The sequence below is a fragment of the Amycolatopsis sp. NPDC104819 genome (genome assembly GCF_055583145.1).
This window is the reverse complement of sequence record NZ_JBVJON010000016.1, coordinates 1-55017: the sequence shown is the minus strand read 5'-3', so window position 1 is coordinate 55017 and position 55017 is coordinate 1. Positions and strand designations below refer to the sequence as shown.

Below are 55017 nucleotides of genomic sequence, written 5' to 3'. Positions count from 1 at the left end.
GGCGAGGTCGTCGCGTACGGCTTCGGCGTCCGCGGGCACGACTACTCGAAGGCCGCGTGGGACGCCTGGAAGGGCGACGACGGGCGCTGGGTCGTCGTGCTGCAGTGGAAGGCCGGGCGCTCGGACAACCGCGCGCACTGGGCGTTCGCACCCGGCGCGCACGGCGGCACGGTCGTGGCGCTCGACGAGAACGCCGAGGTCCTGCTCGACCCGAACGCCTACCGCGCCCCCCGCACGGTCCGCGCCCTCGACCCGGCCCGCGACGCGGAGTTCCAGCCGACGCTGGACTCCGTGACGCCGGAACGCGCCGAGCTGCCGGCGGCCGAGCCGGACCCGGACGACGACACGCGCGAGATCCCGCGTGTCCCGGCCGACCCGGAAGAAGATGTTGCCGAGGACGAGCCGCGGCCGAAGGCCAAGAAAAATCACCCGATCGTGCCGTCCTGGGAGGACGTGCTCCTCGGGGTCCGCTCGCAGCGCGGTTAGTCCACCAGCGCCGCGAGCGTCTTCGGCGCGACCAGCCGGTAGGCCTCACGCACGATCCGGTCGATTTCGGCCCAGTCGACATCGACGTCCAGCCGCACGCCCAGCCAGCCGCGGTGCCCGACATAGGCCGGCCGGAAGAACCGCCCCGGCTCGGTGCGCACGAGCTCTTCCTGAGCCCCGGGCGGAGCGGGACACCAGAAGGCGAGCCGGCCGTCACCGTGGTGGTCGTCGGCGAACATGACGAAGGTCTTCTTGCCGCGCACGAACCAGGCGGGCGAGCCGTGACTGAGGCGCTCGGTCGCTTCCGGCAGGGCCAGGCACACCTTCCGCAACGCGTCGAGCTGCTCCATCCCGCCAGGTTACGACCTGCGCGCGACGCCGTCTGCTGAACAGGCACCGGGGTGAGCTGAAGTTCCGGTTGTTCTCCCGTGGCATCCGGACAGTGGGGGGATCGACCCGGCACCTCCGGGTCGGTCGGGCCACTGGTTCTGCTCGTCGCCGGACTGCCGATGCTCAGCGGCGGGTCGTCGTCTGCAGGTCACCGCACCCGCTAAAGCGCGATGACCAGCACCCCGATCCAAGCGATGACCACACCACCCGCCGCCCCATAAGCGGCCCAGCGCAAAATCGGCGTCCGGCGGATCAGCCACAACGACGGCGCGATCCCGGCCGTCACCACCACCGACGCCACCAGCGCCAGCCAGCCGCTGGTCTCGCGGGCCAACGTCGAAGCCAGCGCCAGCATGGCGACCACGACCACCGCCGCGATGAACGCCGAGACCGTCAGCCCGGTCAGCCACGGCGTCGGCTCCCCCGGCTCGCCCGGCGGGCCGAGCAGCGAGCGGACCAGGCGCTGGCCGGGTTCGGTGGGCCGCGGCGGGGGCTCGACCACCGTGTCGGCGCCGGTGACCGGGTCGACGAACCGCACCGTCGTGCCCATCACCGAGGCCAGCCGGGCGGCCAGCTGGCGGCCGCGTTGGGAGACGACCGCGCCCGCCTCGGCGCCGGAGTCCACCGACACCGCGGCCGCCACGCGCGCCCACTCGTGCAGGGCCTGTGCCAGGTCGGCGCCGATCGCGAGCTTGTGCGGGTCCACCTCACGGGCGTGTTCCCCGCCGGGGCCGGCCAGCACGGCGCGCCCACCGCGGATCCGCAGCTCCATGGGGTCCTTTCGCGCCGCTCGACCAGTCCCGAGACCAGAACCTTAGTCGGCGTCCGCCAGTTCGTAGAAGGCCACGGCGGCGGCCGTGGCGATGTTGAGGGAGTCGACTCCCGCCGGCATGGGTATCCGGACCGCGTGATCAGCCGCCGCCAGCGCCGCCTCGGTCAGTCCGGGGCCTTCGGCGCCGAACAACAGCGCGACCCGTCCGGGCGCGTGCTTCCGCAGCTCGCGCAGCGGAACCGAGCCCGTCCGAGGGGTGAACGCCGCGACCGAAAAGCCGTGCGCCCGCAGCTCGTCCAGGCCGCCGGGCCAGTCCGTCAGGTGCCCGAACGGCACCCGCAGCACGTGGCCCATCGACACGCGCACGCTGCGCCGGTACAGCGGGTCGGAACAGCCCGGGCCGAGCAGCACCCCGCCGACGCCGAGCGCGGCCGCGTTGCGGAAGAGCGCGCCGAGGTTTTCGTGGTCTCCCACGCCTTCCAGCACGGCGATCGTGCGCGCTTCGGCCACGACGCCGGAAACCGTGAGCGGCGCGGGCCGGCCGGCGACGGCGAGGATCCCGCGGTTGAGGTGGAAGCCGACCACGTCGGCCATCGTCTCCGCGGAAGTGACGTACTGGGGCACATCTGTCCCGTCGAGATCGCCGGCCAGCTCGGCGAACCGCCGTTCGACGCCCAGCAACGCCCGTACCGGGTAGCGGGACGCCAGCAGCCGGGACACCACCACGGTGCCCTCGGCGATGACGAGTCCCTTGCCGCCCGGGCGGTCCGGGCGGCGGTCCGCTGTGGACAGGTCGCGGAAGTCGTCGACGCGCGGGTCGCCGGAGTCGTCGATGTGGATCACGCCCATCCGCCCAGTCTGTCATCCGCCCACCGGGTGCCCGACTGGTCCGAACGTCGATCCCGGAGTGGTACGAACGGGTCTATTTTGCTGTCGGTCAACCCCTCGTGACGGAGAGCACCAGTTTGGCCGCTAGCCCGGGTGCAACCGCTGTGAAACGGTTGTCCGCCAGGACCTGGAACACGTCCTAGTTCCACGCCGACACAAAGCAGGGATGGTCATGGGGATGGACCTCGCGGCTCAACCGTTCAACACGCTCGACCGCGGACGGTACCGCCGCAAGGTGCAGCGCTGTCTCGACACGTTGGCCCGCATGCTCACGGACGGCAGTTTTTCGTTCCCCCGCAAGAACATCGGCCTCGAGGTCGAGCTGAACCTGGTCGACCGCGAGATGCGCCCGTCGATGACGAACACCGCGGTGCTGGAGGCGCTCGACGACCCGTCGTTCACCACGGAGCTGGGCCAGCACAACCTCGAGCTGAACGTGCCGCCGCGGCCGCTGGCCGGCGATTCGGCCCTCCAGCTGGAAGACGACCTCCGCGCGTACCTGGCGACGGCGTCGGCGAAGGCGCGCGACACGGGATCGGCGCTCGCGATGATCGGCATCCTGCCGACGTTGAAGCACGAGCACTTCGACCAGAAGTGGCTCACCAACAAGACCCGGTACTCGACGCTGAACGACCAGATCTTCGCCGCGCGCGGCGAGCGCACGGTGCTCGCCATGGAAGGCGCGCCGCTGCCGAGCCAGCAGCCCGAACGCCTGCGCAGCTACGCCGAGTCGATCCTGCCGGAAGCCGCGTGCACCAGCGTGCAGCTGCACCTCCAGGTCGCGCCGGAGGAGTTCGCGGCGCACTGGAACGCGGCGCAGTGCCTGGCCGGGCTGCAGATCGCGCTCGCGTCGAACTCGCCGTTCCTGCTGGGCAAGGCGTTGTGGCACGAGACGCGCATCCCGCTGTTCCTGCAGGCGACCGACACCCGGCCGGAAGAGCTCAAGAACCAGGGTGTGCGGCCACGGGTCTGGTTCGGCGAGCGGTGGATCACGTCCATCTTCGACCTGTTCGAAGAGAACGTCCGCTACTTCCCCGGCCTGCTCCCGGAAACCGACGCCGAAGACCCGATCGAAGCGCTCGACGCGGGGCAGGCGCCGAAGCTCACCGAGCTGCGCATGCACAACGGCACCATCTGGCGCTGGAACCGGCCGGTGTACGACGTCGTCGACGGCCTGCCGCACCTGCGCATCGAGAACCGCGTGCTGCCGGCCGGGCCGACGGTCGTCGACACGGTGGCGAACGCGGCGTTCTTCTACGGCGCCCAGCGCGCGCTCGCCGAGGCGGAACGCCCGGTGTGGAGCCAGATGTCCTTCCAGGCCGCGGAGGAGAACCTGTACGCCGGCGCGCGCCGCGGTTTCGAAGCGCAGCTGTACTGGCCCGGCATCGGCTGGATCCCGCCGGACGAGCTGGCGTTGCGCGTCCTGCTGCCGCTCGCCCACGAGGGGCTGCGCCGCTCCGACGTCTCCGACGAGGCCCGCGAGCGTTACCTCGGCATCATCGAGCGCCGGTGCCTCGCCCGGAAGACCGGGGCGACCTGGCAGCGCGACTACGTCGTGCGCGCGCAGGAACGCGGCCTCGACCGCGAGGCGGCGCTCACCCGGATGCTGGCGCGCTACCTGGAGCTGTCGGAGTCCGGTGAGCCGGTGCACACCTGGCCGCTCGACGACTGAGCGCTAGCCTGGGCCGATGCCGAAGATTCTCGGTGAGTCGCTGGAAGCGCACCGGCGCGAGGTCCGGGCGCGGGTCTTCGACGTCATGCGCGCGCAGCTCTACGAACGCGGCTTCGACGCGATCACGCTCGCCGGGGTCGCCGCGGCGGCCGGCGTGGGCCGCACCGCGCTGTACAACCACTTCCCGGACAAGGAAAGCCTGCTGGTCGCCTTCGTCGAGGACGAGGCCGCCCGGTACGTCACGCGGCTGACCGAGGCCGTCGAGGCGCAGGCCGACCCGGTGGACCAGCTGGCCACCTTCGTCCGGCTGCAGCTGCGCGTGCTGGCCGAGTACCACATGCCGCCGGGCGCGGCCCTCGCGTCGGCGCTGGCGCCCGCGGCGTACCGCCGGATCAGCGCGCACGCCGACCCGATCACCGACCGGCTGCGCGCGATCCTCGCGGGCGGCGTCGACCTGGGGCGCTGGCCCGCGGCCGACCCGGACGTCCTGATCCCGATGATCACGGCGGCGCTGGGCAACCGGACGCTGGTCGACGGGCCCCCCGAGCAGCTGGAAGACGTCGTCGAGGCGGCCGTCCGGTTTGTGCTCCGAGCGGTCGGAGCCGCCATTTAGGGTAGCCTAACCCGGAAATATGCCCTACGATCTTTCTGACAGCGTGTCAGATCGATCGCCGGGAGGCTGCCCCATGTCGGTGACCACGGATGCTCGCCCGTTCTCGGCGACCCTGCGCGCGTCGACGCTCGAGGTGCACGAGAAGGCGAACTACTCGACGTACATGCGCGCCCTGCTCGGCGGCGAGCTGACGCAAGAGGGCTACACCCAGCTCGCGATCCAGTATTACTTCGTCTACGGCGCGATCGAGGCGGCGAGCGACCGCATGACCGGCCACCCGGTCGGCGGCGAGTTCGTCTTCGACGAGCTGCGGCGGCTGCCCAACCTGGAGCGCGACCTCGCACACCTGGTCGGCCCGGACTGGCGCTCGACGATCTCCCCGCTGGCCTCGACACAGGCGTACGTCGCGCGAATCGGCGAAGCGTCTTCGTGGGCGGGCGGGTACGTCGCGCACCACTACACGCGCTACCTGGGCGACATCGCGGGCGGCCAGGCGATCCGGCGGCTGCTGGAGAAGACGTACGACGTCGCCGAGGCCGGCACGCTCTTCTACCACTTCGAGGGCATCGGCAGCGCGCCCCGCTTCCGCGACCAGTACCGCGCGAAGCTGGACAACGCGCCGTGGGACGAGGCCGAGCGCGCCCGCGTGATCGACGAGACGCTGGTGGCGTTCGAGTGCAACGTCGCGGTGTTCGAGGAGCTGGCTTCACGGCTGGACGAGTACCGTGCGTGATCTCACAGCTCGTTGACCTCCAGTTAGGTCGAGGTAGCAGGCTCGGTTTCGGGTGCCGGACCCCCGGGTACGCCACTCGCAGAGCCGCCGTCCCGGATGGTGACGGCCACGCGCCCCCGCTCGCCGCGGAGAGGCGTGTGCTACTAGGTTCGATACCGGAAACTTGTGTCGAAGACAGAAGGAGGGCCAATGGCCCGCTACGAGCTCCCCGATCTCGACTACGACTACAGCGCCCTCGCGCCCCACATCTCCGGCGAGATCAACGAGCTGCACCACAGCAAGCACCACGCGACCTACGTCAAGGGCGCGAACGACACGCTCGACAAGATCGCCGAAGCGCGCGACGCCGGCGACTTCGGCTCGATCGTCGGCCTGGAGACCACCCTGGCCTTCAACCTGGCCGGCCACGCCAACCACGTCGTGTGGTGGAAGATCCTGTCGCCGGAAGGCGGCGACAAGCCGACCGGCGAGCTGGCCGCGGCGATCGACGAGGCCTTCGGCTCCTTCGACAAGTTCAAGGCGCAGTTCACCGCCGTGGCGACGACGATCCAGGGCAACGGCTGGGGCGCGCTCTCCTGGGACCCGATCGGCAAGACGCTGATCACCCAGCAGCTGCGCGACCACCACAACAACCTGATCCTGCCGACCGTGCCGATCCTGCTCGTCGACGTCTGGGAGCACGCGTTCTACCTGGACTACAAGAACGTGAAGCCGGACTACGTCAAGGCTCTCTGGAACATCTTCAACTGGGCGGAGATCTCCAAGCGCTTCGACAACGCCGTCGCCGGTGGCAACGGCCTGCTGCTCGGCTGAGTTCTCCCTCGGCAACGGGGTCCTTCCACTCGGAAGGGCCCCGTTTTTCGTCGGCGGGTGAAATCGCTTGACCTCGAGTGCGGTCGAGGTGTGAGAGTGGCGGCATGGACGTTGACGCGTATCTGGCCCGCCTGAGGGTCGCGTGGCCCGCGACGGCCGACCTGACGACCTTGCGCCACCTGCAGGAACGCCACCTGAGCACGGTGCCGTTCGAGAACCTGAGCATCCACCTCGGCGAGCCCGTCGAACTCGGCGAGGAGGCGTTGTTCAACAAGATCGTCCACCGGCGTCGCGGTGGATTCTGCTACGAGCTGAACGGCCTCTTCGCGGCGCTGCTGCGCGAGCTCGGCTACGACGCCTCGCTGCACGCGGCGCAGGTGTTCCGGCCGGACGGGACGCTCGGCCCGCCGCTGGACCACGCGGCGATCATCGTGTCCCTGGACGAGCCCTGGCTGGTCGACGTCGGTTTCGGCCGGTTCTCCCACCGCCCGCTGCGACTGTCCGGCGTGGACGGCCAGTCCGATCCGGAAGGTGAGTTCCTGCTCCTGGACGCGCCGCACGGTGACGTGGACGTCGTCATGGACGGCCGGCCCCAGTACCGCCTCGAGCGCCGGCCGCGGCCGCTGTCCGACTTCGTCCCGATGGCCTGGTGGCAGGCGACGTCCCCGGAGTCCCACTTCACGAAGTCGCTGACGTGCTCGCGGCCGACGTCGCAGGGCCGGGTAACGCTGTCGGGCAGCCAACTGATCGAGACGGTCGACGGCGTCCGGAACGAAATCACGCTGACGGGTGAAGCCGCGATCCGCACGGCGTACCGCGTCTACTTCGGTCTCCCGCTGACGCGGCTGCCCACTCCGCCGGGTGAGAGCCCCTTGACGAGCGGATCGCTCAGCCCGACACTTCCCGTGCAATGAACGAAGCCCCGGCCTGGGGTTCCCAGGGCCGGGGCTCCGTCCGTTCCCGAACTGACTGCCGCTCCCACCACGAAGCGGACATGTATGAGGTTAGCCTAACCTCATCTCCCGGACAAGAGGCTCCTTGCGGAGACCCCGATCTCACTCGTTCGAGTGAGGTGGTGTCGCGAACACGGAACGGGATCCCTCGGTCACACGCAGTCGCACCTCGCGGCACAATGCAAGGATGCCTGCCCATGTGTTCGCCGACGAGAGCAAGCGCGGTGGTTACCTCGTCACCGCCGCCGCGGTGCTACCCGGCGACCTCAACCGGGCTCGCCAGGCCGTGCGCGCATTGGTGTTACCCGGACAGTGGCGGTTGCACTTCACCCACGAAAGCGACAGCCGGCGCAAGCAGATCTTCGACGTCATCGCCGAGCTGAGTCCGGCGGTGACGATCTATGACGCCTCGGCACACGACCGCAGACGGCAACGAGAGGCTTGTCTCGACGGGTTGATCGCCGACCTCGCGACCGCCGGAACACGCATGCTCGTTCTCGAAACCGACGAATCGGTGCTCGAGCTCGACCGCCGGATCCTGTACCGGTCGACCCGGCTACACGGCTGCGAGGCGCTGGAATACCGCCACCATCGCGCACACGAGGAGCCGCTGCTCGCGATCCCCGACGCATTCGCCTGGTGCTGGCAGCGAGGAGGCCAGTGGAAGACACGGGCCAGGGATTTCGTCGTCGACATCAAGACCGTCTGACGCCGGAAACGCGAAACCCGGCCCGCCCACCGTCCGGAAGGCTGCCGGGTCCACTTCGCCCGCCTAGTGGCAGGTGCAAAATCAGTCTACAGCCTCCCACCCCAAGCAGCCAAGATGACCGCTAGACCTTCGCCCGCTTCAACACCCGAAGCCCGAACCCGCGCTGAACCGGCCAGGAAACCCCGCCCCGCCGGATCAAAACCACCGCGCACACCACCGCGGCCAGCGCCGAAACCGCCCCGCCGATGTAGAAGGGAGACCGTCCGCCGAACGCCTGCGCCATCCAGCCGACCATCGGCCCGCCGATCGGGTTGCCGCCGATCAGCACCAGCACGTACAGCCCCATCACGCGGCCGCGCATCTCGGGGCTGACCGAGGTCTGCACCAGCGCGTTCGCGGTGTTGAGGAACGTCATCGTGGCGAAGCCGAGCGGGATCAGGCCGAGGCCGAACGTCAGGTACGTCGGCATGAACGCCGTGAGCAGCTCGAACACGCCGAGGAAGAACGCCGAGATCAACATCAGCCGCACCCGCGGCCGGCCCTTCGTCCCGCGGCGGGCCGACATGATCGCGCCGGTGAAGGTGCCGACCGCGACCAGCGTCGACAGCAGCCCGTAGCCGTCGGCGGCGGTGTGGAACACGTTCGCCGCGACGATCGGGAGCGAGCTGAAGTACGTGATGCCGAACGTGCTGACGAACAGCACCAGCACCATCACCGTCATCAGGTCGGAGCGCCGCCGGACGTACCGCAGGCCCTCGACCAGCTGGCCCTTCTCGCGCGGCACCGCCGCGACGCGGAAGAGCTTGTCCGGGTTCATCAGAACCAGCCCGGTGATCACGGCGACCGTGCTGGCCGCGTTCGCGATGAACAGCCAGCCGGTGCCGATCCAGGTGATCGCGAACCCGGCGATGGCCGGGCCGACGATGCGCGCCATGTTGAAGATCGACGAGTTGAGCGCGACGGCGTTGGCGACCTGGTCGCGGCCCACCATCTCGGCGACGAACGACTGGCGCGTCGGCACTTCGAGCGCCGCGGTGACGCCGAGCGTGAAGCACAGGACGTAGACCTGCCACAGCTCGACGAACCCGCTCAGGTCGAGCACACCCAGCACCACTGCCTGGGAGCACGCCGCGGCCTGGATCCAGGTCAGCAGGCGTCGCTTGTCGACGCGGTCGGCGAGCACGCCGGCCCACAGCGAGAGGAACAGCGTCGGCGTGAACTGCAGCGCGACGGCGACACCGAGGGCGATCGGGTTGTTGCCGCTGAGGGTGAACACCAGCCAGTCCTGGGCGATGCGCTGCATCCAGGTGCCGATGTTCGAGATGACCTGGCCGGTGAAGAACAGCCGGTAGTTGCGGACCCGCAGCGACGCGAACATGCTGCCGCGCTTCGGAGGAGATGGTGGCGAGGCGGACGGCGGTGGGGCCGTGTCCCGGGTAGCAGTGGTCTCGATGGAACGTTTGGTTTCGCTACCCGTGGCCGTCACCGTGGTTAGTTCCCCGCCATCCTGTCTATGATTTCGGCGGCTTTCGAGAGCACTTCGCGCTCTTCGTCGCCGAGTTCCGCCAATTGCCGGTCCAGCCAGGCCTCTCGCACGGAGATGGCCTTGCGCACGTACGCCAGCCCGCTTTCGGACAGCTCGACGATGGCCTGCCGGCCATCGGTCGGGTGCGGGCGCCGCTCGACGAACTTCATCTCCTCGAGCGCGGCGATCACCCTCGTCATCGAAGGTGGCTGGACGCCTTCCTTAGCGGCGAGCTGACCCGGGGTCAGCGCACCGCACTTGTGCAGGGTGGACAGCGCGGCGACCTGCGTCAGCGTGAGGTCGTCCCCGACGCGCTGTGCCCGCAGCCGGCGGTTGAGCCGGACCACCGCGAGACGCAGACGGCTCGCCAAGGAGCGTTCGTGCGTGTCGCCGGACATATAGTTAGCATACCTTACGAAACTTCCACTGCACGGGTGATCTCCGTCAACCGCAACCCGGAAGAGGGCCGCGCGTCCTCTTCTCGGAGACTGGGGGTCCGATGAACAGGAAGCTTGCGGCCGTCGCCGGCCTGGCACTGCTGGCGATCGTGGCCGGGTGCGGCGACGATGCCCCGGCGGCCGCGCCGCCGCTCACCTCGCCCAGCGCCGCTGCGCGGGCCGTGGCGCTCTACCCGCTCCCCGACGAGCCCGGCACGACGCTCCACATCCCGGTGCCCGCCACCTGGACGGTGACCCACGACAAGGAGCGCGCGAGCTACCGCCAGGGCGACCTCCTGCTCGAGACCGACCGGGTGCCGATCACGCAGGAGGACGCGCTGAGCGGCCTCGAAGCCGTCGCGCGCGGGCAGGGCACGGTCGTCGGGCACGCTCCGATCGCCGACCGCGACGCCGCGGAATGGGACTTCACCTACGAACGTGACGGCGTGCCGCGGCGGGTGACCGTGGTCGGCCTCGGCGCCGGCGACGCCCTGGTGACAGTGCGGTTCGAGGCCCCGGCCGCGGAGTTCGACCGCAACCGGGGTGTCCTCGACGAAGCCTTGGAGATCAGGAGCTGAACGCCGCCTGGATCGGCCCGACGGCGAAGTAGGCGACGAACGCCAGCGCGATCACCCACATCAGCGGGTGCACCTGGCGTGCCTTGCCGGTGGCCGCGCGGATCACGACGTAGCTGACGAAGCCGGCGCCGATGCCGTTCGCGATCGAGTACGTGAACGGCATGACGACGATCGTCAGGAACGCGGGCAGCGCGATCGAGTAGTCGGTGAAGTCGATGTCGCGTACCTGCGCCATCAGCATCGCGCCGACCACGACCAGCGCCGGCGCGGCCGCCTCGACCGGCACGACCTGATACAGCGGCGTCAGGAACATCGCGGCGATGAACAGCACGCCGGTGACGACGTTCGCCAGGCCGGTCCGCGCGCCCTCGGCGATGCCGGACGCGGACTCGACGAACACCGTGTTCGAGCTGGCCGAGCCGAACCCACCGGCCGCGCCGGCGAGGCCCTCGACGAACAGCGCCTTGCCGACGTTGGGCAGCTGCCCGTCCTTCGGCAGCAGGTCGGCTTCCTTCGCAAGGCCGGTCATGGTGCCCATGGCGTCGAAGAAGTCGGCCAGGACCAGCGTGAACACCAGCAGGCAGACGGTGATGATCGGCAGCCGCGTCCAGGCGCCGAACGAGACGTCGCCCACCAGCGAGAGGTTCGGCAGGCCGACGACCTGGTCCGGCAGCGCCGGATAGCCGAGGTTCCAGCCCTTCGGGTTCGTGCCCTGCGACGGCCCGGCCTTGACGATCGCCTCCACGACGATGGCCAGCACGGTCGAGGACAGCACGCCGATCAGGATCGCGCCCTTGACCTTGCGCACCACCAGGATGCCGGTGACCAGCAGGCCGACGACGAACACCGCGGTCGGCCAGGAGGCGATCGAGCCGTTGATGCCCAGGCCCACCGGGACGGTGGTGTGCGCGTCGTCCGGCAGCCGGCGGACGAACCCGGCGTCGACCAGCCCGATCAGGCAGATGAACACGCCGATGCCGACGGCGATCGCCGACTTCAGCGACGCGGGCACGGCCCGGAACACCGCGGTGCGGAAGCCGGTGAGCACGAGCAGCACGATGATGACGCCCTCGATGACCACCAGGCCCATCGCCTCGGGCCAGGTCATCTGCGGGGCGATGGTGACCGCGACCAGGCTGTTGATGCCCAGGCCGGTGGCGATGGCGAACGGGTAGTTCGCGACCAGGCCCATCAGGATCGTCATTACGCCGGCGACGAGCGCCGTGACCGCCGCCACCTGCGGAACCGGCAGGATGCCGCCGAGGAGGTCCTTGTGCGCGCCCGCGTCGTCAGCGGCGAAGCTGCCGATGATCAGCGGGTTCAGCACCACGATGTAGGCCATCGTGACGAAGGTGACCAGGCCGCCGCGCAGCTCGCGCGGGACGGTCGAACCCCGTTCGGTGATCTTGAAGAACCGGTCCAGTGTGGACGTCCCGGTGCGGGTCGTCTCCTGCTCCGCCATTCGCCTGCCCATTCTCTCGCTGCTGCGGAGTACCCTGCACCTCGTGAGTGATCCGAGCAATCCACCGGAGGTTACGGGCTCGTTGCGGCACACGCCGGAGCTGCCCAAGAAGCTGACCGACCTGACGCCGGTGGTGATCGTAGGCACCTCGATCTGGGCTGTCGCGCTGGTGGTGCTCTTCTTCACGACTTCGGGGCTGTGGGTGCAGACGGCGCTGTCCGGGTTCGTGCTCGGGTTCATCGGCCTGGCGATCATCGCCTGGCAGCGCGCCGCCGCCCGGCGGGGCTCGAAGTCCGCTCAGCGGCTTTAACTCAGGAGTGTCCGCGGCGAGGGGTCGTCGAGCAGCGCCGTGATCAGGTGCCGGTCGGGCCAGCGCCCGGCCGCCCAGGCGAAGGCGCGGGCCAGGCCCTCGGAGGTGTCGGCCGCGTGCAGCCGGTCGTCGGACCACCACTGGACGTCATGTTCGGCGCCCCGGATCACCACGGTCAGGGGGTCGTGCACCAGCACGCCGCCGTCGGGCAGCCGGATGCCGAGCAGGTCGGCGACGAGCTTCAGCGCGGGCAGCTCGGCCCAGGGCGCGTACTCGCCCTGGCTGGTCACCTCGGCGTCCTCGGTGCCGGCCAGCGGAAGGTCGAGCAGGGCCGAGAGCCGCTCCGGCTCGTCCGGCGCGACGACGTACTGGTTCGGTTCTAGAGCACCGGCCACCCAGGGCACGTCGAGGACCAGCGCGTCGTCCACAACGGACCCGTCCGCGGCCCGGACGGCTTCCGGCGGACGCGGGTCCAACCCGGACTCGACCACGGCGTCGTAGGCGCGAGTGGTCAGTCCCGGTGAGACTGTCCTGTCGGGATCGGCAAGCCGTTTCAGGACATCTTCCGCTTCATCCACAGTGGACAGCGTCAGGTCCGTGCGCACACCCGCGACTTCGAGCAGGTCCACGCTCAGTCCGACGTCGGGAACTTCGTCGTAAAGCCCGGCCAGATCGGCGCTCCCGAGGCGCCATTCGTTCGGCGCGAACCCGCCGAGCAGGGCGTACTGCGCGATCCACCAGGACGCGTGTCCACGCAGGGCGCGGAACGTCTCCGGCCGCGCGGCCAGCAGTTTGAGCGCGGCGGGCCAGGCGTCGTCGGCGACGAGGTCGAGGTCCCGGATCGCGACGAGCGTCGACGGCGGCTCCGTCAACGAGTCCCACCAGGCCTCTTCGTCGGGCAGGTCGTGGTCGGGTTCGTGCGGTTCGTCGTCGACGACGAGCGCGAAGGAGTCGAGCACCCCGGCGGCTTGCAGCGTCTCGACGGGCCAGTCTCCCGCGAAATCCTCGTCGAGGACGTCGAGTGCGCCGTCTTCCTCGAAGACCTCTTCGTCGAAGATGTCGAGCAACGGCGAGTTCGGGAGCAGCAGCTCGTCGGCGCGTCGCCAGGAATCGGTAGCAGGCAAAGCGAGCGCGCCCACCCAGCGCGGGGCGTCGTTCCCGCAGTCGGCGATCAGCCGGAGGACAGCGCCCGCGAGGGTCGTACCGTCCAATCCGGACCGGACGTCTTCGACACTGCGCTCGACTGCGTCCCGCAGCTCATCGGCGTTGAGCAGCTCACGGGCGTCGGCTTGCTTGGCGCCCAAGCGTTCCAGCAGCGGGTGCGACGCGGCCGGGTGCACCAGCCGCAGCCCCGGAATGTCCACATCGGACAACAGTTCGAGCAGCTCGGCGGAGCCTTCGACGAGCAGGCAGCCCTTGGCCCCCGGCAGCGTCCGGCCGTCCGACAGCGGAACGGGAAGACCGTCCAACCTGGACACGGCCAGCGCGTGCGACTCGACGGCGATGGTCAGTGCGGCGTAGACGTCGTGCCACCAGCCGGGTTCTCGGCTGGTCCCGGTAAGCGTTTCCAGCACTTCTTCGATGCTGATCACCTGAACGGAGACGGCTTTCAACGTCTGCGCCGGCGCGGAACTCTTGATCAGCCCAGGCACGACGTCAGCCAGGAGCTTCGCGAGCCCAGGCACCTCAACGTCGATGACCCGCGCCTGGCGTCCACTCACCTCGACGCCGTCCTGAGTGGACAGCCAAGGCTCCCTCGCGAGGTTCGCCAGCACTTCGTCGTGCAGCTTGGCGTCCACAGTGGACTTCGGCAACCCCGGCTTGGGAACAAGACCGAACCGGTTCTCGTCCGGCAACAGCCGAACGAGCCCGACGTACTCGGCAGCGGCACTCTCGAGCGCCTTGGCGAGTTCGTCCCCAGGCAGCGCGCGCCGACGCGAAGGCTCGACCGGCACGGACGCAAGAAGCCGAGCGGGAAGCGACAGGGCGTCATCGGTCGGGGTCGGCGCGTGCAGGACGTCCTCGTCGAGCGGCTGCGGAATGCCTTCACGGTCAACCGGAACGGCCCAGACGACGTCACCGCGGTGGGTCAGCCAGCGAGTTTCCCGCTCCGGCCCCCGCACGACAACGACGTCACCCTCGGCAACCCGAGTCCAAACGCGACCGTCCACATCGGCTTCCGCCAGCCAGGGCAGAGCGAGAAGCAGATCGGCGACGTCGTTGGCAAGCTGGTCGAGCAGCGCGCGCCCGTCAACGTCGTCCCGCAGCGGCAACCGGACTTCGGTGTCGAAGCCAACGGGAACATCGGCGGCCACGGGCCACGGCAGCCGCAGCACGGGGACGTCACCGCTGATACCGGCGGCTTCCCGAGTGCGATCGGCGGAAAAGACGACCCCACCGGTCGTGGACACGACGCGAGGTTCGTCGGAAACGGTGCGCACGGCGGCAAAACCGACACCGAACCGCCCGACGGTCTCACCGGTCTTGCCAGAGGCCCGTAGCGAAGCGAGCGACGCGACGCCACGCGCGTCAAGCGGAGCCCCGGTGTTGGCAAACCGGAGTTCACGGTCCACAAGAGACACCCGAACCCGCCCAGGCTTACCGGCGGCCATGGCGGCGTCGGCGGCATTCTGGGCGAGCTCGACAAAAAGCCGATCCCGATAGGCGCCGACGCGAAGATCCCGCTCGACGTTGGTGTCCTCGGTGAGCCGGGTGGGCGAGTCCTGCCAGGCGCGCAGGGTCGCTTCGCGGAGCCGCGCAGTGCCGAAGGGATCGGCACCGTGCGGCTCAGCCGTTGCGCTGGTCACCGTGCTCTTCGGTCCCGCCATCGGTCGCCTCGACGTCTTGGTCGGTCACGTCGACGAGCCGCTCACCGGAGGTGTCGGCCGCGAGGGATTCAGCAACCCCAGCCGCCGAAAGCCGGCTCGCCTCCGGGGGAATCCCTTGAGTTTCAGGCGCGGATTCGTGCGAGCCAGGAGTTGCGTGCGCCTCAGCGGCGGAGTCGGTCAGGTCAGCCTGGGTCGGCTCGGCAGGCTCCACCACCGACTCGGCGGCCGTATCAGCCACCTCAGTCTGGTCCTGCTCCGCATCAGCAGGCTCCGCCACCTCAGCCGCGCTAGGTTCGGCGGTCACATCGGCCTGCGCCGACTCCGGCGCCTCAGCCACCTGCGGCTCGGCGACCGCATCAGTCACCTCGGCCTGGGTTGGCTCCGCATCCGCGGGTTCCGCCACCGGCTCGGCGACCACATCGGTCACCTCGGCCTGGGCTTGGTCCGCGCCAGCAAATTCCGCCGTGACCGGCTCAGCAACCACATCGGCCTGCGCCGACTCCGGCGCCTCAGCGACCTGCGACTCTGCGACCGCATCGGTGACCTCAGCCTGGGTGGGCTCGACATCCGCGGGCTCCGCCACCTCAGCGGCCACCGGCTCGGCGACCACATCGGTCACCTCGGCCTGAATCGGCTCGGCAACCGCGGGCTCCGCCACCTCAGCCGCCACCGGCTCCGCGACCACATCGGTCACCTCGGCCTGAATCGGCTCGGCAACCGCGGGCTCGGCCACCGGCTCCGCGGCTCCATCGGTCGCCTCGGCCTGCTGTGCTTGCTCCTCGCCGGTCGCCGCCTCGGGAGCCTGCGGCTCCGAGACCGCATTAGTTGCCTCGGCCTGAGTCGGCTCCGCATCTGTGGGCTCCGGCACCTCGGTCACAACCGGCTCGGCGACCGCATCTGTCGCCTCGGTCTGCGTCGGCTCCGCAGCCGCGGTGTCCGCCGCCGGGATCGGCTCGGCGGCCGCTTCCTTCACCGGCTCCGCGTTCACAGCCTCCGGCACCTCGACCGCCGCCGGCTCGGCTACCGCACCAGTCGCCGCCGTCTCGGGGAGCTCCGGCTCTGCGACCGCATCCGCAACCGCGCCGGTCACCGCCGCCTCGGGAACTTCCGGCTCGGCGGCCGCACCGGTCGCCTCGGTCGGCTGCGGCTCGGCAACCACATCAGTCGTCTCGGCCGCCACCGCACCGGTCGCCGCCTCGGGGGACTCTGGCTCGGCGACCGCCTCAGCCGGCGAACTCTCCGAAACGACCCCCGGCTCCACCTCCGCCGGTGAGACATCCGCCTCCGCGATCGCCGTCTCCGACTCGACCGCCGCCGACTCCACCGTCTCCGGCGCCGCCGTCGCCTCGACCGCCTTCGCAGACTCCGGCTCCGCGACCTCCGATTCCGGCTCCGCCGCCGACTCCGGCTTCGCCTTCGCCGGCTCCTCCACCTCCGCCACCGGCGTGAAATCCAACAGCGAATCGTCGTAAACCAGCTCCGCCACCGGAACCGACGACGTCACCTCGACCTCGACCTCCGAGTGGGCTCCACAGCCGTACTCGACGTCGACCACGTGGCCGTCTGCTGGGGCTATGTCGTTGCTGCACACTCCGAACACTCCGCGCAGCGAACCCGCCAACGGCACGAAGAACCCGCACGTCCCGCACACGTCCGGGGCGCTGCGGGCCATGTCGGACCGGGGGCCGAACTCGCCCGAGTGCCAGCGGGCCGCCGCGTCCGTGCGGCCGAAACGGGACAACACGTGTACCCGGCCCAGCCCCGCGTCGTGGGCCACTGCCTCTACCGCCGGGTCGTCCGACTGGATGTACGCCGGGGCCAGGCGGGGGTCGTTCTCGTCCGTCGGGAAGATGTCGCCGACGCCGAGGTCGCCCGCTCGGACCCGGCGCTCCCACGGCACCCACGCCGGGGCGATCCGGGCTTCGGGGCCGGGCACCAGGACGACCTCGCTGACCGTCACCGGCTCGTCGTCGCCCGCCAGGGCGATCGTCACCGACCAGCGCCAGCCGCGATAACCCGGGACCTGGGCCTCGAAGAGGTGACTCGCCGTGACCGCGTCCTCGCGGGCGGCACCCACGTGGGCGCCGATCTGCTCCTCGGGCGCGTCCTCCAGCACCGCGGCTCGCGCGAACTCCACCGCGTCGGCGAGTTTGCGCTGCACGGAGCCGTCGTCGAGGGTCAGCAGCAGAGTCATGCGGCCAATTGTGCCGCACGCATCCTCGGCGCCCGTGCCAGGCTGTTCAACGTGCGCACGCCGATCATCACCTCACTGCTGCTGGCCGCCGCGCTCGGCGGCTGCGCCGGGGCGCCCGAGCAGGAGCCGGGCCCCGAACAGCTGACCGTCCAGGTGCTCTCGACCCTGCCGCACGACCCCACCGCGTTCACCGAAGGCCTCGAGTTCGCCGGCGACACCCTCTACGAGAGCACCGGCCTCGCCGGCGCGTCGACGCTCACCGCGGGCCCGGCCGGCGGCCCGCCCATCACGAAGGCCACGCTCCCCGCGCCGCTCTTCGGTGAGGGCGTCACCGTGCTCGGGCCGACGCTGTGGCAGCTCACCTGGCAGGACGGCTTCGCCATCGAACGCGACTCGAAAACCCTCGCCGAGCTGCGGCGCGTCCCCTATCAGGGTGAAGGCTGGGGCCTCTGCCACCAGCCGGACGGCCGGCTCGTGATGAGCAACGGCTCGTCGTGGCTGACCTTCCGCGACCCGAAGACCTTCGCCGTCACCGGCAGCGTCGACGTCGGCCGTGATCAGCTCAACGAGCTCGAGTGTGTCGGCGACGAGGTGTACGCAAACGTTTGGCACACCGACACCGTCCTGCGCATCAACGCGGCGACCGGACACGTCACCGGGACGATCGACGCAGGTCAGCTGCGTGCCCAGCTGAACAAAACGGGTGCTGAGGACGTGCTCAACGGTATCGCCGCCGTTCCCGGGACGGACGAGTTCCTGCTCGCCGGGAAGCAGTGGCAGGTCACGTTCCGGGTGAGGTTCGTCCCGGTAACGCCGGGAAAGCACGGATGAGCAGGCGGGACCGACCTCCGGTAAGGCAGGATTGAGACGTGGCACTCTTCGGCTCCCGCTCCGACGGCTCCGGCTCGCAGCAGCGCGGCCGGAAGTCCAAGCGGCGCTGGGCGCCGGAGCCGGGCGCCGCGCAGGCCCGGTCCTGGCGGGACGCCGTGACCCCGGCGCGCGCCGAACACCAGAGCCCGGCGCCCACCCGCGTCGAGCACCAGAGCCCGAGCCCGCCGCCGCCCGCCCGCGTCGAACGGCCGGCCCCGCCGCCACCCCCGCCGCGCGGCGGGTACTACGACGACCGCGTGCCGAACGCGAACGAGGCGCCGACCGCGGCCGCGCCGTCCGGACACCGGCCGCCGCCACCGCGCGGCGCCCGGCCGTACGACCCGCACCGCACCGAGCCGGTGCGCCGCGAGCAGCCCGGCTTCTACCAGGGGGAACGCCGTCCCGGCAGCGGCGAGTACGAGCACTACGACACCGGCGGGTACGCAGGTGAGCCGCGCCCGCCGCAGCCCGGACCCGAGCCGCCGCGGGAAGAGCCGCGGACACCGGGTGGCACGCCGAAGCTGCCGAAGAAGATCACCGTCACGCGGGTGGCAGCGATGCGCAGCCGGCAGCTGACCGGCCAGGCCGTCGGCGCCTTCCAGCGCGCGACGAAGGCCGACGGCGCCGAGAAGTCCGGCCTCACCTCGCTGACCTACGCCGTCATGCTGAACTACGCCAGCGACGCGGCGATGGCGATCGCGCTGGCCAACACGCTGTTCTTCGCCGCGACCAGCGGGGAGAGCAAGGGCAAGGTCGCGCTCTACCTGCTCATCACGATCGCGCCGTTCGCGCTGGTCGCGCCGGTGATCGGGCCGGCGCTCGACAAGGTGCAGCGCGGCCGGCGGCTGGCGATGTGCGCGTCTTCGGTCGGCCAGGGCCTGATGGCCGTGGTGATGGCGCTGCACTTCGACGACTGGCTGCTCTACCCCGCCGCGCTCGGGATGATGGTGCTCTCGAAGTCCTTCACCGTGCTCAAAGCGGCCGTGACCCCGCGGGTGCTGCCCTCGGAGATCACGCTCTCCAAGACGAACGCCCGGCTGACGACGTTCGGCCTGGTCGCCGCCGGGGTCTTCGGCGCGCTGGCCAGCGGCATCAACGCCATCTCCGGTTCGGCGGGCGCGCTGTGGTTCACGGCGCTGATCTGCGTCGCCGCGGCGGTGCAGTCGATGCGGATCCCGGCCTGGGTCGAAGCGACCGAAGGCGAGGTCCCGACGTCGCTTTCGGCCCACCCGAAGGAGAAGAAACGACGGCAGCCGCTGGGGCGTCACATCGTCGTCGCGTTGTGGGGCAACGGCTCGGTGCGCGTGCTCACCGGCTTCCTCATGATGTTCGCCGCCTTCGCGGTGAAGGCGCAGACCGAGGGCAGCGGGCACAGCCCGTTCATGCAGCTGCTGCTGCTGGGGATCATCGGCGCCGCGGCCGGCGCGGGCGGGTTCATCGGCAACGCGCTGGGGTCGCGGCTCAGTTTCGGCAGCCCGGACCAGGTGATCGTCGGCTGCGTGGCGGGCTGTGTGCTGGCCGCGCTGGTCGCGACGCTGCTGCCCGGCCTGGCCACGGCCGCGATCGTCGGCCTGATCGGCGCGACGGCGAGCGCGCTGGCGAAGATCAGCCTCGACGCCGTCATCCAGGAGGACCTGCCCGAGGAGTCGCGGGCGTCGGCGTTCGGCCGCTCGGAGACCGTGCTGCAGCTGGCTTGGTGCTTCGGCGGCGCGGTGGGCCTGCTGCTGCCGCCGACGTACTGGATCGGCTTCCTGGTGATCAGTGTGCTGCTGGCGGTCGGCATGACGCAGACGTACCTGGTGCGCCGCGGCGGCTCGCTGATCCCGGGCCTCGGCGGCGACCGGCCGCTGCGCCCGGAGCCGACCGGCAGCTTCCCGGCCCAGGGCCTGCCCAGGGACCCGTCGGCCCGCCGGTAGGCTCCGGCCATGCGACGTTCCCGGGTGGTGGCCCTGCTTGCGGCCGGTGGGTTCGCGGTGGCCGGCTGCTCGGCGCCCGGCCCGGCCGAGGTCACGTTCTACGCCGACGGCCACACGATCAACTCCACGCCGACGATCACCTGTGACTACTCGCAGCAGGACCCGTGCCGTTCGGTGCGCGCGCCGGAAACGCTGCGGGTGCGGCCGGGCAAGCCGGTGCAGGTCTCGGTGCCCGGCGAGGTCGCGGACGCGCCCTGGCGGATCATCGTCGAGTACGTCACTCCGCAGGGCGAGTTCAAGCGGCGCGACCCGGTGCTGATCACGTCGCTGGACCGCTATGCCTACACGGCCACGCCGCCGACCCCCGCCGACCGGGTGTCCGCGGTGGAGGTTCAGGCGTACTCGGCCGTGGTGAGCACCGGATCCGGTGGCTCGGACATCATGGCGAGCGACGTGTGGGGCCTGCGCCTGGAGGCTTAGGGATCGAGGTCCCGGGCGACGGCGCGCATGATCTCGCCGATCTGCTTGGTGTGCTTGCGGTCCGGGTACCGGTTGCGCCGCAGGTCCGGCTGCACCTTCAGCTCGAGGAGCTTGATCATGTCCTCGATCAGGCCGTGCAGCTCCTCCGCGGGGCGACGGCGCGCCTCGGCGACGGACGGCGGCGGGTCGAGCAGCCGGACGGAGAGCGCCTGCGGACCGCGGCGGCCGTCGGCGACGCCGAACTCCAGGCGCTGCCCGGCCTTGAGCCCCTCGACGCCCTGCGGCAGCGCGGCCTTGCGAATGTAGACGTCGGCGCCGCCATCCTGCGTGACGAACCCGAACCCCTTCTCCGCGTCGTACCACTTGACCTTGCCGGTCGGCACTTCCCTCACCAGTCCTTCTGCTGTCCCGCTCACGACGAACGCGCCCGGGGGCGTACCCAGGGCGCGCTGGGTAAAGGGTATCTCGCCACATGCCCTGGGGAGAAGTCGATACCTGCGGATACGCTCTTGCCCATGAAGACCGCGACGAAGGAGGCCGCCGTGGCGTCTCCCGGCAAACCGTTCCTGATGCGGATCGGCATCGGCCTCTTCGGCCTCGGCATGCTCGCCGTGCTGACGGTGTTCGTCATGTTCGCCGCCGGCCTCGAGAACCTCCCGGTCTGGCTGTCCGTCGCGGCCGGCGTGATCACCCCGCTCGGGCTGCTGCTGGGCCTGATCGCGCTGGTCCGCGAGGCGCGCGCCAAGAGCTAACGCACCGCTGCGAAGGTCCGCTCGAACCAGTCCGGGAACTCCGTCAGCGAGTCGAAGACCACCTCCGCTCCTTCGCTCAGCAGCAGCGCGCGATCACACGGACCCGTCGTGACGCCCACCGCGATCGCGTTCGCGGCCAGCGCACCGCGAATGTCACCGGCGTGATCTCCGACATACACCCGCGCGTCGTGCGCCAGGAGCGCTTCGGCCTTGCGGGTCGACCACAGCTCGCCGACGACCTCGTCGACGTCCAGGCCGAGCGCGTCGACGTGCAGCTGCGCGTTCGGCCCGTACTTCCCGGTGACGACGAGCGTGCGCCCGCCCGCGGCCCGCACCGCGCGCAGCGACTCGACCGCGCCCGGCAGCGCGACCGTGCTCGGCACCACCATCTCCGGGTACAGGGCGCGGAACCGGTCGACGAGCCCGGGGATGCGCTCCTCCGGCGCCTCGAAGCCGCGCAGGATGTCGTCGAGCGGCGGGCCGAGGTTGGCCGCGAAGGCGTCGCCGTCCAGCGGCAGGCCGGATTCCACGCCGAGCGCGTTCATCGCCGCGGCCATGCCCGGCCGCGCGTCGATCAGTGTCATGTCGAGGTCGAACCCCACCGTGATGCCCACGACCAACACGGTAGCCGCCACCACCGACAAATTTACACGTCAGCCGATCATGTACAGCACCTTGACAGCGGAGTGATCTGTGTCAAGGTGAAGGTGTGACCAGCTTCACTGACCGGACGAAGGCGTCCCTGCGGGAAGCGCTGCTCGACGCCGCCGCAGACCTGCTGCCGGACCGCGGGCACGCGGCCCTGCGGATGGCCGACGTCGCGGCGAAAGCCGGGGTGAGCAGGCAGACCGTCTACAACGAGTTCGGCAACAAGGCGGCGTTGACCCAGGCGGTGGCGCTGCGCACCGCGTCGGAGTTCCTCGACGGGATCCGGCAGCGGTTCGAAACGGCGGACGGGCTGCTGGCCGGCATCCACCACGCCGTCGTCTACACGATCGAGCACGCGCGGGAGAACCGCCTGGTCGCGGCGGCGCTCGGCACCGAAGCCGGCGAGGACCTGCTGCCGCTGCTGACGACAAAGGGCGAGCCGATCCTCAGCGCGGCCGCGGAGCTCGCCGCCGGGCAGTACCGGGAGCTCGAGCCGGACCTGTCGGCCGAAGCGGCCGCCCTGCTCGCGGAGACCGTCGTACGGCTTTCGCTGTCGCACCTGGTCCTCCCGACGCATTCGGCGACGGAGGCGGCCGACGCCGTCACCGCCGTGCTCGCACCCGCCATCCGCCAATTCGTCCACTGAATCCTTATCGGAGTGAAACGATGACCGACACGCTCTCCGAACTGCGGACCGGCTTTTCCTCGCTGCGCAAGGGCGGCCTGAACTGGGACTCGTTCCCGCTGCGGCTGTTCGTCAAGGGCAACAAGAAGTTCTGGAACCCCGCCGACATCGACTTCAGCCGCGAACGCGAAGGCTGGGACACGCTCAACGACGAGCAGAAGCGCAGCACGACGTACCTCGTCGCGCAGTTCATCGCCGGCGAAGAGGCCGTCACCGAGGACATCCAGCCGTTCATGCGGGCGATGTCGGCGACCGGCCGGTTCGGCGACGAGATGTACCTGACGCAGTTCTGCTTCGAGGAAGCCAAGCACACGGAGGTGTTCCGCCGCTGGATGGACGCCGTCGGGCTGACCGAGGACCTCCACCCGTACGTCGCGGAGAACCCGCACTACCGCAAGCTGTTCTACGAAGAGCTGCCGCAGTCGCTGCGGGCGCTGGAGGACGATCCCAGCCCGCTCAACCAGATCCGCGCGAGCGTGACGTACAACCACGTCATCGAGGGCAGCCTCGCGCTCACGGGGTACTACTCGTGGCAGCTGATCTGCACGCAGAACGACATCCTGCCGGGCATGCAGGAGCTGGTCCGCCGCATCGGCGACGACGAGCGCCGTCACATGGCGTGGGGCACCTTCACCTGCCGCCGCCACGTCGCCGCGGACGACTCGATGTGGGACGCCGTCCAGCAGCGGATGGGCGAGCTGCTGCCGCACGCGCTCAACATGATCCAGTGGGTGCAGGACCAGTTCGAGGAGGTCCCGTTCGACAACGACCCCGAGGAGATCATCCAGTACGCGGCGGACCGCGCGCAGCGCCGCCTGGGCGCGATCGAATCGGCGCGCGGGACGCCGGTGGAGCAGATCGATCTCGACTACTCCCCGGAGGTCCTGGAAGAGACGTTCGGCGAGGAGGACGCGAAGGCGATCGCGGAAGCGGCCGCCGCGGTCGGCTGAGCCGGGCCGTGAGGGGCACCGTCGAAGGTGCCCCTCACGCGATCACCAGTCCCAGACTCGCTTCATACGATCACCAATCCCAGCTGCGTTTCACGGTCACCACTCCCAGATACGCTTCACGACGATCACCACTCCCAGCCGCGTTTCACGGTCACCACTCCCAGACTCGTACCGTCGGGCGCCACTCGTTGCCGCCGCGGGACCAGTCCCAGCCTCGAACCACGTCGGATCTCCCTTCGTGTGACAGACACTGCGAAGGGGCAACGCACGACCGGCTCTCCCGGTTTAGGCGTGCTTCGCGGCGGCCGCGGATTCCAGACCCAGCAGCGTGATCGACTTCTCGCGCATCTCGACCTTGCGGACCTTGCCGGTCACCGTCATCGGGAACTCCTCGACGACGTGCACGTACCGCGGGATCTTGTAGCGCGCGAGCTTGCCTTCGCAGAACTCGCGCACCTTCTCCGTGGTCAGCGGCGAAGCGCCTTCGCGCATGCGGACCCACGCCATCAGCTCTTCGCCGTACTTCTCGTCGGGGACGCCGATGACCTGCGCGTCGAGGATGTCCGGGTGCGTGTACAGGAACTCTTCGATCTCGCGCGGGTACAGGTTTTCGCCACCGCGGATGACCATGTCCTTGATGCGGCCGGTGATGTTGACGTACCCGTCGCCGTCCATGACCGCCAGGTCGCCGGTGTGCATCCAGCGGGCCGCGTCGATCGCCTCGCCCGTCTTGTCCGGCTGCTCCCAGTACCCGAGCATCACCGAGTACCCGCGGGTGCACAGCTCACCGGGCTCGCCGCGCGGCACCGTCAGCCCGGTTTCCGGGTCGACGACCTTGACCTCCAGGTGCGGCCCGACCCGGCCGACCGTCGACACGCGACGCTCGATCGAGTCGTCCGCCCGCGTCTGCGTCGACACCGGGGACGTCTCGGTCATGCCGTAACAAATGGACACCTCGGCCATCCCCATCCGGTCGATGACCTGCTTCATCACCTCGACCGGACACGGCGAGCCCGCCATGATCCCGGTCCGCAGCGACGACAGGTCGAAGCTCGCGAAGTCCGGGTGGTTGAGCTCGGCGATGAACATCGTCGGCACGCCGTAGAGCGAGGTGCACTGCTCCGCGGCGACGGCTTCGAGCGTCGCTTTCGGATCGAACGCGGGCGCCGGGATGACCATGCAGGCGCCGTGGCTGGTGCACGCGAGGTTGCCCATCACCATGCCGAAGCAGTGGTAGAAGGGCACCGGGATGCACACTTTGTCCTGTTCGGTGTAGTTGCAGAGCTCACCGACGAAGTAGCCGTTGTTCAGGATGTTGTGGTGGCTGAGCGTGGCGCCCTTGGGGAAGCCGGTCGTGCCCGAGGTGTACTGGATGTTGATCGGGTCGTCGGCCGAGAGCGCGGCCTGCTTTTCGGCCAGCGACGCCGGGTCGCCCTGCCAGCCGGCGTCCATCAGCGCCTGCCAGCTCTCGCCGCCCAGGATCACGACGTGGTCGAGGCCCGCGCACTTCTCGCGGACCTCGTCGACCATCGCGGGGTAGTCGGAGGTCTTGAACTTGTCCGACGCCACCAGCAGCCGGACGCCGGCCTGGTTGAGCACGTACTCCAGCTCGTGCGAGCGGTAGGCGGGGTTGATGTTGACGAGGATCGCGCCGATCTTCGCGGTCGCGTACTGCAGGAAGGTCCACTCCGCCCGGTTCGGCGACCAGATCCCCACCCGGTCACCCTTGCCGATGCCCTGCGCGACGAGCCCCAGCGCCAGCGCGTTGACCTCGGCGGCGAGCTCCCGGTAGGTCCACCGCCGCCCGGCGAAGCGGTCGACCAGCGCGTCCCGGTTGCCGTGGGCCGCGACCGTCCGGTCGAAGTTGTCGCCGATGGTGTCCCCGAGCAGGGGGACTTCCGAGATCCCCGAGGCGTAGCTCGGCAGGGCGGGCGCGTCAGGCATGGTGCCTCCTGAAGTCGGCGGTGACTAGCGCCGAGTCTAAGAACACACGGCCTGGTCAGCCAGATCAGCCGGCCAACACGCGGTCCAGGTTGATCGCCGAGCTGATCAGCGACAGGTGGGTGAACGCCTGGGGGAAGTTGCCCAGCTGGTCCCCCGTCAAGCCGATCTGCTCGGCATACAACCCCACATGGTTGGCGTAGGTGAACACCTTCTCCAGCGCCAGCCGCGCCTCCTCCACACGCCCGCTGCGAGCCAGAGCCTCGACGTACCAGAACGAACAGATCGAGAACGTCCCTTCAGCGCCCTCGACGCCGTCCGGGGCCTGGGCCGGGTCGTAGCGGAACACCAGACTGTCGACCACCAGCGTGCGCTCGACCGCCCGGAGCGTCGAGGTGAACCGGGGGTCGGTCGGGACGCAGAACTTCACCAGCGGCATCAGCAGCAGCGACGCGTCCGGGACGAACTCGCCGTACTGCCGCGAGTAAGCGCCGTCCGCTTCGCTCCAGCCGCGGGTCTGGATCTGCTCGTGGATCTCGTCGCGGACGGTCGTCCAGCGGGTGAGGTCGGCCGGTAGCCCGCGGCGGCGGGCGACGCGCACCATGCGCTCGATCGCCACCCAGCACATCAGGCGGGAGAACGTGTGGTCCTGGCGGCCCGCGCGGGTCTCCCAGATGCCCTGGTCCGGCTGGTCCCAGTGCTCCAGCAGCCAGTCCAGCACCCGGGTCAGGTTGTGCCACGCGTCGTACGAGATCCCCGAGCCGTGCTTGTCGAACAGGTAGATCGAGTCGATCAGCTCGCCGTAGATGTCCAGCTGCAGCTGCTCGCCCGCCGCGTTGCCGATCCGGACCGGCGACGAGCCGCGGTAGCCCTCCCAGTGGTCGAGCACCTCCTCCTCGCGAGCCGGCTCGCCGTCGATCGTGTACATCACCCGCAACGGCCCGAGGTCGCCGTCGCCCGGGTCTTCGAAGCGGCCGGTGAGCCAGCTGAAGAAGTCCTCGGCCTCGGTGGTGAAACCCAGGCGCAGCAACGCGTACAGCGAGAACGCCGCGTCCCGGATCCAGACGTGCCGGTAGTCCCAGTTGCGCTCGCCGCCGACCTGTTCGGGCAGTCCGCACGTCGGCGCGGCGATGATCGCGCCGGACGGCTCGTGCGTCAGCAGCTTCAGCAGCAGCGCCGAGCGGTGCACCATCTCCCGCCAGCGCCCGGCGTAGGTGGACTGGGCGAGCCAGTCACGCCAGAACGCCACCGTCCCGCGGAACAGCTCCTCGGCCTCGTCGTCTTCGAGCGGCGCTTCGGGCGGGTCGCCGTCCAGCACCTCGAGGACGAACAGCGCGGTCTCGCCGGGGCCGAGCTCGAACTCGCCGGTGACGCCGCCGTCGTCGTCCTTCAGCGGCACCGATGTGCGCAGCCCGAGCCGCAGGTCGCCGCCGTCGAACACCACGCCGTGGTCGGTGCTCTCGACGCGGTGCGACGCCCGCGCGTAGTCGAACCGCGGCCGGACGTCGGTGGTCAGCCGGATGTGGCCGCGGACGTTGACGACCCGCCGCACCAGCCGCTGCCGGTGCGCGGGGTCGCGCGGGCGCAGGACCGGCATGAAGTCCTGCACCTCGACGATGCCGTCTTCGGTGAGGAAGCGCGTGACCAGGATGTTCGAGTCCGGGATGTAGAACTGGTGCCGGTTGGTCACCTCGCACACCGGGTGCAGGCTCCAGTGCCCGCCGCCGTCGGCGTCGAGCAGCGCGCCGAACACGCTCGGCGAGTCGAAGCGGGGCGCGCAGAACCAGCCGATCCGCCCGTCGGTGCCGATCACGGCGGCCGTGCGCAGGTCGCCGATCAGGCCGTGCTCGGCGATCGGCGGGTACCGCTCGCTCATGCCCCCGCCTCCGGTCCCCAGGAACCTCGCTCGTACCGCCGGGTCTCCGGCGGCGCGTCGAGCAGGGGCGCGCACACCTCCCACAGCCGTTCGACCTCGTCGGCGCCGGTGAACCACGAGCGGTCGCCGCGCAACGCCTCGAGCAGCAGCCGCGCGTACGGCTCGCCCTCGCTGTCGTCGGTCAGGTCGGCGTGGAGCGAACCGGCCGTGACCTCCGCGCGCGTCTCCGCCATGGCCTTGCCGGTGCGCAGGGAGAACGGCACTCCGCGCCAGCGGTCGTTGTCCACGAAGGCTTCCAGCGCGACGAACGTCTCGCGGTCGGAGTCCGGGTCGACGTCGTCCTCGTCCCGGTAACCCTCGTACTGGCCGAACACGGCCCGCGCCGGGTCGAACGGCCGCAGCGCGCGGAAGACGTCCAGCTTCGAGGTGCCCGGCTCCGCCGCGAGCACGCCCAGGACCTGGCAGAGGTGCGTCGGCACCATGTCGCGGAAGGTGCCGGTGGCCTCCATGAACGACCCGCGGCCCTCGATGCCGATCTCCTCCGGGACGTCGATCCGCACCGGCTTTGCGTCCGGGGTGGCTTCGGCGAGCTCCCGGACCGCGGCCTTGCCGAGGAAGTGGTCGATCCGGAACACGCGCTCCTCGTCGAACACGCCGTGCACGGTCCGGTTCAGCTCCTTCGCCGACGCGAGGTCGTGCCCGAACGGCTTTTCCAGCACCAGCCGCGCGTCCTCGGCCAGGCCGGACGCGCCGAGCATCTCGACCATCGGGCCCATCGCGGCCGGCGGGACCGACAGGTAGAGCAGCGTCCGGGCGTCCTCGCCCAGGTCGCGGCGGGCTTCGCGGACGGCCTCGGCCAGGTCGGCGCCGTCGTCGCTGTCGGAGACGACGAACGACACCCGGTCCTCGAACCCGCGGATCGTGTCACCGAGGCTCTCGCGGAACTCGTCGTCGGTGCCCGGCGAGTGGCGGCCGGAGCCGATCACGCGGAAGCCGTCCGGCAGGAGCCCCCGCTCGTGCAGCCGGGCGACGCCGGGTAACAGCAGCCGCCGGGCGAGGTCGCCGGTGGCGCCGAAGATCACCAGGACGTGCGGCGGGATCGCGGCCCGTTCGTTGTCGATCACCGTCGGCGGATACCCCGAGGTAGCCGGGCCGAACCACCCCCCGCTGGTAGCATCCGGACCCGAATCGAGGGGGCGATCGATGGCCGGCCAGGGGTTTCGCGACGAGCTGACCCAGCTGTTGCAGGCGCGCTACCCGTTGCTGGTCGTCGAGACGCACGAAGAGCAGCGGGTGCTTCGGGAGATCCGCGCGGTCGCGGAGGACCAGCAGCGGCTGCGCACCCCGCGGCGGGTCTACGTCTGGTCGTCGACCACCGGTCTGGCGCCCGCGGGCGGGCCGCCGATCTCGGAGACGCGGGCCGCCGCGGCCGCGCTCGAGCGGGTCTACAGCTGGGGCGAGCCCGCCGTGTTCGTCTTCGTCGACCTGCACCCGTCGCTGGTCTCCGAAGGTGGGCACCGGCCCGATCCCGACGTCGTCCGGCGGCTGCGGGAGCTCGCCGCCGCGTTCAAGACGCGTCCGGTGCCGCTGAGCCTGATCCTCGTGTCGCCGTCGCTGCCCGTGCCGCCGGAGCTGGAGCACGACGCGACCGTCGTCGACTTCCCGCTGCCCGACCAGCGCCAGATCGGCGAGCTGCTGGACGGCATGGTCGCCGCGCACCGCCAGAACGTCCGGATCAGCATCGACCGGGACGACCGCGACATGATCGTCGCCGCCGCGCGCGGCCTGACGCTGCCCGAAGCCGAGAACGCCTTCGCGCGGGCGCTCGTCGAAGGCGGCGGGCTGGACCCCAGCGACCTCGAGCTGATCCTCGCCGAGAAGCGCCAGGCCGTCCGCCGGTCCGGGATGCTCGACATCGTGCCCGCGGAAACGAGCTTCGACGCCGTCGGCGGCCTCGACCGGCTCAAGCGGTGGCTCACCAAGCGCACCGGCACCTGGACCCCCGCCGCGGCGGCGTACAACCTCGCCGCGCCGAAAGGCCTGCTGCTCACCGGCGTGCCCGGCTGCGGCAAGAGCCTGTCCGCGGTGTGCGTCGCGAACATGTGGCGGCTGCCGTTGCTGCGCCTGGATCTGGGCCGAGTCTTCGCCGGGCTCGTCGGCTCGAGCGAGAAGAACATCCGCACGGTCATCCGCACCGCGGAAGGCATCGCGCCCTGCGTGCTCTGGGTCGACGAGATCGAGAAGGGCCTCGCCGGCGCGGGCGGCGGCGGGGACGGCGGCACCGCGCGTCGTGTGTTCGGCACGTTCCTGTCCTGGATGCAGGAGAAGACGGCGCCGGTGTTCGTGATGGCCACCGCGAACCAGGTCGGCTCGCTGCCGCCGGAGTTCCTCCGCAAGGGCCGGTTCGACGAGATCTTCTTCGTCGACCTGCCCTCCGCGCCCGAGCGCGCGGCGATCTGGCGGATCCACCTGCACCGGCGGGTCACCGACGACTTCGTCCGCAGTGAGCTGCGGATGGACGACGCGCTGTTCACCGAGCTGGCTGACGTCAGCGCCGGCTACAGCGGCGCCGAGATCGAGCAAGCCGTGCTGTCCGGACTGGTGGACGCGTTCGCCGAGAAGCGGCCGCTGCGCCGGGACGACCTGGTGCGCGCGGTGAAGTCGACCGTGCCGCTGTCGGTCACGCAGGCCGACGAGATCCTGGCCATCCGGAACTGGGCGGAGACGCGCGCCGTCGCCGCCACCGACAACGGCGAAGACGTCGAGGCTCCCCCGCCGCCCGTCGCGCCGCCGGAATCCCCGAGGGGAAGGACGATCGACGTATGACGCACCGCGTGACCGTCACCATCGGCAAGGACGGGTCGATCAGCGCCGAGACCCACGGCATGACCGGCTCCAAGTGCCTCGACTACATCCCGCTGCTGGAGGACATGCTCGGCGCGGAAACGGAAACGTCGGAGTTCACCGAGGACTACCGGCGCACGTCGGCGTCCGCCGAGAACACCGCGTCGCAGCAGCAGTCACAATGGAACTCCTGAACCTGCACCGGATCGTCGACACGACGGCGGCGGAGGGCCCGGGCCTGCGGTGCGCGGTGTGGACGCAGGGCTGTTCGGTCCGCTGCCCCGGGTGTTTCAACCCGCAGACGTGGACGACCCGCGGCGGGTTCCGGCTGGCATGGCCGGACCTGGTTTCGCGCGTCCTGGCCATTCCCGGGATCGAGGGGGTCACGCTGCTGGGCGGGGAGCCGTTCGACCAGCCGTCACCGCTGGGCGAGTTCGCTTCGGCGGTGCGCGCGGAGGGGTTGTCCGTCATGACGTTCACCGGGCACGTCCGGGAGGAGCTGCCGCCGTCGAAGCTGCTCGCGTCGACGGATCTGCTGGTGGACGGGCCTTTCCTGGCCGATCGGCCCGAGCCGTCGCGGCCCTGGGTCGGCTCGGTCAACCAGCGGTTCCACTTCCTGACCGACCGCTACGACGAGTCGATCTTCACCGCCCCGAACCGCCTCGAAGTGACGATCGCCCCGGACGGCGCGATCGAGCTGAACGGGTTCGCCACCACCGAAGTGCTCGAAGCCCTGCTCGAAAGGGATCACCGATGAGTGTCACGCTCAAGCTGCGCAGCGAGGCGCTGGCCCAGCTCAACGCGGCCACGATCGCCGCGCACACGCAGGCTGGTGTGGTCACCGTGCGGACGCGGATGCGGCACCGCGACCTGCTGACCCGCGCGCTCACCGGGCTGCGCGCCCAGGTGAGCGACACCGGCAACGCCGTCACGGCCGCATGGGAGGGCCGGCGGATCACGTTCGTTTACGGCGCCGAGGGCGTCCAGATGGCGCACGTGGACGGCCCAGGGCTCGCTGAGGCCGAAGCCCAGCGGCTGGTGTTGTCCGTCGACGAGGCGTACGCGGCCGAAGTGCAGCGCGCCGTGCTCGCCCGGCTGAAGGAGCGCGCGGCTTCGAACGGGATGGTCGTCGAGTCCGAGCGCGTCAATGCCGACCAGTCGATCAGCGTCACGCTGGCCGCCACGTCGTGACCGAGGTCAGGGTCGGCCTGATCGAGTTCGGCAAGGCGCTCAACGACTCGGTCACCCTCCCCGGGCTCGGGGAGCTGCCCGGCGGGCAGGTGAGCATCGGGCGCGCGGTCCGCGGCGCCCGCGCGCGGCTGAAGCGCGGCGACCGGATCCTGGCGGACAACCTGCGTCTCGGGATCATGGTGCGGAAGAAGTTCTTCTCCAGCGACGTCGAGGCGGTGACCGACGCCGGGTTCCTCAAGGACGTCTTCGTCGCCGTCGGGCGGCGCGACATCGGGAACGGCGACGCGCTGGAGCTGTACACCGACGACGCCGTCGGGCCGGACACGAGCCGGCCGGACGCGGTCGCCGCGGTGCTCGCGCCGGCGTACGACCAGGTGACGGGGTTCCACCTGCAGGTGCGGCCGCAGAACGGCGTGCTGCGGTTCGGGGTGCTGACCACGCTGCTGCGCGCCGGCCGGGCGGTCGGCGAGCCGATGCGGGTGCTGGGGCTGTTCGGCCCGGCGGGGCCGGTCGAGGAGCTGCCGGAGGGGCAGCCGGGCACGGTGCTGCTCGGTTTCCAGTGCGACGTGCCGCCGATGGCGGGTGACACGCTGGCCGCGTTCCCCGAGCCGGAGGCTGACCACCTGGAGCGTCGCGAGGGGGTGGCGGTGGTGCACGGCCTGAACGACCTCGGCAACGGCTCGGTCGTCGCGGCGGTCGAGGTCCCGGAAGGGCGCGGCGCGCTGTTCACGGTGGGCCGGCAGGCCCGGGTGCTGCGGCCGGCGGGGACGACGTTCAACGAGCGGAGCACGGTGGTCGCGGCCGACCTGCGGATCCTGTCGCTGGCCCGGGGCGGGGTCGCGACGCGGACGAACGCCGGGTCGCGGACGTTCACCGTGGGGATCGCGTTCCGGGACCTGCGGCAGAACGACACGATCGAGGCGTACGTCCCGGCTGACGCGGTTGCCCTGGCGCCGCCGCCCGCACCTGCCCCGGTTCCTCTTGCGCTCGTGGACGTCAACACGGCTTCCGGACCCGAGCTGGCGCAGCTGCTTCCGGCGGACAAGGTGACCCGGGCGCTGGAGCTGCGGCAACGGCAGGGCGGCTTCCCGGACGTCGAGGCGTTCGGCGTCGCGATCGGCCTGCAGCCGCACGAGATCGTCCGGCTGCGCACCCGGGCGACGGCCGGGCGGGTGCCGTTGCGCGAGACGGGTGTCCGGCAGCTCGACATCTGAGTGCGGGGTGGCGGGTCCGCTACGCTCGGGGACGTGCCGGAGCAATTTTCCCTGGGCCTGACCGAGGTCGACACGGCGATCCGGCGCACCGGTCTCCCGGCGAGCTGGCACCCGTTCGAAATCCGCAGCCCCGGCCGCACCCTGGACGAGCACTCGCGCATCGCGGCGGAGGCGTGGGAGTCCCTTCGCGCGCGCGGCCTGGCGGGCCCGGACAAACTGGACATCGAGGTCGAGCAGACGCTGCGCGCCTGGACCCAGCCGGACGTGCTGATCGTCGTCCGCGCGGCGGAGGAGGGCCGCCAGGTGTTCTACCGGGCGGCCGTCGGGCACGGGCTGGGGGTGTTCTCCGAGCTGGCGGGCGAGGAGATCCTGTTCGCCCAGTCCCGGCCGGACCGCCTGGTCGACCTGGTGGTCGGCATGCTCCCGAGGTACCGCCCGGTCCCGCTGCCGGAGCTGACGATCACCCGCGGCGCCCCGGCCCGCGACGTCGAGGCGGCGGCGGAGTTTTCGGCGTGGCCCCTGCACCGGTACGGGACGTTCGAGCTGTCGGTCCGCGTGTCGGGGGCGTTGCGCCCGACGGGAACGGTGACGTTCATCGACAACGACGGCGGCCGCTTCCTGATGTTCAACGAGCCCCTACCGGGCGGCGAGACCCGCGTGAGGTTCACCCCATCGGATGGTTCCCACCTGCGCACCTGGCTCCACGACCGTGGCCGGAACCACTGACGCGGCCGGTTCGTCACTAGTACAGTGCAGAGGGACCACGCAGGGTGGTGCCGAACGACGGGGAGGGCGTCATGAGCGGTTCACAGTTCGGCGCACCTGGGTCTTTCAAACCACCGGCCGGAGAAGGGGACGCGGGGTCGAACTTCATCTCCGGCCTGCTCAGCGGGAATGTCGACTCGGAGGCCGCGAAGCAGGTCGGCGAAGGTGGCCGTCATCTGAAGTCCCTCGCGGAGAACGGCCAGTTCGCCGTGAACGAGGAAGGCTTCCAGGCGTACATCAAGGCCTGCGACTTCTTCATCGATGGCATCGGCGGGATGCTCTCCAATGTCTACAAACTGGCGAACCCGGCCCAGATGGGCGGCAGCGAATACGCGAAGGCTGTCGCCAACTTCAACGTGCAGGTTGCCAACGGTGACCCGGAGTCGCTGATCCCGAATCTCGAAAAGATGCGAGACGGTGTCGAGCAGGCTCGTGAGGCCATGGTGATCGCCCGCAAGAACTACCGCGAGACCGAGGATGCCCACAGCATGACGTTTGCCAAGTTGAACAAGGGGCTGCAGGAGTAGTGATCGCACGACGCGTTCCGGTCGCGCTCGTCGCCCTGGCTCTGGGTCTTGGCGTCGCCGCCTGCACCAGTCAGGTCGGCGGACAGGCAAGCCCCAGTTCGCAGGCTCCCGCCACGACGAGCACGACAGCTGATTCCGGCAATCCTTTCGCGAGCTTGAGCTCGTGCACGATTCTCGACCAGGCTCTTGCCGGGCAGAGCTTTCCCCAAGCCGAGCAGACGGTCGCTGATCCAGAGCACGGCTGCCACGCCAACAAAGCCAGGGTCGGCGACACCCCTGCGGTTGATGTCGCTCTTTTCCTGCAGGCCGGCGCGAACTACAAAGACAACGTCAACAACCCCGCACAAGCCAGTGACGGGAAAGTCAACGAACGCCCGGCGATCGAAGAGCGGGAACCTCTCAACGCCAAAGGCCAATGCGCGATCCGGTTCCCGGTGCAACAGAGTTCGCGAGCCCTGCTGTCGCTGACCTTCGGGTCGGACACCGCCGGCGCCTGCAAGAAAATCGAAGAACTAGCTCCGAAAGTCGAGCCCCTGCTGCCGAAGAACAACTGATACGGAGTCCAGCCATGAGTCAGCCACACCGGGCGCAGCACCGCCAGTCCGAGGGTGACTACTACGCGGATACCGCCCAGAAGCTTCAAGGTAAGGGCGCCGACGGCCAGCACATCACCGAAAAGGCCGCGTCGGACTATTCGGTTGCCCAGGGAAAGCTCCTGCAGCAAGGGCAAAACCTGCGGGGTGGTGCTCCGGCGCCCGGCGAAAACTACGCGAACCAGCCGCACGAAGTGCTGTACAACATGGTTCACAAGAACATGAACCTCGAAGACCTCAACGACCGCAGCCGGGTCGCCAACGTCTACGGGAACTGGCTCGCCGACGCCTCCAACCAGTTCCGTGACGCCGCGACCGCGGCCGGCGGCTCATGGCAGGGACCAGCGGCCGACCAGGCGAACGGCTTCTTCCAAAGCACTGCCGGGCACACCGAACAGACCGGCAACGCGATGCAGCTGGCTTCGAACCACTACTCCCAGCAGTCGGCCGCCGCGCACTATGCCAAGACCAACATGCCTGAGCCCACCGGCTTCAACCAGCAGGCCGAGCTCGACAAGGCCAAGCAGCAGTACAACTCCGGTGACCTCATCGGCATGAGCTCCACCATGGTCGACATCCAGGCCAAGCAACAACAAGCCGACGCGGCGCACCAGCAAGCCGTTCAGGTGCTTCAGAATCTCGACGGCACCTACCACGAAACCGCCAGCTCCCAACCCACCTACGCGCCGCCGCCGCAGTTGGGGGGCGGGGACTCCACCTCCGCCGCGGGTTTCCACGGCACCAGCAGCACCAGCTTCACCGGCACCCCCACCATCGGCGGCGGAACAGGAACGAGCACCGGCACCGGCGGCCTCACCGGAACCGGACCCGGCGGGACGACCGGCGGCGGTTTCCCAGGAACCACAACACCTCCCGGCACCACCCCGCCCGCCTACGTCCCGCCCGGCGCCACCAGCGGCACCGGCGGCACCTTCGGCGGCGGCAACACGAGCTTCCGCGGTGGCGGCCCGGCCCCCAGCGCCTTCCCGCGCATGACCCCCGACGGCCTCACCATGGCCGGTGGCGGCAATCCCGGCGTCGGCTCAGGCAGCGGTGACATCACGCGGGGCAAGTCCGGCGCCGGCCGCGCCGGGTCCGGGTTTGCCGGGTCGCGGGTCTCCGGGGCCGGGGGTGGCCCGAAGGAAGCCGGTGCGGAGAAGACCGGTGGCAAGGTTCCCGGTGAACGGCTGGAACGCGGGGCCACCGCCGCCGCGGCGGCCAAGGGCAAGGTCGGGGCCAAGGCCGGGGCCTCCGGTGCCGCCGGGGCCGGTGGTGCGGGCAAGAAGAAGGAAGACGACAAGGAGCACAAGAACAAGTACGCCGTCGAGGAAGACGTCTTCGACCTCAAGCCCGAACGCGGGCCGGACGGCGAGAAGATCGTCAAGCCCACCATCGGGGAGACCTCCTAGGGGCGAACCCCTAAATCTCGCCGAGGGGAACCGGGTCGCCGCTAGATTGGAAGCCATGCGCTTCTTCATCGTCGACGCCTTCACCGACCGGGCCTTCACCGGGAACTCCGCCGGAGTCGTCCTCCTGGACGAGCCCGCCGACGCCGCCTGGATGCAAGCCGTCGCCGCTGAGATGAAGCACGCCGAGACCGCCTTCGTCGTCACCACCGGGAACGGCCCGAAGTCGCTCCGGTGGTTCACGCCCGAGGTCGAGGTCGCGCTGTGCGGGCACGCCACCGTCGCCGCCACCCACGTCCTCGGCGGCGAGCAGGTCTACACCACCAAGAGCGGCGAGCTCCGCGCCCGGGCCGACGACGGCTGGGTCGAGCTGGACTTCCCCTCCGACCCGCCCACGCCGACCGACGACGACCTGTCCGGAATCCTCCCCGGTGTCGAGATCGAGTACACCGGGCGCGGCGTCGAGAACCTCTTCGCCGTCCTCCCCGACGCCCAGACGGTCAGAACCCTCGAACCCGACCTCACCCGGCTCAAGGACACCTGGAAGGGCCGCCTGCTCGTCACCGCGAAGGGTGACGACTACGTCAGCCGCTTCTTCGCGCCCGGCGTCGGCATCGACGAGGACCCGGTGACCGGCTCCGCGCACTGCATCCTGTCGCCCTACTGGTCGGAGCGGCTCGGCAAGAAGGAGCTCACCGGCGAACAGGTCTCCCAGCGCGGCGGGATCGTCCGGACGCGCCAGGACGGCGACCGGGTGCACCTCGCCGGTCAGGCCGTCACCGTCGTGAGCGGGGAGCTGCACGTCTGATGCGCACGCTGCTGAACATCATCTGGCTCCTGCTCTGCGGCCTCTGGATGGCGCTGGGTTACCTGGTCGCGGGCGTCATCTGCTGCATCCTGATCATCACGATCCCGTTCGGGCTCGCGTCGTTCCGGATCGCGGCCTACGCGCTGTGGCCGTTCGGGCGCACGGTCGTCGAGCGGCGCGACGCCGGCGCCGCCTCCTGCCTCGGCAACGTCATCTGGTTCATCTTTGCCGGGCTCTGGCTCGCGATCGGCCATATCTTCACCGGCGTCGCGCTCTGCATCACGATCATCGGCATCCCGCTCGGCATCGCGAACTTCAAGATGATCCCGGTGTCGCTGATGCCGCTCGGCAAGGAGATCGTCGAGATCGGCTGATCAGGACTCCGGCTCGTACGGCAGCTCCACGACCAGGCAGGGCCCGCCGACGAACAGCCCGCCGTCGACACCGAGGGCCTTGCCGCCCGCGTACAGGAACGGCCCCTCGATCTGCGTCGGGTGGATGCCCAGCTGGTCGGCGATGACGCTGTGCCCGTGCACGATCCGCGAGCCGCCGAGGGCGCCCATCAGCTTGTCGGCGTTCTCCTCGCCGTCGGGGCCGCGGAACGCGTAACGCGTCGTCATGCGGCGCCAGACGTCCCACCACGACTCGAGGTCCGAACCCGTGAGGATCTCGGCCGCCGCCTCGTTGATCGCCTCGATGGACGACCCCCAGTCGAGGTACTCCAGCGTGTCCGAGTGCAGCAGCAGGTGGTCGGCGGCGAGCGCGGCCAGCGGGCGCGCGGTCAGCCACTCGATGTGCTCCGGGGTCAGCCGGTCCTGGTCCGACAGCAGGCCGCCGTTGATCTCCCAGCTGCGGGCGAAGCTGCGCGGGCCGAAGTCGGACGGCACCGGCTCGTCGCCGAAGTGGTACATCCCCAGTGCCAGGATCTCGTGGTTGCCCAGCAGCGTCTGCACCTGGCCGCCGGCCTTGGCCGCCTGGGCTTCGAGCTGCATGACCAGGTCGATCGCGCCGACGCCGTCCGGGCCGCGGTCGACGAAGTCCCCGAGGAACCACAGCTGGTCCTCGGCCCCCGACCAGTTGTCTTCGTCGTCGACCAGGCCTTCGGCGCGTAGTGCGTCGGCCAGTTCGTCACGGTGGCCGTGCACGTCGCCCACTACGTACGTGGACTTGCTCATCCGCTGACGATAAGCCCTTCTTCCACCCGGCTCACCGTCAGCCTTCACCGAACGGGTCGGTGGTTCGCCCGATCAGGTCGGCGATCGAGTCGAGCACGAGGGTGGGCCGATACGGATAGCGTTCGGCCGACTCCCGGGTGGATATGCCGGTGAGCACGAGGATGGTCTGCAGCCCGGCCTCGATGCCCGAATGCACGTCGGTGTCCATCCGGTCGCCGATCATCAGCGTCGACTCCGAGTGCGCACCCAATCGGCGCAACGCCGAGCGCATCATCAGCGGGTTCGGCTTGCCGACGTAGTACGGCGAGCGCCCGGTGGCCTTCTCGATCAGCGCCGCGACCGACCCGGTGGCCGGCATCGAGCCTTCGATGCTCGGCCCGGTCGCGTCCGGGTTGGTCGCGATGAACTTCGCGCCGCCCTCGATGAGGCGGATCGCGCGGGTGATCGCGCTGAAGCTGTACGTCCGCGTCTCGCCGAGCACGACGTAGTCCGGGTCGCGCTCGGTCAGCACGTAGCCGACCTCGTGCAGCGCCGTCGTGAGGCCCGCTTCGCCGATGACGTACGCCGAGCCGTTCGGCCGCTGCGAGGAGAGGAACTTCGCCGTCGCGAGCGCCGAGGTCCAGATCGACTCCTCGGGGATGTCGAGCCCGGTGCGCTCCAGCCGGGCCCGCAGGTCGCGCGGGGTGTAGATCGAGTTGTTGGTCAGCACCAGGAAGTCGATGCCGTTCGCCTTCAGCTCGGCGAGGAACTCGTCCGCGCCCGGGACGAGGTGCTCCTCCTTGACCAGGACGCCGTCCATGTCGGAGAGATACGTCCACCGGCGCTCGTTCATGCGCGAAACCTATCACGCGCGCGAGGCGCCTGCGGCTCTCGCCGAAAAGGGCTACAGTGGGAATTGCCGGTGTTGCGAGGGGAGTCGCGTATCCGGCCACCGAGGGGGTTCGGGGGAATACTTTTCGACGTCACCGGCGTAATCGCCGGGGCGCAATTCGTCCTGCCCCCGAACATGAAGGGGGAGAACCGAATGACCGAAATCATCGAACGCCCGGCCGCCGCCGGACTCGTCACCGGGCCGAACTGGGGGCTCACCAAGTTCCTCGACCCACTGCGGGTTCCGCCGGTGCTGCGGCCCCGGAACCGGGACACGATCACCATTCCCATGGTGACGAGGAAGCAGCGGCTGCACTCACAATTGCCCGAAAGTACTTTGTGGACGTACGCGGGCCATTTCCCGGGTCCGACGATCGACGTCCGCAGTGGCAAGCAGCTGCGGATTTCGTGGTCGAACGAAATCGACGGCGAGTTCCCGTTGGTCGCGGTTCAGGGCCCGGTGACGGACGCGCCGACCAGCCGGCCGGGCCGCGAGCTGGACAAGCCCGGCTACTCGATCGTCGAGGGTGTCGCCGACCTGCCGGCGTGGACGGTCGTGCACCTCCACGGCGCGCGCACCAACGCGGGCAACGACGGCTGGGCGCACAACGCGGGCCTCAAGGGCACGTCGCAGCTGGCCGAGTACCAGAACCGGCAGCCGGCGATGCCGCTCTGGTACCACGACCACGCCATGGCGATCACCCGCTTCAACGTCCACACGGGCCTCGCCGGGACGTACCTGATCCGCGACGACGAAGAGGACGCGCTCGACCTGCCGCACGGCGACCGCGAAATCCCGCTGATCCTCACCGACCGCAACCTGGACACCGACGCGACCGGAGCGCTCACCGGGCAGCTGCTGTTCAAGTTCCCGTACGTCCCGAACAGCCCGATGATCCCGTTCTCCGGGCCGTTCACCCTGGTCAACGGCGTGATCTGGCCGCACCTGGAGGTCGACGCGAAGTGGTACCGCTTCCGGCTGCTCAACGCCGCCAACTCGCGGTTCTTCACGCTCAACCTGGTCGACGAGGACAACACCCCGGTCAACGACGCCGTCCGCCTGATCGGCACCGACGGCGGCCTGCTGCCCGCGCCCACGGCACTGCCCGCCGCCGGCCTGACCGTCGCCCCGGCCGAACGCTTCGACGTCCTGATCGACTTCAGCCGCTTCAAGGGACAGAAGCTCAAGCTGCGCAACGCCGACCCGCGGCTGGGCGGGATCGAGCCGGACGTCATGGAGTTCCGCGTCGACGGCCGCGCGAAGCACGACTCGTTCCGGCTGCCGGAGAAGGTCTCGACGTCCTACACACGGCTGGTGCACGGCTCGACGCTGCCGGAGGACCACGACCACGTCTGGGTCGCGCTGCTGCTCAACGCCGAGGGCCACCCGGAGATGTGGGACCTCGAGCAGGTCGACACCGACCCGGGCGGCGCGGGAATCATCCAGCTGGACGACCCGGCCGGCGGGCTCAAGACGTTCCGGATGATCGGGCGGCTCTTCGACGACACCACCGGCATCTTCATCAACCACGACCGCTGGGCGGTCTGGAACCTCGTGCACGTCGCGAACGGCGGCCCGGCGCACCCGGTCCACATCCACCTGACGGAGTTCCAGGCGCTGTTCCGGCGGAGCTTCACCACGACGTTCGACCAGGCCTCGGAGCGCACGACCGCGCCGATCAGCGGCTTCACCGACCTGCCGCTGGAGAAGTACGAGGAGGGCTGGAAGGACACGATCATCGTGAACCCCGGCCAGTGGGTCAGCGTCGCCGGTCGGTTCGGCGGCGGCACCGGCGAGTTCATGTACCACTGCCACATCCTCGACCACGAGGACGAAGGCATGATGCGGCCGTTCGTCGTGCACCCGCCGGAGGTGGCGAAGTTCCACGTCCACCCGGGCGGCGGCCACCACCACGAGGGCTGAGGTCTAGGAGGCCGCGGCCGGGTGGACGGACACGGTCGCGGCCTTCACCGACAGCGTCACCGCCGAGCCGGGCTCCAGGGCGAGCTCGGCCACGGCGGCCGGCGTGAGGTCCGCGGTGAGGCCGTGGGCCCAGCCGTCACCCTCGGCGCGGACCCGGATCACCGGCCCGTGCGGCTCCAGCGCGGCGACGTGCGCCTCGGCGGTGTTGCGCGGGCTCCCCCGGTGCTCACCGTCGTGCGGGTAGACGGCGACGGCGTTCGGCGGGAACACCGCCACCGCCGGCTCGCCGGCCACGACGTCCGGCGCCGCGATGCCCGCCACCACGTCGCCCGACGCCGTCCGCAGGCCGTCCGGGACCGCGGTCCCGGAGATGAGGTTGAGCCCGGCGATCCGCGCGGTGAACGCCGTTCGCGGGGCGGACAGGACTTCGCGGGTGGGGCCGTGTTCGACGATCCGGCCGCCGTTCATCACCGCGACGTGGCCGGCGAGCGCCAGCGCGTCCAGCGGGTCGTGGGTGACGAGCACCGTGGTCGGCCCGGTCTTGAGCACCCGCCGCAGCAGGCCGCGGATCGCCGGCGCGGCGTCGACGTCCAGCGCGGCGAACGGCTCGTCGAGCAGCAGCAGGTCCGGCTCGGCGGCGAGCGCCCTGGCGATCGCGACGCGCTGCGCCTGGCCGCCGGACAGCTGCCCGGGCCGCCGGTCGGCGAGCTCAGCGGCGTCCACTTCGGCCAGCCAGTAGTACGCGCGTTCCCGCGCGGCGCGGCGGCCGGCGCCGGTCGAGCGCGGGGAGAACGCGACGTTGTCCGCCGCGGACAGGTGCGGGAAGAGCAGCGCGTCCTGGGAGAGCAGGCCGATCCCCCGGCGGTGCGGCGGCACGCCGGCCAGCGCGCGCCCCGACACCGTGATCTCCGCCGACGTCGGCGTGATCAGCCCCGAAAGGCAGCCCAGCACCGTCGACTTGCCGGAGCCGTTCGGGCCGAGCAGGGCCAGCACCGTCCCGGTGGGCACGTCGAGGTCGACGTCCAGCGAGAACGAGCCGCGGACGGCCTCGATCCGGGCGGTCAGGCTCACCGCAGGCCGCCTTCCCACGAGCGTGGCCGCGCGACGGCGATGACGACGACCGCCACGACGATGAGCAGCAGCGACAGCGCGACGGCGCTGTCGATGTCCACTTCGGCCTGCGTGTAGACCTCGAGCGGCAGCGTGCGGGTGACGTCTTCGAGGCTGCCGGCGAAGGTGATCGTCGCGCCGAACTCGCCCAGCGCGCGGGCGAAGCTCAGGACGACGCCGGAGCCGAGCGCGGGCAGCAGCAGCGGCAGCGTGACCCGGCGGAACACCGTCCACGGGCGCGCGCCGAGCGTCGCGGCGACCTGCTCGTAGCGGTCGCCGGACCCGCGCAACGCGCCTTCGAGGCTGACCACGAGGAACGGCATCGCGACGAACGTCTGCGCGATGACCACCGCGGTCGTCGTGAATGGCACCGACTCCCCGGTCAGCGTGGTGATCAGCATGCCGAGGAAGCCCTTGCGGCCGAGCAGGTAGAGCAGCGCGAGCCCGCCGACCACCGGCGGCAGCACCAGCGGCAGCAGCACGATCGAGCGCAGCAGCCGGACGCCGCGGAACCGGGCGCGCGCGAGCACGACGGCCAGCGGCACCCCGAGCACGACACAGGTCAAAGTGGACAACGCGGCCGTGATCAGCGACAGCCGCAGCGCGTGCCACGACGACGGCGTGGCGACCAGCGACGGCAGCCGCGACAGGTCCGAGCGCACCAGCAGCCCGACGACCGGCAGCACCACCAGCGCCAGGGCCAGCGTGGCGGGGATCGCGAGCACCCACGGGACACGCGAACGGCCGGCCGGGACGGATCCCGGCCGGCCGTTCGCGGGACGCTTACTGCGCAGGGCCGAACCCGACCTTGCTCAGCTGGGCCTTGCCCTGGTCACCGAGGACGAACTCGTCGAACTCCTTGGCCAGCGCGCTCTGCCCGCCCTTGACCGCGGCGATCGGGTAGTTGTTGATCGCGCCGCTCGCCTCGGGGAAGTCGACCTTGTCGACCTTGCCCGCGGCCGAGGTGGCGTCGGTGACGTAGACCAGGCCCGCGTCGGCGTCGCCGGACTGGACCTTGGCCAGCACCTGCTTGACGTCCTGCTCCTCGCTCTTCGGCTTGAGCGTGACGCCGGTCGCGGTCTCGACCTTCTTGGTGGCCGAACCGCACGGCACCTGCGGCGCGCAGGTCACCACGGTCAGGCCGGCCTTGTTCAGGTCGGCGAAGGACTTGATGCCCTTGGGGTTGCCCGGCGCGACCGCGATGGCCAGCTTGTTGGTGGCGAACACCGTCGGCTGGCCGTCGATCACACCCGCCTGGACGGCCTTGTCCATGTTGGCCTGGTCGGCCGAGGCGAAGACGTCGGCCTTCGCGCCGTTGGTCAGCTGCTGGACCAGGCCGGACGAACCCGCGAAGCTGAACTTCACGGTGACGCCGGGGTGCGAGGCTTCGAACTCCTTGCCGAGCGCGGTGAACGACTCGGTCAGGGACGCGGCGGCGAACACGGTGATCGTGCCGCCGGCGTCGCCGGTGCCCTTCGGCGCGGGGGCGCTGGCCGACGACCCGCCGGACTGCGTGCTGGGCTGGTCCGAGCTGCTGCACGCGCCCGCGAACAAGGCGACGGCCGCGACGGCCAGAGCAAGCTTCTTCATCGACTTCCTTCCGGTGTTTCCACCACGACGGTGGTCGCTTTGACCACCGCGACCGCGAGCACCCCCGGGCGCAGGCCCAGCTCGCGGACGGCTTCCGTACTCATCAGGGACACCACGCGGTGTGCCCCGCACTGCATCTCCACCTGGGCCATCACCTTGTCGGCGACCACCTCGGTGACCAGCCCGACGAACCGGTTGCGGGCGGAGCGCCCGACCGCGGACGGGTCCTCGGGGCTGGTGGCCTGCGCCCGGGCGAACCCGGCCAGCTGGGCGCCGTCCACGACCTTGCGGCCGGCGGCGTCGTCGGTGGCGGTCAGCTGCCCCGCGCGCACCCACCGCCGGACGGTGTCGTCACTGACTCCGAGCAGGTGCGCGGCCTCGGACAACCGGAATTGCGGCATGGGGGGAAGATTATCTCCGCACTTGAGGAAAAGCTATGCGGGGCGCGAATTGTCCATGATCTCCGCGCGCAGCTGTTCGAGCATGACATTCTGATAACGCTCGATGACTTTTCGCTCGGCCGGTGAGAACTGCGCCAGGCTCTCGCGTAGCCAGTCGAAGGCCGACTGGAAGAGCGGCGCGAAGCGCTCGCCGGCCCCGGGAACGACCTCGACGAGGACCTTGCGGCGGTCTTCGGGGTCGCGGACGCGGCGGACCAGCCCGATCTTCTCCAGCCGGTCGATGACGCCGGTCACGGCCCCGGTGGACAGCCCCGTCAGGCCGGCGATCCGCCCCGCGGTCAACGGTCCGCCCGATTGGACGACCAGGTCGAACGTCTTGTGGTCGGTGCCGGACAGGCCCATCCGCTCGGCGATCCTGGCGTGCCGGAGCACCGTGAGCGTGCTGCCGGCGCGACCCAATTCCGCGAAGCGGAAGAGCTCCTCTTCCGGGACCGGATAGCTCTTTTCCGCTGTGCCCGTCATCACTGTCCTTCGGTTCGCGCAGGTCGTTCGCCCACTGAACAGCTTACTGCCCAAAGTATCCGGACGATCACTGAGGTTTGCGCGACATGCGAGCTACTCTGTGCGTAATGACCGCAGTGGATCTCGGGTTTCCTCGTGTTCCCGGCACACGAGGTTCATCTCGCGCGCCCCGGCCCGAGAACCCCCGTCTCATCGACACGTTCGGCCGGATCGCCACCGATCTGAGGGTTTCCCTCACCGACCGGTGCAACCTGCGCTGCACCTACTGCATGCCCGCTGAGGGGCTCGACTGGATGCCGGGCGAGCAGGCGCTCTCCGACGACGAGCTGATCCGGCTGGTCCGGATCGCCGTCGAGCGGCTCGGCGTCACCGACATCCGGCTCACCGGCGGCGAGCCGCTGCTGCGACCGGGCCTCGAGGACCTCGTCGCGCGGATCACGGCCCTGGAGCCGCGGCCCCGGCTGTCCATGACCACCAACGGGATCGGCCTCGCCAAGCGCGCGGCGGCCCTCGCGGCGGCGGGCCTGGCCCGGATCAACGTCTCGCTCGACACCGTCGACCCGAAGACGTTCCTCGAGATCACCCGCCGGGACCGGCTCTCGCACGTGCTGGCCGGCATGGCCGCCGCGCGGGACGCCGGGATGTCGCCGGTGAAGGTCAACGCCGTGCTGATGCGGGGCGTGAACGACGCCGAAGCCGTGCCGCTGCTGAAGTTCTGCCTGGCCGAGGGCTACCACCTGCGGTTCATCGAGCAGATGCCGCTGGACGCCCAGCACGGCTGGAACCGCGGCGAGATGATCACCGCGTCGGAGATCCTCGGCATGCTGGGCGAGGCGTTCACGCTGACGCCGTTCCCGGTGGCCCGCGGCGGCGCGCCGGCCGAGCGCTGGCTGGTCGACGGCGGCCCCGGCGACGTCGGCGTGATCGCGTCGGTGACCCGGCCGTTCTGCTCGGCGTGCGAGCGGACCCGGCTGACCGCCGACGGCGCGGTGCGTTCCTGCCTGTTCAGCAACGACGAGACGGACTTGCGGTCCCTCGTGCGCGCGGGCGCGCGCGATGAGGAGGTGGCGGACGCCTGGCGGGCCACGATGTGGGGCAAGCTGGCCGGCCACGAGATCAACGACGCCGGGTTCGCGCAGCCGATCCGGCCGATGAGCGCGATCGGCGGCTGAGATGACGACCCTGACCATCGTGGTGCGGTACTTCGCGGCGGCGCGCGCCGCCGCGGGCGCGGAAGAGGAGAAGGTGCAGCTGCCGTCCGGCGCGTCGGTCGCCGACGCGGTGGCCGAGCTGCGCCGCCTGCACCCCGAGAGCCTCCCGAAGATCCTGGACGCGGTCAGCTACCTGCTCGACGGCATCGCGGTCCGCGACCACACCCGCCCCCTGACCGACGGCGCCGAGCTGGACGTCCTCCCCCCTTTCGCCGGCGGCTGACCCCTCCCCTCGCGTGATTGAACGGTCAACACACGTGATCCAAAGGTCGACACGCGTGTCTGGAGGGTCGACACGCGTGATTGAAGGGTCAACACGCCGCCGGGTCGGCCCACCACCCGTGTCGACCCTCTAATCACGCGTGTCGACCTCCCCATCACGCGTGTCGACCCTCTGATCACGCGAGTTGACCTTCCCAACACGCGTGTCGTCCCGCCAGATACGGGTGCCGTCCGGCGCGGTTCGCGGGTTCGTCCTCTCCTTACTCGACCTACCGCTCGGGTACGGCAGCCGACCGCTCGCCGACACCTCTTTCTCCCCCGGCGTGGCGCGTCACCGGATCCGGCTGTTCGCGGCAGGCTGAACGGCGGCTGTCCACAACGCCATCCGGTGACGTGTTTCGCCTGGTCCGTCGCACTGCGTCGGCCCGCGGGGCCCGCCCCGGCCGGAAGAGCGCATCCGGCGGGACTTCAAACCCCACGAACAGGTGGGACTGCTGTGACGCAAGGGGCACCTGAGGCAGGATTGTCAAGTCTGGCGGACTACGGGAGTGCGCCATAAGATGCGCGCTTCATTCGCTCGCCCGGCGTCGCGAATGGCCCATTCGCTGCGCAAAACACGTGATGCAAGCCTCACGATCCGTGTTTTATCTCGGCTTGGAAACGACCAGATAACGGCGCGCTGACCTGCGAAGACACCCACATCGATGGGGGTTGCGTGCTGTTACTGTGACGTAGGTCACGCCCCGAATAATTTCCGATCACGGCGCTCGTTACGTACCGTCGCTTTTCGGTTGGCCCCGACCAACCAGCACGACCGGGAATCCGTAGCGCCTAGCCCTGTCCGACGGATACCCGGACCCATACCCCGAGCGAAAGCATTTCCGGACAGGGACGAGGGGACGACGAAGACGCGACGTGCGTCGGACTCGTCTGCCGGCCCCCGAAGCCGGCGCCAGGACCCCGATCCTGACCCTCAGCACCGGCTCGTAGGCGCAGGGAAACCGAGAAGCATTCAGATGTCTTACCGAGGCAAGCACCGCAAGATGTCCGCTGCCACCCGCACCGTCGCTCGCGTCGCCATCGCGGGCATCGCGGTCGGCGCTCCCCTCGCTATCGCCGCGACCCCCGCGTCGGCGACGAACTGGGACGCCATCGCGCAGTGCGAGAGCGGCGGCAACTGGGGCACCAGCACCGGCAACGGCTACTACGGCGGTCTGCAGTTCTCGCAGAGCACGTGGAAGGCCTACGGCGGCACCGGCAGCGCGCAGAACGCTTCGCGTGAGCAGCAGATCGCCGTGGCCGAGCGCGTCCTGCAGGGTCAGGGCATCGGCGCCTGGCCGGTCTGTGGCAAGAAGGGCGGCGGCGGCTCGTCGGCCCCCAAGGCCACCCACAAGACCACCACCAAGCAGTCGACCCCGAAGAAGACCACGACCGCCCCGAAGAAGGCGGCGCCCGCGGCTCCGGCGGCGACCGGTGTGTCGTCCTCGAACCCGGCCGGTGACTACACCGTCGTGGCGGGCGACACGCTGTCCAAGATCGCCAAGCAGTTCAACGTCCAGGGCGGCTACGCCAAGCTGCAGGACCTGAACGCGAAGTACATCCCGAACGCGGACATGATCCTCGTCGGCCAGAAGATCGCCACCAAGTGACGATCGCGCTCTGATGCGCAGGTCCGGCCTCGAGCCGTGACACCCGAGCCCTCCACCGCCGATCCCCCGGGCGGTGGAGGGCTCGCGCACATCCGGGCCTGAGTTCGCCCGTGCGAGCCCGGGACGCCTGAACGTCCTCCCGGGCCGCCTCGAGTCTTCAGGCGCGCACAGCGCCTCTCAGGCGCCGCGCCGGGTCACGGCGAGTTGACCCACTCGTCCGTGCCGTCGGTGAAGTGCTGGTGCTTCCAGACCGGCAGCCGCGCCTTGACCTCGTCCACGAGCTCCGCGCACGCCGAGAACGCCTGGCCGCGGTGTTCCGCCGCCACGGCGCACGCCAGCGCCACGTCCCCGATCGTCAGGTGCCCGACACGGTGGCTCACCGCCACCGCCCGCACCCCGATCCAGCGCGCCGAGAGGTCCGCGACGACGTCGGCGATCACCTCACCCGCGCTCGGGTGGCCTTCGTAGGTCAGGTCGCGCACACCCTTGCCGCCGTCGTGGTCGCGGACCACCCCGGCGAACGTCACCACCGCGCCCGCCGCGTCGTCCTCGACCAGCCGCGCGTGCTCCTCGACCGACAGCGCCTCCTCGGTGACCAGCGCCCGCGCGACACGCACCGAAGGCGCGGAAGCGGCGGGCCGCGGGTGGTCGCCGCCGGCGAGCTGGTCGACCGCGTGGTCCAGGATGCCGTCGAGCACGCCGAGGCCGTCCTTCACGCCGCCGCTGGAGCCCGGCAGGTTCACGACCAGGGTCCGCCCGGCCACCCCCGCGACCCCGCGCGAGAGCACCGCGGTCGGCACCTTCGGCAGGCCGGCCGCGCGGATCGCGTCCGCGACGCCCGGCAGCTCGTGGTCCAGCACCCCGCGCGTGACGTCGGGGGTGCGGTCGGTCGGCGAGATGCCGGTGCCGCCGGTGGTGAGCACCACGGCGACGCCGTCGGCCAGCGCCGCCCGCAGCGCCACGCCGACCGGGTCGCCGTCCTCGACGACGACCGGCGCCGGCACGTCGTACCCGCGGCCGGCCAGCCAGGCGACGATCACCGGGCCGGTCTTGTCCTCGTAGACACCCTTCGCAGCGCGGTTGGACGCCACGATCACCCGCGCGTCGCGCTTCACGGCCGCTCCCAGGTCCCGGTCTTGCCGCCGTCCTTGCGGAGCAGGCGGACCTCGTCCAGCGTCGCCGCCGGGTCGACGGCCTTGATCATGTCGTGCAGGGTCAGCCCGGCGACGGCCACCGCGGTCAGCGCCTCCATCTCGACGCCGGTGACGTCGGTGGTCTTGGCCGTCGCGCGGATCCGGACGTCGGTCTCGCCCAGCTCGAACTCCACCTTCACGCCGGAAAGCGCGATCTGGTGGCACAGCGGGATCAGCTCGGGCACACGCTTGGCGCCCATGATCCCGGCGATCCGGGCGGTGGCCAGCGCGTCACCCTTGGGGAGGCCGTCGGACGCCAGCAGCCGCAGCACCTCCGCGGTGGTCCGCACGGTGCCGCCCGCAAGCGCGGTCCGCGCGGTGGCGGTCTTGCCGGAGACGTCGACCATCCGGGCCGCCCCGGTCTTGTCGACGTGGCTGAGTTCACTCACCAGCCGAGGCTACTTCCGCCGGCCCGCCGCCGGTCGCCGGGTGGAGCTGCGCCGGCGCCGCGAGCTGGGGGTCCCGGGCGCCGGCGCTCGCCGGTTGGTCTCGGCGACCCAGCCTAGGCCGCCCGGAACCCCGCTGTCTTCCGTCCGAAGGCGGACCCGGGGTCCGCCGAACTGTTTAGTCGCGCTCGGCGCGCACGGCCTTCCGGACCGCCTCGGCGACCGCCGGCGCCACCGCGCTGTCGAACACGCTGGGCACGATGAACGACGCGTTGAGCTTGCCGTTGTCGACGACGTCGGCGATCGCGTCCGCCGCCGCGAGCAGCATGGAGTCGTCGATGTTGTGCGCGTTCGCGTCGAGCAGGCCGCGGAAGACCCCCGGGAAGGCCAGCACGTTGTTGATCTGGTTCGGGAAGTCGCTGCGGCCGGTCGCGACGACGGCCGCGTGCTGCTGCGCCTCGAGCGGGTCGATCTCCGGGTCCGGGTTGGCGAGCGCGAAGACGACGGCATCGGACTTCATGGTCGCGACCTGGTCGGCGCCGAAGAGGTTGGGCGCCGAGACGCCGATGAAGACGTCGGCGTCGACCAGCGCCTCGTGCAGGGTGCCGCTGACCTGCTCCTTGTTGGTGTGCGACGCGATCCAGGTGAGGTTGTCGTCGAGGTTGCCGCGCGCGGAGTGGACGATGCCGTCGATGTCCGCGGCGACGATGTCGCCCGGGTTCTTGCGCAGCAGCAGCCGGATGATCGCCGAGCCGGCCGCGCCGACCCCGCTGACCACGATCTTGCAGTCCTCGATGTTCTTCTTGACCACGCGCAGGGCGTTGCGCAGCGCGGCGACGACCACGATCGCGGTGCCGTGCTGGTCGTCGTGGAACACCGGGATGTCGAGCTGCTCGCGCAGCCGCTTCTCGATCTCGAAGCAGCGCGGCGCGGCGATGTCCTCGAGGTTGATCCCGGCGTACACCGGGGCCAGCGCCTTCGCGATCAGGATGATCTCTTCGGTGTCCTGGGTGTCCAGGCAGACCGGCCACGCGTCGACGTCGGCGAACTTCTTGAACAGCGCCGCCTTGCCCTCCATCACCGGCAGCGCGGCGGCCGGGCCGATGTTGCCCAGGCCGAGCACCGCGGAGCCGTCGGTGAGCACCGCGACGGTGTTGCGCTTGATGGTCAGCCGGCGCGCGTCCTCGGGGTTGTTCGCGATCGCCTGGCAGACGCGGGCGACACCCGGGGTGTAGGCGCGGGAGAGGTCGTCACGGTTGCGGAGCGCGACCTTGGGCGTGACCTCGATCTTGCCGCCGAGGTGGATCAGGAACGTCCGGTCGGAGACCTTGCGGACCTTGACGCCGGGCAGCGAGTCGAGCGCCGAGGTGATGTCGTTCGCGTGGTTCTCCGACAGCGCGTTGGCGCTGATGTCGACCACGATCGCGTCGGAGTGGGACTCGACGACGTCGAACGCGGTCAGGACGCCGCCGACCCGCCCGACGGCGGTGGTGAGGTCACCGGCCGCACTGGACGAAGCCGGGGCCTCGACCCGGACGGTGATCGAATATCCGGGACCGGGAACCGGCATGGCACTTACCCCCGCATGGGAAAAGTCGGTTGGGACGGGAGCGAACCTACTCCCGTGACCGCCCTCACGAGGCCCCGATACCGGTACTGACCAGTAACTATGCGGTCATCGATTGATCTCGGTCTCGGGGTGCACGTACGGCACGGTGTCGAGCGGGAAGGTGATGTCGCCGAACGGCGACAGCGAGCCCTGGCGGTCGGCCGCGAGCTCGGTCACGGGGTGCTCGCCCGCCTCGCCCGGCCAGGTCGGGTCGACACCCTTGTTCTTCTTCTCGCCCTTGGCCACAACGTCCTCCACAGCCGGTGTTCGCTCTCTCGGGAGACAGTGTGCCCGAGCCCGAGCGGCTTCGCGTAACCGCCCGGTATCCTGGCCTTCTATGCCCGCGACCTCCTTGGCGGACTGGCTGCGCACCGAGTCCGACGGCGCACTCGAAGAGCTGCTCCGCACGCGGCGCGACCTGTCCACGCCCCCGCCGTCCGACAGCACGGTGCTGGCCACCCGGGCCGGCACGCCGGGCTCGGTGGCGCGCGCCTGCGAAGACCTCGACACCTTCACCGTGGCCGTGCTCGAAGCGTGCCTGCTGGCCGGCGCCGACCGGGATCCGGTGCCGGCCGAAGACGTCGCCAAGCTGGTCGGCGCGGACATCACCGTGCCGCTGGCCCGGCTGCGCGCGCGGGTGCTGGCCTGGGGCCCGGACGACGCGCTGCGCGTGGCGCCCTCGGCCCGGGAGGCACTCGGGCCGTTCCCCGCCGGGCTCGGCGCGCCTTCGCCGGCACTCGCGGACGTGGACCTCGAAGCGCGGCTGGCCGAGCTGCCCGACGACGAACGCGGGGTGCTGACCGCCCTCGCCGCCGGGCCGCCGATCGGCCGGACGCGCGACGCCGGGCACGACGCGTCGCTCGAGAAGGCCAAGACGCCGGTGCAGAAGCTGCTGGCCCGCGGGCTGCTGCTGCGGCGCGACGACCAGACCGTCGAGCTGCCGCGCGAGGTCGGCGTCGCCGTGCGCGGCGGGGTCTTCGGGCCCGGCACGCTCACCGAGCCCGCACTGCCGGTGCACCCGCACCAGACGTCCACTTTGGACGCAGCCGCGGCCGGCGAGGCGATGGAGTTCCTGCGCCGCACCGAATCCCTGCTGCGCGCTTGGTCGGCAGCGCCGCCGCCGGTGCTCAAGTCGGGCGGCCTCGGCGTGCGCGAGCTGAAGAAGCTGGCCAAGGACCTCGAGGTCGACGACACGCAGGCGACGTTGTTCGCCGAGCTGGTCGTCGGCGCCGGGCTCGTCGCGGACAGCGAGTCGACCGCGCCCGAGTGGGTGCCGACGACGCTGACCGACTCGTGGCTCGCGTCACCGACCGCGCAGCGCTGGATGACGCTCGCGCAGGCGTGGCTGGAGCTGCCGCGGCTGCCGGGGATGGCCGGCGGGCGCGACACGAAGGACAAGCCGATCGCGCCGCTGTCGGAGGAGCTGCGCCGCCCGCTCGCGCCGGTCGCGCGGCGGCGGGTGCTCGCCGCGCTGGCCGACCTGCCCGAAGGCGCCGGCGTGAAGAGCGTCGACGAGCTCGTCGCGGTGCTGGCCTGGCGCGCCCCGCGGCGCGGCGGGCGGCTGCGGGACGAGACCGTCCGCTGGACGATGGCCGAGGCGTCCGCGCTGGGGATCGTCGGGCTCGGCGGCGTCACGACGGCGACGCGGGCGCTGCTGGCCGACGACCGGCCGGGCGCGGTCGAGGCGATCCTGGACGCGCTGCCCGCGCCGGTGGACCACGTGCTGCTGCAGGCCGACCTGACGGTGGTCGCGCCGGGCCCGCTCGAGCCGGAGCTGGCGGCGGAGATGGACGCGGTCGCCGACGTCGAGTCGGCCGGGCACGCGACGGTCTACCGGATCACCGAGACGTCGGTTCGGCGCGCGCTCGACACCGGCCGGACGGCGGACGAGCTGCACGCGCTGTTCAAGGCCAAGTCGGCGACACCGGTGCCGCAGTCGCTGAGCTACCTGATCGACGACGTCGCGCGGCGGCACGGCCGGCTGCGCGGCGGGGTGGCGGCGTCGTTCCTGCGGTGTGACGACGAGGCGCTGCTGGCCGAGGTGCTGGCCCACTCGGTGACGGCGGAGCACGACCTGCGGCTGATCGCGCCGACGGTCGTGATCAGTCCCGACCCCCTGCACGAGGTGCTGGCGGGCCTGCGCGCGGCCGGTTTCGCCCCGGCGGCGGAGGGCCCGGACGGCCGTGTGGTCGACATCCGCCCGGGCGGCCGCCGCCTGCCGGCGAAGGCCCGCGCGGCGCGGCGGAACCCGGGTGAGCAGGCGGTCCTGACGTCGGATCAGGCGGCACGGATCGTGTCGAACCTGCGAGCCGGCGACGCGGCCTCGGCACGCCGTCGCGGCTCGGCGGTCCGAGCCCCGGTCGGCGGCGGCGCGGACACGTCGGCGACGCTGGAGCTGCTGTCCCGCGCGACGCTCGAGCGGCGCGAGGTGTGGATCGGGTTTGTCGACTCCCGCGGCACGGCCAGCCAGCGCGTGGTCCGCCCGATCCGCGTCGGTGGCGGGATTCTTGAAGGGGACAACAACGAGCGGTACTCCCTGCACCGCATCACGTCGGCCGCGCTCGTCGAAGACTGACGGCTAAAGCGCGCGCAGGCCCGCCAAGACGCGTTCCATGAACTCGCGGGACGAGCGGTCCCCGAGGATCAGCTCCGTCTGGTGGATCAGCACCAGGCCGATGTCGGCCATGTCGCCGACCAGCACCTTGACCACGCCCAGCGGCAGGTGCAGGTGGGCCGCGATCTCGGCCACCGAACGGGTGTCCAGGCACAGGTCGCAGATGCGGCGGTGCTCGACCGAACGGACTCCGCGGTAACGGCGGCCGTCGTCCGACGTCGAGACCAGTGCCTCCAGCGCCAGGTTGTGGTCGGACCGCGTGCGGCCGCCCGTGCGCGTGTACGGGCGCACTCGCGAACCCACCGAGGCGACCGGGACCGGGCTCGACACGCTGCGGGCCGCGTCGTCCCACTGCTCCGGCTGGGGGACCCAGCGGGTCTCCGGGTCCGGCGGGGGTGTCCAGCCGGTCCGGGGGTCGATCGGCGGGGCCCACGCGGGCGGGGGCGCCGCCTGCGACCTCGACATCGGAGGCCGGGGCGCGGGGTGCCGCGGCGCCGGTGGCCGCTGCGCGGGCGGGCGCTGGGCCGGCGGACGCGGGGGTGCGGGCGGACGCGCGCCGCGGGGCGGGGTCCACGCCGGCTCCAGGGCCGGGGGCTCCGGCGCGTACGTGTCGCCGTCCTGCCACTCCGGCTCGCCCGGGTCGTACCCGTCGTCCGGCGCGTCCCAGTCACGCTCGGCCGCCGCGGCGCGGCGGGGGTCCCACTCGCGCTCGACCGGGGCGGCGCGCCACTCGCGCTCGGCGGGAGCGTCACGCCATTCTTCCTCGGCGGGCGCGGCGGCCGGGTACTCGTCTTCGGCACCCCACTCGCGGGTGTCTTCGTCGGTGTACCCCTGCGGATCCGCCTTCGGCCGGGCCGGCTTGCGCTTGGGCATGATCGTTGACAACGTCGACATGTCGAACTTGCTCGGCGAGTCGAACCCCTCGCGCTCGGTGCCGCGGTGCAGTGCGTCCCAGCCGCTGGAGTCCGGGTCGTCGAATCCCGAAATCCTCATCTCAACCTACCCACGCACGCCGCCCTGCAGCTGCGCGCGCAGCTCGGGGGTGATCTGCTGGCCGACCCGCTCGACGAGCAGGGTCATCTCGTAGGCGACGGTGCCGATGTCGCACGTCGGCGCGGCCAGCACCGCCAGCGACGAACCGTCCGAAACGGACATCAGGAACAAGTAGCCGCGCTCCATCTCCACCACGGTTTGGTTGACACCGCCCGCTTCGAAGCAGCGTGCGGCTCCGTACGTCAGGCTGATCAGCCCGGACGCCACCGCGGACAGCTGCTCGGCGCGCTCCTGGGGCAGCCCCTCCGACGGCGCCAGCAGCAGCCCGTCCGCGGACACCAGCACGGCGTGCGCGGCGCCGGGTACCCGGCGCACGAAGTCCGTAATGAGCCAGCCGAATGTGCCCTGGCCGGATGCCGTCACTACTGCCCCTCCTTGCTCGTGCGGCGCCACGCGCCGCACACCGGAGTGGCCGGTCGACGACGCCACGATAAAGCGTATTCGCACCGCCGGTGGTGTCGAGTCCACCACCGGCAGGCCGCTGCGCACCCTACGTGTGCGCGCGAGCGCACACCGCACCGACCTGCGCCGGTCCACGCGTTCGTGGGTCACCCGGTGAGGTGTGCCGGGGGGGGGGGGGGGGGGGGGGGGGGGGGGGGGGGGGGGGGGGGGGGGGGGGGGGGGGGGGGGGGGGGGGGGGGGGGGGGGGGGTGGGGAGG

General features: G+C 70.7%; 57 protein-coding genes (1 of these 57 only partly in view). 31 read left to right on the top strand and 26 right to left on the bottom strand.

The annotated features are described in order from the left end of the window. Window positions 1-486, top strand: the 3' portion of a protein-coding gene (gene sepH / locus ACZ63E_RS38380) for a septation protein SepH (RefSeq protein WP_465341242.1). Its footprint begins 360 nt before the window's first position; the window shows 486 of its 846 coding nt (coding positions 361-846); the start codon falls outside the window, past its left edge; it ends in the stop codon at window positions 484-486. On the opposite strand, the gene ACZ63E_RS38375 is transcribed toward sepH, so the two are convergent. From ACZ63E_RS38375 to ACZ63E_RS38365, 3 genes are all read right to left on the bottom strand, one after another. After that, entirely contained in the window at window positions 483-836 is a 354-nt protein-coding gene (locus ACZ63E_RS38375; protein ID WP_465341240.1) for an MmcQ/YjbR family DNA-binding protein, read from the bottom strand. The two genes, sepH and ACZ63E_RS38375, sit on opposite strands and share 4 nt — an antisense overlap. 200 nt (window positions 837-1036) lie before the next feature. Then, a complete protein-coding gene (locus ACZ63E_RS38370; protein WP_465341239.1) occupies window positions 1037-1648 on the bottom strand; it encodes a DUF2537 domain-containing protein in 612 nt (203 codons plus the stop codon). A gap of 42 nt (window positions 1649-1690) precedes the next feature. Beyond that, on the bottom strand, window positions 1691-2497 hold the full coding sequence (locus tag ACZ63E_RS38365; RefSeq protein ID WP_465341238.1) for a TrmH family RNA methyltransferase: 807 nt from the start codon (window positions 2495-2497) through the stop codon (window positions 1691-1693). 211 nt (window positions 2498-2708) lie between these two features. On the opposite strand from ACZ63E_RS38365, the gene ACZ63E_RS38360 reads away from it, so the two are divergent. The 6 genes from ACZ63E_RS38360 (at window position 2709) to ACZ63E_RS38335 (ending at window position 8029) form a co-directional block, all read left to right on the top strand. Further along, a complete protein-coding gene (locus ACZ63E_RS38360) occupies window positions 2709-4208 on the top strand; it encodes a glutamate-cysteine ligase family protein (protein WP_465341237.1) in 1500 nt (499 codons plus the stop codon). Between the two features lie 16 nt (window positions 4209-4224). Then, window positions 4225-4821, top strand: a complete 597-nt coding sequence (locus ACZ63E_RS38355; protein ID WP_465341236.1) for a TetR/AcrR family transcriptional regulator — start codon at window positions 4225-4227, stop codon at window positions 4819-4821. A 73-nt stretch (window positions 4822-4894) separates the two neighbouring features. Next, on the top strand, window positions 4895-5554 hold the full coding sequence (locus tag ACZ63E_RS38350) for a biliverdin-producing heme oxygenase (protein ID WP_465341235.1): 660 nt from the start codon (window positions 4895-4897) through the stop codon (window positions 5552-5554). Between the two features lie 189 nt (window positions 5555-5743). Further along, window positions 5744-6367 carry a superoxide dismutase gene (locus ACZ63E_RS38345; RefSeq protein WP_465341234.1) on the top strand — a complete coding sequence of 208 codons (624 nt, stop codon included), beginning with the start codon at window positions 5744-5746 and terminating at the stop codon, window positions 6365-6367. A gap of 104 nt (window positions 6368-6471) precedes the next feature. Then, on the top strand, window positions 6472-7281 hold the full coding sequence (locus ACZ63E_RS38340) for an arylamine N-acetyltransferase family protein (protein ID WP_465341233.1): 810 nt from the start codon (window positions 6472-6474) through the stop codon (window positions 7279-7281). A 226-nt stretch (window positions 7282-7507) separates the two neighbouring features. Beyond that, on the top strand, window positions 7508-8029 hold the full coding sequence (locus ACZ63E_RS38335; RefSeq protein ID WP_465341232.1) for a hypothetical protein: 522 nt from the start codon (window positions 7508-7510) through the stop codon (window positions 8027-8029). Window positions 8030-8150: 121 nt separating this feature from the next. Here ACZ63E_RS38335 and ACZ63E_RS38330 read toward each other — a convergent pair whose 3' ends face one another. Continuing rightward, window positions 8151-9407: an MFS transporter gene (locus ACZ63E_RS38330; RefSeq protein ID WP_465301914.1), complete on the bottom strand. Its 1257-nt coding sequence runs from the start codon at window positions 9405-9407 to the stop codon at window positions 8151-8153. 113 nt (window positions 9408-9520) lie between these two features. Further along, on the bottom strand, window positions 9521-9952 hold the full coding sequence (locus ACZ63E_RS38325; RefSeq protein ID WP_290059953.1) for a MarR family winged helix-turn-helix transcriptional regulator: 432 nt from the start codon (window positions 9950-9952) through the stop codon (window positions 9521-9523). Between the two features lie 101 nt (window positions 9953-10053). On the opposite strand from ACZ63E_RS38325, the gene ACZ63E_RS38320 reads away from it, so the two are divergent. Next, on the top strand, window positions 10054-10569 hold the full coding sequence (locus tag ACZ63E_RS38320; protein ID WP_465341230.1) for a hypothetical protein: 516 nt from the start codon (window positions 10054-10056) through the stop codon (window positions 10567-10569). On the opposite strand, the gene ACZ63E_RS38315 is transcribed toward ACZ63E_RS38320, so the two are convergent. Beyond that, window positions 10559-12031, bottom strand: coding sequence for an NCS2 family permease (locus ACZ63E_RS38315; RefSeq protein ID WP_465341401.1), 1473 nt, complete (start codon window positions 12029-12031; stop codon window positions 10559-10561). The two genes, ACZ63E_RS38320 and ACZ63E_RS38315, sit on opposite strands and share 11 nt — an antisense overlap. 82 nt (window positions 12032-12113) lie before the next feature. On the opposite strand from ACZ63E_RS38315, the gene ACZ63E_RS38310 reads away from it, so the two are divergent. Continuing rightward, on the top strand, window positions 12114-12341 hold the full coding sequence (locus tag ACZ63E_RS38310) for a DUF2530 domain-containing protein (RefSeq protein ID WP_364516951.1): 228 nt from the start codon (window positions 12114-12116) through the stop codon (window positions 12339-12341). On the opposite strand, the gene ACZ63E_RS38305 is transcribed toward ACZ63E_RS38310, so the two are convergent. Both ACZ63E_RS38305 and ACZ63E_RS38300 read right to left on the bottom strand, forming a co-directional pair. Then, on the bottom strand, window positions 12338-15169 hold the full coding sequence (locus ACZ63E_RS38305; protein WP_465341229.1) for a sacsin N-terminal ATP-binding-like domain-containing protein: 2832 nt from the start codon (window positions 15167-15169) through the stop codon (window positions 12338-12340). The two genes, ACZ63E_RS38310 and ACZ63E_RS38305, sit on opposite strands and share 4 nt — an antisense overlap. Next, on the bottom strand, window positions 15129-17285 hold the full coding sequence (locus ACZ63E_RS38300; protein WP_465341228.1) for a DUF3027 domain-containing protein: 2157 nt from the start codon (window positions 17283-17285) through the stop codon (window positions 15129-15131). The genes ACZ63E_RS38305 and ACZ63E_RS38300 overlap by 41 nt, the downstream gene beginning before the upstream one ends. Window positions 17286-17414: 129 nt before the next feature. On the opposite strand from ACZ63E_RS38300, the gene ACZ63E_RS38295 reads away from it, so the two are divergent. The 3 genes from ACZ63E_RS38295 to ACZ63E_RS38285 are packed head-to-tail and all read left to right on the top strand — an operon-like array spanning window position 17415 to window position 20629. Then, the gene (locus tag ACZ63E_RS38295; protein WP_465341227.1) at window positions 17415-18194 is read left to right on the top strand and encodes a glutaminyl-peptide cyclotransferase; all 780 of its coding nucleotides are present in this window, start codon (window positions 17415-17417) and stop codon (window positions 18192-18194) included. A 38-nt stretch (window positions 18195-18232) separates the two neighbouring features. After that, window positions 18233-20149, top strand: a complete 1917-nt coding sequence (locus tag ACZ63E_RS38290) for an MFS transporter (protein ID WP_465341226.1) — start codon at window positions 18233-18235, stop codon at window positions 20147-20149. Window positions 20150-20158: 9 nt separating this feature from the next. Beyond that, the gene (locus ACZ63E_RS38285) at window positions 20159-20629 is read left to right on the top strand and encodes a DUF2771 family protein (protein WP_465341225.1); all 471 of its coding nucleotides are present in this window, start codon (window positions 20159-20161) and stop codon (window positions 20627-20629) included. On the opposite strand, the gene ACZ63E_RS38280 is transcribed toward ACZ63E_RS38285, so the two are convergent. Continuing rightward, window positions 20626-21012 carry a cold-shock protein gene (locus ACZ63E_RS38280; RefSeq protein WP_086861937.1) on the bottom strand — a complete coding sequence of 129 codons (387 nt, stop codon included), beginning with the start codon at window positions 21010-21012 and terminating at the stop codon, window positions 20626-20628. The genes ACZ63E_RS38285 and ACZ63E_RS38280 overlap by 4 nt on opposite strands. Before the next feature lie 132 nt (window positions 21013-21144). Here ACZ63E_RS38280 and ACZ63E_RS38275 point away from each other — a divergent pair, with 132 nt between their 5' ends. After that, a complete protein-coding gene (locus ACZ63E_RS38275; protein WP_465341224.1) occupies window positions 21145-21381 on the top strand; it encodes a hypothetical protein in 237 nt (78 codons plus the stop codon). On the opposite strand, the gene ACZ63E_RS38270 is transcribed toward ACZ63E_RS38275, so the two are convergent. Then, complete coding sequence (locus ACZ63E_RS38270; protein ID WP_465341223.1) at window positions 21378-21995, bottom strand: HAD family hydrolase; 618 nt, start codon at window positions 21993-21995, stop codon at window positions 21378-21380. The two genes, ACZ63E_RS38275 and ACZ63E_RS38270, sit on opposite strands and share 4 nt — an antisense overlap. Before the next feature lie 95 nt (window positions 21996-22090). Here ACZ63E_RS38270 and ACZ63E_RS38265 point away from each other — a divergent pair, with 95 nt between their 5' ends. Then, window positions 22091-22675, top strand: coding sequence for a TetR/AcrR family transcriptional regulator (locus ACZ63E_RS38265; protein ID WP_465341222.1), 585 nt, complete (start codon window positions 22091-22093; stop codon window positions 22673-22675). A gap of 20 nt (window positions 22676-22695) precedes the next feature. Beyond that, a complete protein-coding gene (locus ACZ63E_RS38260; protein WP_465301894.1) occupies window positions 22696-23664 on the top strand; it encodes a R2-like ligand-binding oxidase in 969 nt (322 codons plus the stop codon). A 285-nt stretch (window positions 23665-23949) separates the two neighbouring features. Here the strand turns inward: ACZ63E_RS38260 and ACZ63E_RS38255 are convergent, their stop codons facing one another. From ACZ63E_RS38255 to ACZ63E_RS38245, 3 genes are all read right to left on the bottom strand, one after another. Further along, window positions 23950-25608, bottom strand: a complete 1659-nt coding sequence (locus tag ACZ63E_RS38255; RefSeq protein WP_465341221.1) for an AMP-binding protein — start codon at window positions 25606-25608, stop codon at window positions 23950-23952. A gap of 64 nt (window positions 25609-25672) precedes the next feature. Next, on the bottom strand, window positions 25673-27481 hold the full coding sequence (locus ACZ63E_RS38250) for a glycoside hydrolase family 15 protein (protein WP_465341219.1): 1809 nt from the start codon (window positions 27479-27481) through the stop codon (window positions 25673-25675). Beyond that, window positions 27478-28605 (bottom strand): glucose-6-phosphate dehydrogenase, encoded by a 1128-nt coding sequence (locus tag ACZ63E_RS38245; protein WP_465341218.1) that lies wholly within the window; start codon window positions 28603-28605, stop codon window positions 27478-27480. Before ACZ63E_RS38245 ends, ACZ63E_RS38250 begins: the two co-directional genes overlap by 4 nt. A 79-nt stretch (window positions 28606-28684) precedes the next feature. Here ACZ63E_RS38245 and ACZ63E_RS38240 point away from each other — a divergent pair, with 79 nt between their 5' ends. The 11 genes from ACZ63E_RS38240 to ACZ63E_RS38190 all read left to right on the top strand — a co-directional run bounded on the left by ACZ63E_RS38240 (window position 28685) and on the right by ACZ63E_RS38190 (window position 37203). Further along, on the top strand, window positions 28685-30307 hold the full coding sequence (locus ACZ63E_RS38240) for an AAA family ATPase (RefSeq protein ID WP_465341217.1): 1623 nt from the start codon (window positions 28685-28687) through the stop codon (window positions 30305-30307). Then, window positions 30304-30519: a DUF2997 domain-containing protein gene (locus tag ACZ63E_RS38235; RefSeq protein ID WP_465341216.1), complete on the top strand. Its 216-nt coding sequence runs from the start codon at window positions 30304-30306 to the stop codon at window positions 30517-30519. The genes ACZ63E_RS38240 and ACZ63E_RS38235 overlap by 4 nt, the downstream gene beginning before the upstream one ends. Further along, window positions 30507-31082 carry a 4Fe-4S single cluster domain-containing protein gene (locus tag ACZ63E_RS38230; protein WP_465341215.1) on the top strand — a complete coding sequence of 192 codons (576 nt, stop codon included), beginning with the start codon at window positions 30507-30509 and terminating at the stop codon, window positions 31080-31082. The genes ACZ63E_RS38235 and ACZ63E_RS38230 overlap by 13 nt, the downstream gene beginning before the upstream one ends. Further along, window positions 31079-31516: a hypothetical protein gene (locus ACZ63E_RS38225; RefSeq protein ID WP_465341214.1), complete on the top strand. Its 438-nt coding sequence runs from the start codon at window positions 31079-31081 to the stop codon at window positions 31514-31516. The genes ACZ63E_RS38230 and ACZ63E_RS38225 overlap by 4 nt, the downstream gene beginning before the upstream one ends. Further along, window positions 31513-32730, top strand: a complete 1218-nt coding sequence (locus ACZ63E_RS38220; protein WP_465341213.1) for a hypothetical protein — start codon at window positions 31513-31515, stop codon at window positions 32728-32730. Before ACZ63E_RS38225 ends, ACZ63E_RS38220 begins: the two co-directional genes overlap by 4 nt. A 33-nt stretch (window positions 32731-32763) precedes the next feature. After that, entirely contained in the window at window positions 32764-33456 is a 693-nt protein-coding gene (locus ACZ63E_RS38215) for an ESX secretion-associated protein EspG (protein ID WP_465341212.1), read from the top strand. Window positions 33457-33527: 71 nt separating this feature from the next. Then, window positions 33528-34022: a hypothetical protein gene (locus tag ACZ63E_RS38210; protein ID WP_465341211.1), complete on the top strand. Its 495-nt coding sequence runs from the start codon at window positions 33528-33530 to the stop codon at window positions 34020-34022. Then, complete coding sequence (locus tag ACZ63E_RS38205) at window positions 34022-34576, top strand: DUF3558 domain-containing protein (RefSeq protein WP_465341210.1); 555 nt, start codon at window positions 34022-34024, stop codon at window positions 34574-34576. Before ACZ63E_RS38210 ends, ACZ63E_RS38205 begins: the two co-directional genes overlap by 1 nt. A gap of 14 nt (window positions 34577-34590) precedes the next feature. Beyond that, window positions 34591-36024: a hypothetical protein gene (locus ACZ63E_RS38200; protein ID WP_465341209.1), complete on the top strand. Its 1434-nt coding sequence runs from the start codon at window positions 34591-34593 to the stop codon at window positions 36022-36024. A gap of 55 nt (window positions 36025-36079) precedes the next feature. Continuing rightward, window positions 36080-36829, top strand: a complete 750-nt coding sequence (locus ACZ63E_RS38195) for a PhzF family phenazine biosynthesis protein (protein ID WP_465341208.1) — start codon at window positions 36080-36082, stop codon at window positions 36827-36829. Further along, a complete protein-coding gene (locus ACZ63E_RS38190; RefSeq protein ID WP_465341207.1) occupies window positions 36829-37203 on the top strand; it encodes a YccF domain-containing protein in 375 nt (124 codons plus the stop codon). Before ACZ63E_RS38195 ends, ACZ63E_RS38190 begins: the two co-directional genes overlap by 1 nt. Here ACZ63E_RS38190 and ACZ63E_RS38185 read toward each other — a convergent pair whose 3' ends face one another. Then, window positions 37204-38004: a metallophosphoesterase gene (locus ACZ63E_RS38185; RefSeq protein ID WP_465341206.1), complete on the bottom strand. Its 801-nt coding sequence runs from the start codon at window positions 38002-38004 to the stop codon at window positions 37204-37206. A gap of 37 nt (window positions 38005-38041) precedes the next feature. Continuing rightward, window positions 38042-38836 carry an HAD-IIA family hydrolase gene (locus ACZ63E_RS38180; RefSeq protein WP_465301860.1) on the bottom strand — a complete coding sequence of 265 codons (795 nt, stop codon included), beginning with the start codon at window positions 38834-38836 and terminating at the stop codon, window positions 38042-38044. Window positions 38837-39028: 192 nt separating this feature from the next. Here ACZ63E_RS38180 and ACZ63E_RS38175 point away from each other — a divergent pair, with 192 nt between their 5' ends. After that, entirely contained in the window at window positions 39029-40798 is a 1770-nt protein-coding gene (locus tag ACZ63E_RS38175) for a multicopper oxidase family protein (RefSeq protein ID WP_465341205.1), read from the top strand. A gap of 3 nt (window positions 40799-40801) precedes the next feature. Here the strand turns inward: ACZ63E_RS38175 and ACZ63E_RS38170 are convergent, their stop codons facing one another. Genes ACZ63E_RS38170 through ACZ63E_RS38150 form a run of 5 tightly spaced genes read right to left on the bottom strand, consistent with a single transcriptional unit; the run spans window position 40802 to window position 44421 of the window. Then, complete coding sequence (locus ACZ63E_RS38170; RefSeq protein ID WP_465341204.1) at window positions 40802-41869, bottom strand: sulfate/molybdate ABC transporter ATP-binding protein; 1068 nt, start codon at window positions 41867-41869, stop codon at window positions 40802-40804. After that, window positions 41866-42633: an ABC transporter permease gene (locus tag ACZ63E_RS38165; RefSeq protein ID WP_465301854.1), complete on the bottom strand. Its 768-nt coding sequence runs from the start codon at window positions 42631-42633 to the stop codon at window positions 41866-41868. Before ACZ63E_RS38165 ends, ACZ63E_RS38170 begins: the two co-directional genes overlap by 4 nt. Before the next feature lie 58 nt (window positions 42634-42691). Next, window positions 42692-43498 carry a molybdate ABC transporter substrate-binding protein gene (gene modA, locus ACZ63E_RS38160; protein WP_465341203.1) on the bottom strand — a complete coding sequence of 269 codons (807 nt, stop codon included), beginning with the start codon at window positions 43496-43498 and terminating at the stop codon, window positions 42692-42694. Continuing rightward, on the bottom strand, window positions 43495-43899 hold the full coding sequence (locus ACZ63E_RS38155; RefSeq protein ID WP_465301850.1) for a TOBE domain-containing protein: 405 nt from the start codon (window positions 43897-43899) through the stop codon (window positions 43495-43497). Before ACZ63E_RS38155 ends, modA begins: the two co-directional genes overlap by 4 nt. A 33-nt stretch (window positions 43900-43932) precedes the next feature. Next, window positions 43933-44421 carry a MarR family winged helix-turn-helix transcriptional regulator gene (locus ACZ63E_RS38150; RefSeq protein ID WP_465341202.1) on the bottom strand — a complete coding sequence of 163 codons (489 nt, stop codon included), beginning with the start codon at window positions 44419-44421 and terminating at the stop codon, window positions 43933-43935. Between the two features lie 107 nt (window positions 44422-44528). On the opposite strand from ACZ63E_RS38150, the gene moaA reads away from it, so the two are divergent. The 3 genes from moaA to ACZ63E_RS38135 all read left to right on the top strand — a co-directional run bounded on the left by moaA (window position 44529) and on the right by ACZ63E_RS38135 (window position 47503). Continuing rightward, window positions 44529-45593, top strand: coding sequence for a GTP 3',8-cyclase MoaA (moaA, locus tag ACZ63E_RS38145; protein WP_465341201.1), 1065 nt, complete (start codon window positions 44529-44531; stop codon window positions 45591-45593). A gap of 1 nt (window position 45594) precedes the next feature. Further along, window positions 45595-45855, top strand: coding sequence for a MoaD/ThiS family protein (locus tag ACZ63E_RS38140; protein WP_465341200.1), 261 nt, complete (start codon window positions 45595-45597; stop codon window positions 45853-45855). A 1015-nt stretch (window positions 45856-46870) separates the two neighbouring features. Further along, window positions 46871-47503: a LysM peptidoglycan-binding domain-containing protein gene (locus ACZ63E_RS38135; RefSeq protein WP_465341199.1), complete on the top strand. Its 633-nt coding sequence runs from the start codon at window positions 46871-46873 to the stop codon at window positions 47501-47503. A 194-nt stretch (window positions 47504-47697) separates the two neighbouring features. On the opposite strand, the gene ACZ63E_RS38130 is transcribed toward ACZ63E_RS38135, so the two are convergent. The 4 genes from ACZ63E_RS38130 to ACZ63E_RS38115 all read right to left on the bottom strand — a co-directional run bounded on the left by ACZ63E_RS38130 (window position 47698) and on the right by ACZ63E_RS38115 (window position 50937). Continuing rightward, window positions 47698-48618 carry a molybdenum cofactor biosynthesis protein MoaE gene (locus ACZ63E_RS38130; RefSeq protein WP_465341198.1) on the bottom strand — a complete coding sequence of 307 codons (921 nt, stop codon included), beginning with the start codon at window positions 48616-48618 and terminating at the stop codon, window positions 47698-47700. Beyond that, window positions 48615-49085, bottom strand: coding sequence for a cyclic pyranopterin monophosphate synthase MoaC (gene moaC / locus ACZ63E_RS38125; RefSeq protein ID WP_465341197.1), 471 nt, complete (start codon window positions 49083-49085; stop codon window positions 48615-48617). Before moaC ends, ACZ63E_RS38130 begins: the two co-directional genes overlap by 4 nt. 175 nt (window positions 49086-49260) lie before the next feature. Beyond that, window positions 49261-50652, bottom strand: coding sequence for an NAD-dependent malic enzyme (locus tag ACZ63E_RS38120; protein WP_465301836.1), 1392 nt, complete (start codon window positions 50650-50652; stop codon window positions 49261-49263). A gap of 105 nt (window positions 50653-50757) precedes the next feature. Beyond that, window positions 50758-50937, bottom strand: a complete 180-nt coding sequence (locus ACZ63E_RS38115; RefSeq protein WP_465301834.1) for a hypothetical protein — start codon at window positions 50935-50937, stop codon at window positions 50758-50760. Window positions 50938-51028: 91 nt separating this feature from the next. Between ACZ63E_RS38115 and ACZ63E_RS38110 the strand changes: the two genes are divergently transcribed. Then, window positions 51029-53266: a helicase-associated domain-containing protein gene (locus ACZ63E_RS38110; RefSeq protein WP_465341196.1), complete on the top strand. Its 2238-nt coding sequence runs from the start codon at window positions 51029-51031 to the stop codon at window positions 53264-53266. 3 nt (window positions 53267-53269) lie between these two features. Here ACZ63E_RS38110 and ACZ63E_RS38105 read toward each other — a convergent pair whose 3' ends face one another. Then, window positions 53270-54298: a DUF742 domain-containing protein gene (locus ACZ63E_RS38105; protein ID WP_465341195.1), complete on the bottom strand. Its 1029-nt coding sequence runs from the start codon at window positions 54296-54298 to the stop codon at window positions 53270-53272. Window positions 54299-54304: 6 nt separating this feature from the next. Beyond that, entirely contained in the window at window positions 54305-54721 is a 417-nt protein-coding gene (locus ACZ63E_RS38100; RefSeq protein WP_465301828.1) for a roadblock/LC7 domain-containing protein, read from the bottom strand. Between the last annotated feature and the right edge of the window lie 296 nt (window positions 54722-55017).

Bases quoted from the DNA above. Each gene is read 5' to 3' on its own strand.
- ACZ63E_RS38375 (WP_465341240.1), bottom strand. From the start codon at position 836: ATGGAGCAGCTCGACGCGTTGCGGAAGGTGTGCCTGGCCCTGCCGGAA.
- ACZ63E_RS38370 (WP_465341239.1), bottom strand. From the start codon at position 1,648: ATGGAGCTGCGGATCCGCGGTGGGCGCGCCGTGCTGGCCGGCCCCGGC.
- ACZ63E_RS38365 (WP_465341238.1), bottom strand. From the start codon at position 2,497: ATGGGCGTGATCCACATCGACGACTCCGGCGACCCGCGCGTCGACGAC.
- ACZ63E_RS38360 (WP_465341237.1), top strand. From the start codon at position 2,709: ATGGGGATGGACCTCGCGGCTCAACCGTTCAACACGCTCGACCGCGGA.
- ACZ63E_RS38355 (WP_465341236.1), top strand. From the start codon at position 4,225: ATGCCGAAGATTCTCGGTGAGTCGCTGGAAGCGCACCGGCGCGAGGTC.
- ACZ63E_RS38350 (WP_465341235.1), top strand. From the start codon at position 4,895: ATGTCGGTGACCACGGATGCTCGCCCGTTCTCGGCGACCCTGCGCGCG.
- ACZ63E_RS38345 (WP_465341234.1), top strand. From the start codon at position 5,744: ATGGCCCGCTACGAGCTCCCCGATCTCGACTACGACTACAGCGCCCTC.
- ACZ63E_RS38340 (WP_465341233.1), top strand. From the start codon at position 6,472: ATGGACGTTGACGCGTATCTGGCCCGCCTGAGGGTCGCGTGGCCCGCG.
- ACZ63E_RS38335 (WP_465341232.1), top strand. From the start codon at position 7,508: ATGCCTGCCCATGTGTTCGCCGACGAGAGCAAGCGCGGTGGTTACCTC.
- ACZ63E_RS38330 (WP_465301914.1), bottom strand. From the start codon at position 9,407: ATGTTCGCGTCGCTGCGGGTCCGCAACTACCGGCTGTTCTTCACCGGC.
- ACZ63E_RS38325 (WP_290059953.1), bottom strand. From the start codon at position 9,952: ATGTCCGGCGACACGCACGAACGCTCCTTGGCGAGCCGTCTGCGTCTC.
- ACZ63E_RS38320 (WP_465341230.1), top strand. From the start codon at position 10,054: ATGAACAGGAAGCTTGCGGCCGTCGCCGGCCTGGCACTGCTGGCGATC.
- ACZ63E_RS38315 (WP_465341401.1), bottom strand. From the start codon at position 12,031: ATGGCGGAGCAGGAGACGACCCGCACCGGGACGTCCACACTGGACCGG.
- ACZ63E_RS38305 (WP_465341229.1), bottom strand. From the start codon at position 15,169: ATGGCGGGACCGAAGAGCACGGTGACCAGCGCAACGGCTGAGCCGCAC.
- ACZ63E_RS38285 (WP_465341225.1), top strand. From the start codon at position 20,159: ATGCGACGTTCCCGGGTGGTGGCCCTGCTTGCGGCCGGTGGGTTCGCG.
- ACZ63E_RS38275 (WP_465341224.1), top strand. From the start codon at position 21,145: ATGAAGACCGCGACGAAGGAGGCCGCCGTGGCGTCTCCCGGCAAACCG.
- ACZ63E_RS38260 (WP_465301894.1), top strand. From the start codon at position 22,696: ATGACCGACACGCTCTCCGAACTGCGGACCGGCTTTTCCTCGCTGCGC.
- ACZ63E_RS38255 (WP_465341221.1), bottom strand. From the start codon at position 25,608: ATGCCTGACGCGCCCGCCCTGCCGAGCTACGCCTCGGGGATCTCGGAA.
- ACZ63E_RS38250 (WP_465341219.1), bottom strand. From the start codon at position 27,481: ATGAGCGAGCGGTACCCGCCGATCGCCGAGCACGGCCTGATCGGCGAC.
- ACZ63E_RS38240 (WP_465341217.1), top strand. From the start codon at position 28,685: ATGGCCGGCCAGGGGTTTCGCGACGAGCTGACCCAGCTGTTGCAGGCG.
- ACZ63E_RS38235 (WP_465341216.1), top strand. From the start codon at position 30,304: ATGACGCACCGCGTGACCGTCACCATCGGCAAGGACGGGTCGATCAGC.
- ACZ63E_RS38230 (WP_465341215.1), top strand. From the start codon at position 30,507: ATGGAACTCCTGAACCTGCACCGGATCGTCGACACGACGGCGGCGGAG.
- ACZ63E_RS38225 (WP_465341214.1), top strand. From the start codon at position 31,079: ATGAGTGTCACGCTCAAGCTGCGCAGCGAGGCGCTGGCCCAGCTCAAC.
- ACZ63E_RS38210 (WP_465341211.1), top strand. From the start codon at position 33,528: ATGAGCGGTTCACAGTTCGGCGCACCTGGGTCTTTCAAACCACCGGCC.
- ACZ63E_RS38200 (WP_465341209.1), top strand. From the start codon at position 34,591: ATGAGTCAGCCACACCGGGCGCAGCACCGCCAGTCCGAGGGTGACTAC.
- ACZ63E_RS38195 (WP_465341208.1), top strand. From the start codon at position 36,080: ATGCGCTTCTTCATCGTCGACGCCTTCACCGACCGGGCCTTCACCGGG.
- ACZ63E_RS38190 (WP_465341207.1), top strand. From the start codon at position 36,829: ATGCGCACGCTGCTGAACATCATCTGGCTCCTGCTCTGCGGCCTCTGG.
- ACZ63E_RS38185 (WP_465341206.1), bottom strand. From the start codon at position 38,004: ATGAGCAAGTCCACGTACGTAGTGGGCGACGTGCACGGCCACCGTGAC.
- ACZ63E_RS38180 (WP_465301860.1), bottom strand. From the start codon at position 38,836: ATGAACGAGCGCCGGTGGACGTATCTCTCCGACATGGACGGCGTCCTG.
- ACZ63E_RS38175 (WP_465341205.1), top strand. From the start codon at position 39,029: ATGACCGAAATCATCGAACGCCCGGCCGCCGCCGGACTCGTCACCGGG.
- modA (WP_465341203.1), bottom strand. From the start codon at position 43,498: ATGAAGAAGCTTGCTCTGGCCGTCGCGGCCGTCGCCTTGTTCGCGGGC.
- ACZ63E_RS38155 (WP_465301850.1), bottom strand. From the start codon at position 43,899: ATGCCGCAATTCCGGTTGTCCGAGGCCGCGCACCTGCTCGGAGTCAGT.
- ACZ63E_RS38150 (WP_465341202.1), bottom strand. From the start codon at position 44,421: ATGACGGGCACAGCGGAAAAGAGCTATCCGGTCCCGGAAGAGGAGCTC.
- moaA (WP_465341201.1), top strand. From the start codon at position 44,529: ATGACCGCAGTGGATCTCGGGTTTCCTCGTGTTCCCGGCACACGAGGT.
- ACZ63E_RS38140 (WP_465341200.1), top strand. From the start codon at position 45,595: ATGACGACCCTGACCATCGTGGTGCGGTACTTCGCGGCGGCGCGCGCC.
- ACZ63E_RS38135 (WP_465341199.1), top strand. From the start codon at position 46,871: ATGTCTTACCGAGGCAAGCACCGCAAGATGTCCGCTGCCACCCGCACC.
- ACZ63E_RS38120 (WP_465301836.1), bottom strand. From the start codon at position 50,652: ATGCCGGTTCCCGGTCCCGGATATTCGATCACCGTCCGGGTCGAGGCC.
- ACZ63E_RS38110 (WP_465341196.1), top strand. From the start codon at position 51,029: ATGCCCGCGACCTCCTTGGCGGACTGGCTGCGCACCGAGTCCGACGGC.
- ACZ63E_RS38105 (WP_465341195.1), bottom strand. From the start codon at position 54,298: ATGAGGATTTCGGGATTCGACGACCCGGACTCCAGCGGCTGGGACGCA.